Annotated in this window: 51 protein-coding genes, 1 other RNA gene, 1 pseudogene and 1 riboswitch (1 of these 54 running past the window's edge); of the genes and pseudogenes, 27 read left to right on the top strand and 26 right to left on the bottom strand. The window is 71.1% G+C overall.

What is annotated here, in order from left to right:
- Together CSC66_RS12185 and CSC66_RS12180 are read right to left on the bottom strand one after the other, a co-directional pair.
- On the bottom strand, positions 1-295 hold the 5' portion of the coding sequence (locus tag CSC66_RS12185; protein ID WP_162377663.1) for a DUF6165 family protein. The gene continues 89 nt to the left of window position 1, outside the view; only the first 295 of its 384 coding nucleotides appear in the window; it begins with the start codon at positions 293-295; its stop codon lies beyond the left edge, outside the window.
- Between the two features lie 116 nt (positions 296-411).
- Positions 412-1,395 carry a LysR family transcriptional regulator gene (locus tag CSC66_RS12180; protein WP_162377662.1) on the bottom strand — a complete coding sequence of 328 codons (984 nt, stop codon included), beginning with the start codon at positions 1,393-1,395 and terminating at the stop codon, positions 412-414.
- Positions 1,396-1,560: 165 nt separating this feature from the next.
- Here CSC66_RS12180 and cobA point away from each other — a divergent pair.
- Positions 1,561-2,403 (top strand): annotated as a pseudogene (cobA, locus tag CSC66_RS12175) (uroporphyrinogen-III C-methyltransferase); the annotation flags it as partial.
- A 54-nt stretch (positions 2,404-2,457) separates the two neighbouring features.
- A complete protein-coding gene (gene cysK, locus CSC66_RS12170) occupies positions 2,458-3,417 on the top strand; it encodes a cysteine synthase A (RefSeq protein WP_162377660.1) in 960 nt (319 codons plus the stop codon).
- Between the two features lie 148 nt (positions 3,418-3,565).
- Here cysK and scpC read toward each other — a convergent pair whose 3' ends face one another.
- The 7 genes from scpC to CSC66_RS12135 form a co-directional block, all read right to left on the bottom strand.
- Positions 3,566-5,077: a succinyl-CoA:acetate CoA-transferase ScpC gene (scpC, locus tag CSC66_RS12165; protein ID WP_162377659.1), complete on the bottom strand. Its 1,512-nt coding sequence runs from the start codon at positions 5,075-5,077 to the stop codon at positions 3,566-3,568.
- Between the two features lie 132 nt (positions 5,078-5,209).
- Complete coding sequence (gloA2, locus tag CSC66_RS12160) at positions 5,210-5,596, bottom strand: SMU1112c/YaeR family gloxylase I-like metalloprotein (protein WP_162377658.1); 387 nt, start codon at positions 5,594-5,596, stop codon at positions 5,210-5,212.
- Positions 5,597-5,631: 35 nt separating this feature from the next.
- On the bottom strand, positions 5,632-7,173 hold the full coding sequence (locus CSC66_RS12155; RefSeq protein ID WP_202935641.1) for an MDR family MFS transporter: 1,542 nt from the start codon (positions 7,171-7,173) through the stop codon (positions 5,632-5,634).
- 55 nt (positions 7,174-7,228) lie between these two features.
- Positions 7,229-8,329, bottom strand: a complete 1,101-nt coding sequence (locus CSC66_RS12150) for an HlyD family secretion protein (RefSeq protein ID WP_162377657.1) — start codon at positions 8,327-8,329, stop codon at positions 7,229-7,231.
- A gap of 5 nt (positions 8,330-8,334) precedes the next feature.
- Positions 8,335-8,805: a MarR family winged helix-turn-helix transcriptional regulator gene (locus CSC66_RS12145; RefSeq protein WP_162377656.1), complete on the bottom strand. Its 471-nt coding sequence runs from the start codon at positions 8,803-8,805 to the stop codon at positions 8,335-8,337.
- A 219-nt stretch (positions 8,806-9,024) separates the two neighbouring features.
- On the bottom strand, positions 9,025-10,350 hold the full coding sequence (locus CSC66_RS12140) for an aminopeptidase P N-terminal domain-containing protein (RefSeq protein WP_162377728.1): 1,326 nt from the start codon (positions 10,348-10,350) through the stop codon (positions 9,025-9,027).
- Positions 10,351-10,354: 4 nt separating this feature from the next.
- Positions 10,355-10,900 carry a UPF0149 family protein gene (locus tag CSC66_RS12135; RefSeq protein ID WP_162377655.1) on the bottom strand — a complete coding sequence of 182 codons (546 nt, stop codon included), beginning with the start codon at positions 10,898-10,900 and terminating at the stop codon, positions 10,355-10,357.
- Positions 10,901-11,084: 184 nt separating this feature from the next.
- Here CSC66_RS12135 and CSC66_RS12130 point away from each other — a divergent pair, with 184 nt between their 5' ends.
- From CSC66_RS12130 to CSC66_RS12090, 9 genes are all read left to right on the top strand, one after another.
- The gene (locus tag CSC66_RS12130; RefSeq protein ID WP_162377654.1) at positions 11,085-13,247 is read left to right on the top strand and encodes a putative bifunctional diguanylate cyclase/phosphodiesterase; all 2,163 of its coding nucleotides are present in this window, start codon (positions 11,085-11,087) and stop codon (positions 13,245-13,247) included.
- Between the two features lie 50 nt (positions 13,248-13,297).
- Positions 13,298-13,519 carry a TIGR02449 family protein gene (locus tag CSC66_RS12125; protein WP_162377653.1) on the top strand — a complete coding sequence of 74 codons (222 nt, stop codon included), beginning with the start codon at positions 13,298-13,300 and terminating at the stop codon, positions 13,517-13,519.
- On the top strand, positions 13,516-13,818 hold the full coding sequence (locus tag CSC66_RS12120; RefSeq protein ID WP_162377652.1) for a cell division protein ZapA: 303 nt from the start codon (positions 13,516-13,518) through the stop codon (positions 13,816-13,818). The genes CSC66_RS12125 and CSC66_RS12120 overlap by 4 nt, the downstream gene beginning before the upstream one ends.
- A 127-nt stretch (positions 13,819-13,945) precedes the next feature.
- Positions 13,946-14,128: non-coding RNA, 6S RNA (ssrS, locus tag CSC66_RS12115), on the top strand.
- A gap of 134 nt (positions 14,129-14,262) precedes the next feature.
- On the top strand, positions 14,263-14,865 hold the full coding sequence (locus CSC66_RS12110; protein ID WP_162377651.1) for a 5-formyltetrahydrofolate cyclo-ligase: 603 nt from the start codon (positions 14,263-14,265) through the stop codon (positions 14,863-14,865).
- On the top strand, positions 14,862-15,332 hold the full coding sequence (locus CSC66_RS12105; RefSeq protein ID WP_162377650.1) for an EVE domain-containing protein: 471 nt from the start codon (positions 14,862-14,864) through the stop codon (positions 15,330-15,332). The genes CSC66_RS12110 and CSC66_RS12105 overlap by 4 nt, the downstream gene beginning before the upstream one ends.
- A gap of 60 nt (positions 15,333-15,392) precedes the next feature.
- A complete protein-coding gene (gene rpiA, locus CSC66_RS12100; RefSeq protein WP_162377649.1) occupies positions 15,393-16,040 on the top strand; it encodes a ribose-5-phosphate isomerase RpiA in 648 nt (215 codons plus the stop codon).
- Between the two features lie 32 nt (positions 16,041-16,072).
- Entirely contained in the window at positions 16,073-16,534 is a 462-nt protein-coding gene (locus CSC66_RS12095; RefSeq protein ID WP_162377648.1) for a DUF192 domain-containing protein, read from the top strand.
- Between the two features lie 81 nt (positions 16,535-16,615).
- Positions 16,616-17,461 (top strand): SirB1 family protein, encoded by an 846-nt coding sequence (locus tag CSC66_RS12090; protein WP_238394385.1) that lies wholly within the window; start codon positions 16,616-16,618, stop codon positions 17,459-17,461.
- Positions 17,462-17,538: 77 nt separating this feature from the next.
- On the opposite strand, the gene CSC66_RS12085 is transcribed toward CSC66_RS12090, so the two are convergent.
- Positions 17,539-17,727 (bottom strand): rubredoxin, encoded by a 189-nt coding sequence (locus CSC66_RS12085; protein WP_162377647.1) that lies wholly within the window; start codon positions 17,725-17,727, stop codon positions 17,539-17,541.
- 71 nt (positions 17,728-17,798) lie between these two features.
- Between CSC66_RS12085 and thiE the strand changes: the two genes are divergently transcribed.
- From thiE to CSC66_RS12070, 3 genes are all read left to right on the top strand, one after another.
- A complete protein-coding gene (gene thiE / locus CSC66_RS12080) occupies positions 17,799-18,428 on the top strand; it encodes a thiamine phosphate synthase (RefSeq protein WP_162377646.1) in 630 nt (209 codons plus the stop codon).
- 120 nt (positions 18,429-18,548) lie between these two features.
- The gene (hemL, locus tag CSC66_RS12075) at positions 18,549-19,841 is read left to right on the top strand and encodes a glutamate-1-semialdehyde 2,1-aminomutase (RefSeq protein ID WP_162377645.1); all 1,293 of its coding nucleotides are present in this window, start codon (positions 18,549-18,551) and stop codon (positions 19,839-19,841) included.
- Positions 19,838-20,461: an HAD-IA family hydrolase gene (locus CSC66_RS12070; RefSeq protein WP_162377644.1), complete on the top strand. Its 624-nt coding sequence runs from the start codon at positions 19,838-19,840 to the stop codon at positions 20,459-20,461. The genes hemL and CSC66_RS12070 overlap by 4 nt, the downstream gene beginning before the upstream one ends.
- A gap of 112 nt (positions 20,462-20,573) precedes the next feature.
- On the opposite strand, the gene CSC66_RS12065 is transcribed toward CSC66_RS12070, so the two are convergent.
- Complete coding sequence (locus CSC66_RS12065) at positions 20,574-21,818, bottom strand: acetylornithine transaminase (protein WP_162377726.1); 1,245 nt, start codon at positions 21,816-21,818, stop codon at positions 20,574-20,576.
- Positions 21,819-21,950: 132 nt separating this feature from the next.
- Here CSC66_RS12065 and CSC66_RS12060 point away from each other — a divergent pair, with 132 nt between their 5' ends.
- Entirely contained in the window at positions 21,951-22,820 is an 870-nt protein-coding gene (locus CSC66_RS12060; protein WP_162377643.1) for an ion transporter, read from the top strand.
- Between the two features lie 112 nt (positions 22,821-22,932).
- Here CSC66_RS12060 and CSC66_RS12055 read toward each other — a convergent pair whose 3' ends face one another.
- The 3 genes from CSC66_RS12055 to CSC66_RS12045 form a co-directional block, all read right to left on the bottom strand.
- The gene (locus tag CSC66_RS12055) at positions 22,933-23,370 is read right to left on the bottom strand and encodes a VOC family protein (RefSeq protein WP_162377642.1); all 438 of its coding nucleotides are present in this window, start codon (positions 23,368-23,370) and stop codon (positions 22,933-22,935) included.
- The gene (locus tag CSC66_RS12050; RefSeq protein ID WP_162377641.1) at positions 23,367-23,777 is read right to left on the bottom strand and encodes a DoxX family protein; all 411 of its coding nucleotides are present in this window, start codon (positions 23,775-23,777) and stop codon (positions 23,367-23,369) included. Before CSC66_RS12050 ends, CSC66_RS12055 begins: the two co-directional genes overlap by 4 nt.
- Positions 23,778-23,853: 76 nt before the next feature.
- On the bottom strand, positions 23,854-24,675 hold the full coding sequence (locus CSC66_RS12045) for an SDR family oxidoreductase (RefSeq protein ID WP_162377640.1): 822 nt from the start codon (positions 24,673-24,675) through the stop codon (positions 23,854-23,856).
- 269 nt (positions 24,676-24,944) lie between these two features.
- On the opposite strand from CSC66_RS12045, the gene CSC66_RS12040 reads away from it, so the two are divergent.
- Positions 24,945-27,041: a bifunctional DedA family/phosphatase PAP2 family protein gene (locus CSC66_RS12040; protein WP_162377639.1), complete on the top strand. Its 2,097-nt coding sequence runs from the start codon at positions 24,945-24,947 to the stop codon at positions 27,039-27,041.
- Here CSC66_RS12040 and CSC66_RS12035 read toward each other — a convergent pair.
- The 3 genes from CSC66_RS12035 to CSC66_RS12025 form a co-directional block, all read right to left on the bottom strand.
- Positions 26,953-27,552: an LON peptidase substrate-binding domain-containing protein gene (locus CSC66_RS12035; protein ID WP_162377638.1), complete on the bottom strand. Its 600-nt coding sequence runs from the start codon at positions 27,550-27,552 to the stop codon at positions 26,953-26,955. The genes CSC66_RS12040 and CSC66_RS12035 overlap by 89 nt on opposite strands.
- Before the next feature lie 79 nt (positions 27,553-27,631).
- Complete coding sequence (gene mpl / locus CSC66_RS12030) at positions 27,632-29,035, bottom strand: UDP-N-acetylmuramate:L-alanyl-gamma-D-glutamyl-meso-diaminopimelate ligase (RefSeq protein WP_162377637.1); 1,404 nt, start codon at positions 29,033-29,035, stop codon at positions 27,632-27,634.
- A 794-nt stretch (positions 29,036-29,829) separates the two neighbouring features.
- On the bottom strand, positions 29,830-30,393 hold the full coding sequence (locus tag CSC66_RS12025; protein ID WP_162377636.1) for an adenylate kinase: 564 nt from the start codon (positions 30,391-30,393) through the stop codon (positions 29,830-29,832).
- A gap of 151 nt (positions 30,394-30,544) precedes the next feature.
- Here CSC66_RS12025 and CSC66_RS12020 point away from each other — a divergent pair, with 151 nt between their 5' ends.
- From CSC66_RS12020 to CSC66_RS12010, 3 genes are all read left to right on the top strand, one after another.
- Positions 30,545-31,813 (top strand): 6-phosphofructokinase, encoded by a 1,269-nt coding sequence (locus tag CSC66_RS12020; RefSeq protein WP_162377635.1) that lies wholly within the window; start codon positions 30,545-30,547, stop codon positions 31,811-31,813.
- A gap of 4 nt (positions 31,814-31,817) precedes the next feature.
- Positions 31,818-32,606: a helix-turn-helix domain-containing protein gene (locus CSC66_RS12015; protein WP_162377634.1), complete on the top strand. Its 789-nt coding sequence runs from the start codon at positions 31,818-31,820 to the stop codon at positions 32,604-32,606.
- Positions 32,607-32,684: 78 nt separating this feature from the next.
- A complete protein-coding gene (locus tag CSC66_RS12010) occupies positions 32,685-33,128 on the top strand; it encodes a VOC family protein (protein WP_162377633.1) in 444 nt (147 codons plus the stop codon).
- 6 nt (positions 33,129-33,134) lie between these two features.
- Here CSC66_RS12010 and CSC66_RS12005 read toward each other — a convergent pair whose 3' ends face one another.
- Positions 33,135-33,725 (bottom strand): hypothetical protein, encoded by a 591-nt coding sequence (locus tag CSC66_RS12005; protein ID WP_238394384.1) that lies wholly within the window; start codon positions 33,723-33,725, stop codon positions 33,135-33,137.
- Between the two features lie 223 nt (positions 33,726-33,948).
- Here CSC66_RS12005 and CSC66_RS12000 point away from each other — a divergent pair, with 223 nt between their 5' ends.
- The 3 genes from CSC66_RS12000 to CSC66_RS11990 all read left to right on the top strand — a co-directional run bounded on the left by CSC66_RS12000 (position 33,949) and on the right by CSC66_RS11990 (position 38,027).
- Positions 33,949-35,976, top strand: coding sequence for a sodium-translocating pyrophosphatase (locus CSC66_RS12000; protein WP_162377632.1), 2,028 nt, complete (start codon positions 33,949-33,951; stop codon positions 35,974-35,976).
- Positions 35,977-36,130: 154 nt separating this feature from the next.
- Positions 36,131-36,664, top strand: a complete 534-nt coding sequence (ppa, locus tag CSC66_RS11995) for an inorganic diphosphatase (RefSeq protein ID WP_162377631.1) — start codon at positions 36,131-36,133, stop codon at positions 36,662-36,664.
- 256 nt (positions 36,665-36,920) lie between these two features.
- On the top strand, positions 36,921-38,027 hold the full coding sequence (locus CSC66_RS11990; protein WP_162377630.1) for an HDOD domain-containing protein: 1,107 nt from the start codon (positions 36,921-36,923) through the stop codon (positions 38,025-38,027).
- An 83-nt stretch (positions 38,028-38,110) separates the two neighbouring features.
- Here CSC66_RS11990 and CSC66_RS11985 read toward each other — a convergent pair whose 3' ends face one another.
- The 3 genes from CSC66_RS11985 to thiC all read right to left on the bottom strand — a co-directional run bounded on the left by CSC66_RS11985 (position 38,111) and on the right by thiC (position 40,915).
- Positions 38,111-38,791 (bottom strand): ion channel, encoded by a 681-nt coding sequence (locus CSC66_RS11985; RefSeq protein ID WP_162377629.1) that lies wholly within the window; start codon positions 38,789-38,791, stop codon positions 38,111-38,113.
- Between the two features lie 3 nt (positions 38,792-38,794).
- Complete coding sequence (locus tag CSC66_RS11980) at positions 38,795-38,959, bottom strand: hypothetical protein (protein WP_162377618.1); 165 nt, start codon at positions 38,957-38,959, stop codon at positions 38,795-38,797.
- A gap of 63 nt (positions 38,960-39,022) precedes the next feature.
- Positions 39,023-40,915, bottom strand: a complete 1,893-nt coding sequence (gene thiC / locus CSC66_RS11975; RefSeq protein WP_162377628.1) for a phosphomethylpyrimidine synthase ThiC — start codon at positions 40,913-40,915, stop codon at positions 39,023-39,025.
- Positions 40,916-40,998: 83 nt separating this feature from the next.
- A riboswitch (TPP riboswitch) is annotated at positions 40,999-41,099 on the bottom strand.
- A 97-nt stretch (positions 41,100-41,196) separates the two neighbouring features.
- On the opposite strand from thiC, the gene CSC66_RS11970 reads away from it, so the two are divergent.
- Positions 41,197-42,783 carry a BCCT family transporter gene (locus CSC66_RS11970; RefSeq protein WP_162377627.1) on the top strand — a complete coding sequence of 529 codons (1,587 nt, stop codon included), beginning with the start codon at positions 41,197-41,199 and terminating at the stop codon, positions 42,781-42,783.
- Between the two features lie 25 nt (positions 42,784-42,808).
- Here CSC66_RS11970 and CSC66_RS11965 read toward each other — a convergent pair whose 3' ends face one another.
- The 5 genes from CSC66_RS11965 to ilvD all read right to left on the bottom strand — a co-directional run bounded on the left by CSC66_RS11965 (position 42,809) and on the right by ilvD (position 50,049).
- The gene (locus CSC66_RS11965) at positions 42,809-44,221 is read right to left on the bottom strand and encodes a glycoside hydrolase 5 family protein (RefSeq protein ID WP_238394383.1); all 1,413 of its coding nucleotides are present in this window, start codon (positions 44,219-44,221) and stop codon (positions 42,809-42,811) included.
- A gap of 192 nt (positions 44,222-44,413) precedes the next feature.
- Entirely contained in the window at positions 44,414-46,135 is a 1,722-nt protein-coding gene (gene ggt, locus CSC66_RS11960; RefSeq protein ID WP_162377626.1) for a gamma-glutamyltransferase, read from the bottom strand.
- Positions 46,136-46,213: 78 nt separating this feature from the next.
- Positions 46,214-47,245, bottom strand: coding sequence for a hypothetical protein (locus CSC66_RS11955; protein ID WP_162377625.1), 1,032 nt, complete (start codon positions 47,243-47,245; stop codon positions 46,214-46,216).
- Between the two features lie 120 nt (positions 47,246-47,365).
- Positions 47,366-48,211: a phosphate/phosphite/phosphonate ABC transporter substrate-binding protein gene (locus tag CSC66_RS11950; RefSeq protein WP_162377624.1), complete on the bottom strand. Its 846-nt coding sequence runs from the start codon at positions 48,209-48,211 to the stop codon at positions 47,366-47,368.
- Positions 48,208-50,049, bottom strand: a complete 1,842-nt coding sequence (ilvD, locus tag CSC66_RS11945) for a dihydroxy-acid dehydratase (protein WP_162377623.1) — start codon at positions 50,047-50,049, stop codon at positions 48,208-48,210. Before ilvD ends, CSC66_RS11950 begins: the two co-directional genes overlap by 4 nt.
- A 501-nt stretch (positions 50,050-50,550) precedes the next feature.
- Here ilvD and ilvC point away from each other — a divergent pair.
- The 4 genes from ilvC (at position 50,551) to CSC66_RS11925 (ending at position 54,918) form a co-directional block, all read left to right on the top strand.
- Positions 50,551-51,579 carry a ketol-acid reductoisomerase gene (gene ilvC / locus CSC66_RS11940; protein WP_162377622.1) on the top strand — a complete coding sequence of 343 codons (1,029 nt, stop codon included), beginning with the start codon at positions 50,551-50,553 and terminating at the stop codon, positions 51,577-51,579.
- A complete protein-coding gene (ilvG, locus tag CSC66_RS11935; protein ID WP_162377621.1) occupies positions 51,576-53,321 on the top strand; it encodes an acetolactate synthase 2 catalytic subunit in 1,746 nt (581 codons plus the stop codon). Before ilvC ends, ilvG begins: the two co-directional genes overlap by 4 nt.
- On the top strand, positions 53,305-53,595 hold the full coding sequence (locus CSC66_RS11930) for an ACT domain-containing protein (protein ID WP_162377620.1): 291 nt from the start codon (positions 53,305-53,307) through the stop codon (positions 53,593-53,595). The genes ilvG and CSC66_RS11930 overlap by 17 nt, the downstream gene beginning before the upstream one ends.
- Positions 53,596-53,694: 99 nt before the next feature.
- A complete protein-coding gene (locus CSC66_RS11925) occupies positions 53,695-54,918 on the top strand; it encodes a threonine dehydratase (protein ID WP_162377619.1) in 1,224 nt (407 codons plus the stop codon).
- Positions 54,919-54,932: the final 14 nt, after the last annotated feature.

Raw genomic sequence — 54,932 nt, 5'->3', positions numbered from 1 at the left:
CCACCGCGCGCGCCAGCTCGATGAACCCGCTGCCGAAGTCCTGCGCCGCTTCCTTGGCGCGCAGCGCGTCCTGCACGTCCCACATGCGCTCGTTCACCGCTCGCAGCTGCGCCTTCAGGCCAGCGAGCTCGGCCGAGCCCGCCGACAGCGACTCCCACAGCGGCAGCAGGCCTTCGAGTTCGACCCGCACGTTGTGGCGCTTGTCCGGCGCGGTGATCCGCTCGGCCTTGATCTCGAGGATGGTGATCTTGTCGATGAGCTCCCCGACCGAAACGGGAACCATGATCGTGTTCATGCGGGCGACCGGCTGCGTGGGAAGCAGTCATTCTAGCGACCGCGCGCGACACCGCCGCCGCGCAAGGTCCACGCCGCTGCGACGGGCCACCACGCACGGCCGGCAGCGAGGGGCGCTCAGCTGGTGATGGTCTGGGTCAGCGATTCCCAGGTGGGCGGCTCGGGCCAGTCCGGCGCCTGGTTGCCGTCGAGCACGCGGCGCAGGTCGCGCTTGTCGATCTGCGGCGCCAGCACGTTGACCATTTCCAGCGCGTAGTCGCGCAGTACCCGCTCGCGCGGCAGCACCGCCCAGGCGATGCATTCGCTCATCTCCCGCGGCGCCGGCCAGCCGCGCAGGTCGGTGTCGCCCACGCCCACCGCCATCTCGGCGAGCAGGCCCACGCCCAGGCCGGCGCGCACATAGGTCTTGATCAGGTCGGCGTCGAGCGCGGTCAGGGCCAGGTTCGGCTCCAGGCCGACGCTGGCGAAGGCGCGCTGCAGCGAGGATTCGGGGCGCACCGACGACTCGTAGCTGATCAGCGGGTGCCGCGACAGCTCGGCCATGTCCGGCGCCCGCCCGGCGCGGTCGAGCTCGTGGCCGCGCGGAACCAGCGCCAGCCGGCGCCAGCGGTACAGCGGCACCGCGATGCCGCCCTGCGGCTCGCCGCCGGCCGTGCTGACCACGGCCATGTCGGCGTCGCCCTGGCTGAGCAGGTCCAGCGCGGCGCCTTCGGCGGACTGCTGCAGGTGCACGCTCACCTGCGGGAACTCGCGTTTGATCCGCGCGATCGCCGGCGGCAGCACGAAGCGGGCCTGGGTATGGGTGGTGGTGATGGTCAGCTGGCCATGGCTCTCGCGTCGCTGGTTGGCGGCGTAGGCACGGATGTTGGTGGTCTCGGCCAGGATCACCCGGGCCCGCTCCAGCACCTCGGCGCCGGCCGGGGTGATCGCCTCGAGGCTGCGGCCCTTGCGCACGAACAGCAGGAAGCCCAACTCGTCTTCCAGCTGCTTGAGCTGCTTGGACAGGCCCGGCTGGGTGGCATGGACGCGCGCGGCGGCCAGGGTGATGTTCAGCCCGGCATCGGCAATGGCGACGAGGTAGCGCAGCTGGGTGAGCGTCATCGGAGGGGTGCCGGAGGCACTCGGGGAACGCGGAAGGGCAGGCCAAGGACTGTAGAGGCAATCGCCCGCCCAGCATATAACCGGAAGGCATGAGCACGGCGCGGCAAGTTATTTCCGGCGGTTATGAGCCGGCGCTACGGTCGGCATCCCGGCTCCCTCCGCCCCGCCCGTCCTGCCGTGACCCTATCCCCGCCCCCCGCCAGCGCGCCCTTCGACCTGCCGCCCGGCGGCGTGGCCCTGGTCGGCGCCGGCCCGGGCGACCCGGGCCTGCTCACCCTGCATGCGGTGCGGGCGCTGGAGGCGGCCGAGGTGGTGCTGTACGACCGCCTGGTGGGCCCGGGCGTGCTGGCCTTGGCCCATCCCGACGCCGTGCTGGTCGAGGTCGGCAAGTCCGCCGGCCGCCACAGCATGGCGCAGGAAGACATCCATGCGCTGATGCTGGAACACGCCGGCGCCGGCCGTCGCGTGGTCCGGCTCAAGGGTGGCGACCCGTTCGTGTTCGGCCGCGGCGGCGAGGAGCTGGAAGTCCTGCGCGCGCACGGCATTCCATACCGGGTGGTGCCGGGCATCACCGCCGCGGTCGCCTGCGCGGCCTACGCCGGCATCCCCCTGACCCATCGCGACCACGCCCAGTCGGTCCGCCTGCTCACCGCGCACTGCCGCGACGGCGTGGACACCCTGGACTGGGATGCGCTGGCCCAGGAGCGGCAGACGCTGGCCGTCTACATGGGCGTGGCCGGGCTGGAGCGGCTGCGCGAGCGCCTGCTGGCCGCCGGCCGCGACCCGGGCACGCCGTTCGCGCTGGTCGAAAACGGGTCGCGGCCCGAACAGCGGGTGGTCACCGGCACCCTGGGCGACCTGCCCGACACCGCGCGCGCGCACGACGTCGCCTCGCCGGCGCTGCTGATCCTCGGCGAGGTGGCCGCGCTGGCGACGCACCTGCACTGGTTCGGGGCCGCGCCCCTGGGCCCGCCGGTCGCTGAACCGGCCTTGGCCCGCGCCGCCTGATTAACGCGTATCCCCTCCCACTTCCCGCCTTCCCGCGACTTCCGGAACAACGCAATGGCCATCTACGACAGCATCCTCGACACCATCGGCCGCACCCCGGTCGTCAAGCTGCACCGCGTCGCGCCCGCGCACGTGGAGCTCTACGCCAAGGTCGAGGCGTTCAACCCGGCCGGCTCGGTCAAGGACCGCCTGGCGCTGGCGATCGTGCTCGACGCCGAGGCCAAGGGCCTGCTCAAGCCCGGCGACACCATCATCGAGGCGACCTCGGGCAACACCGGCGTGGCCCTGGCCGCGGTGGCCGCGGCGCGCGGCTACAAGTTCGTGGCGACGATGGTGGAGACCTTCTCGATCGAGCGGCGCAAGCTGATCCGTGCCTACGGCGGCAAGGTGATCCTGACCCCGGCGGCCGAGCGCGGCAGCGGCATGGTCCGCCGCGCCGAGGAGCTGGCGAAGAAGCACGGCTGGTTCCTGGCCCGCCAGTTCGAGAACCCGGCCAACCCGGCCTACCATCGCCAGACCACCGCGGCGGAGATCCTGCGCGACTTCGCCGGCCGCCGGCTCGACCATTTCATCACCGGCTGGGGCACCGGCGGCACGCTGACCGGCGTCGGCGAGGTGCTGCGCGTGGCCCGGCCCGAAGTGAAGATCACCGCCGCCGAACCGGTCAACGCCTCGCTGCTGGCAGGCAACGAGTGGAAGCCGCACAAGGTCCAGGGTTGGACCCCGGACTTCGTCCCGGCCGTGCTCAACCGCGAAGTCGCCGACCAGATCCTGGGCGTGGGCGACGACGAATCCATCGCGACGTCGCGGCGCCTGGCGGCCGAGGAAGGCATCTTCGTCGGCATCTCCGCCGGCGCCACCGTGGCCGCCGCGCTGAAGGTCGCCGCCGACGCGCCCAAGGGCTCGGTGCTCCTGGCGATGCTGCCCGACACCGGCGAGCGCTACTTCTCCACGCCGCTGTTCGAGGGCGTCAACGAGGGCTCGGACGACGAGTGGCTGGCCTCGCTGGGCTGACCGCGTCGCGTCGGACCGAACACGGCGGGCGGCGCACAGGTGCCGCCCGCTTTTTTCTGCATCGACCCGTGCGCCGCCCGGCGCGCGAACCCGGGCAGCCGAAGCGGGGACGCGCGTCTCGCCGGATCCGGAAGCGGAGGCCCCGGGGTCAGGCCCGCATCGTGCCCGTCTCGAGGAAACGCTGGTGCCAGGACAGCGCCTCGGGCAGCAGGTGCGGCGTGTGCCGGCCGCGGCTGTGCAGGCAGGCGCGTTCGAAGTAGTCCTGCAGCATCGGCCGGTAATCCGGGTGCGCGCAGTTCTCGATGATCTTGCGCGCGCGCTGCTTGGGCGACAGGCCGCGCAGGTCGGCCAGGCCCTGCTCGGTGACCACCACCGCCACGTCGTGCTCGGTGTGGTCGACATGGCTGACCATCGGCACGATCGCCGAGATCGCGCCGTTCTTGGCCGTGCTCGGGGTGAGGAAGCAGGACAGGAAGCCATTGCGGGCGAAGTCGCCCGAACCACCGATCCCGTTGATGATGCTGGTGCCGGCCACGTGGGTGGAATTGACGTTGCCGTAGAGGTCTGCCTCGACCATGCCGTTCATGCCGATCACGCCGAGGCGGCGGATCAGTTCGGCGTGGTTGGACATCTCCTGCGGGCGCAGCACGATCCGCTCGCGGTAGCGGTCGATGTTGGCGACGAAGTCGGCGACGCCCTGCGGGCTGAGCGCGAACGAGCTGGCCGAAGCGACCTCGATGGTGCCGTCGCCGATCAGCTCGAGCATGCCGTCCTGGATCACCTCGGTGAAGGCGGTCAGGCCGCGGAACCCGGCGTCGCGCAGGCCGGCGAGCACCGCGTTGGCGACGTTGCCCACGCCCGACTGCAACGGCAGCAGCTGCCCGTGCAGGCGCCCGGCGCGGATCTCCTGGCGGAAGAAATCGACCAGGTTCGCGGCGATGCGGCGCGAGGTGTCGTCCGGCGGCGCGAATGCGCCGAGCCGGTCCGGCGCGTCGGTCTCGACCACGGCGATCACCTTGTCGGGATCGCAACGCAGGTACGGCTCGCCGATGCGGTCGCCCGGGTGCACCAGCGGGATCGGCTTGCGCGCCGGCGGCAGCGCGGTGCCGTAGTAGATGTCGTGCATCCCGTCCAGTCCGCGCGGCTGGCGGTGGTTGACCTCCAGGATCACCTTGTCGGCAAGGTCCAGCCAGGTCTTGTTGTTGCCCACCGAGGTCGACGGCACCAGCCGCCCATCGGGCAGGATCGCGCTCACCTCGACCACCGCCACGTCCATGTGGCCGAGGAAGCCGAACCAGGTGTACTGCGCGACATGGCCCAGGTGGATGTCCATGTACTCGATCTCGCCGGCGTTGATGCGCGCGCGCAGCTCCGGGTCGGACTGGTACGGCAGGCGGAAGTCGATGCCGCCGGCACGGGCGAGCGCGCCGTCGAGTTCGGGCGCGGTCGAGGCGCCGGTGAGGATGCGCAACGCGAAGGGTTCGCCACGGTCGCGCGCCGCGGTGATCCGTGTCGCCAGCGCCAGCGGGATCGCCTTCGGATAGCCGGCGCCGGTGAAGCCGCTCATGCCGACCGACATGCCCGGGTCGATCAGCGCGGCGGCCTGCTCGGCGCTCATCCGCTTCGCGGCCAGTCCGGCGTGCGCGATCCTGTTGCTCATTGGTGGTGTTCCGGTGGGGATGCGGCAATTCTATCGACCCTGTCCCCTGCGGCCGTGATCCAGCACATTGCACGGACTTCGATCTTCGGCTAATTGCATCGGCTTGCGGCCCGCGTGCAAGACCGCGGCCACCTAGCCTTCGTAGAGCTCCAGCGGCAGCCCGTCCGGATCGGCGAAGAAGGAGAAGCGGCGTCCGGTGTACTCGTCCACCCGCACCGGCTCGCAGTCCACGCCATGCGCGCGCAGGTGCGCCCGGGCGGCGTCCAGGTCGGCGACCCGGAACGCCAGGTGGCGCAGGCCGCAGGCCTCCGGGCGCGACAGTCGTGGTGGCGGTGCCGGGAACGAGAACAGCTCCAGCTGGGTGCGGTCGGCCAGGCGCAGGTCGAGCTTCCACGAGTCGCGAGCCTCGCGGTACGCCTCGGCGACCACCTCCAGGCCCAGCACGTCGACGTAGAAGCGCTTGGAACGCCCGTAGTCGGAGGCGATGATCGCGACGTGGTGGATGCCTGCGAGTTTCATCCGCCGATCATGGCCCGGATCCGGCGGCGCCGCGCTCAATGCGCGGCCGCCGCCGCATCGGAGGCACTGCCCCCGGTGTCGTGGCGCCCGCTGTGCATCAGCAGCACCAGCGGCATCGCGCACAGGGTCAGCACCATCATCAGCCAGAAATCGTTGGCGTAGCCGATCGCGGCCGCCTGGCGCGTCACCTCGGCGTTGAGCATCGCCGCGCCGGAAGCGGTGGCTGGATTCCAGATCGCCGGCAGCAGGCCCTGCTCGGCGCCGTAGGCGGGAATCCGCGCGGCGATCTCGGCGTGGTTGACCTGGGTGGCGCGCGCCAGCAGCGCGACCACCATCGAGATGCCCACCGAGGAGCCGATGTTGCGGACCAGGCTGAACAGTCCGGCGGCCTCGGTGCGCTGCGCCGCCGGCAGGGTCGAATAGGCGATCGTGGAAATCGGCACGAACACCAGGCCCAGGCCCATGCCTTGCAGCACGCCCAGCCAGACCACCGCCTCGATCGAGGCCTCGGTACCGAACTGCGACATCCCGTGCAGGGACAGCACCATCATCGCCATGCCGACCAGGATCGGGATCCGCGCGTCGATGCGGCCGAGCATCCGCCCGACCAGCATCATCGTGAACATGGTGCCGATGCCACGCGGCGCCAGCACCAGGCCGATGGTCAGCACCGGATAGTGCATCAGCGTGTTGAGGTATGGCGGCATCAGCGCCAGCGTGGCGAACAGCACGATGCCCACGACGAAGATCAGCACGCAGCCGACGGCGAAGTTGCGGTTGCCGAGCATGCCCAGGTCCAGCAGCGCGCGATCGCGCCGGCTCCACCACCACAGCCCGTACAGGTACAGGGCCAGGAAGGCGAGCGCCGCCTCGACCTGGATCTCGAGGCTGCCGAACCAGTCCATGGTCTCGCCGCGGTCCAGGAACAGCTGCAGCGCGCCGATGCCCAGCGCCAGCAGGGCCAGGCCGATCGCGTCCAGCGGACGCGGGCGCGGCACTTCCGGCCTGACGCTGGCCATGATGCCGACCAGCGCAACCGCACCGACCGGCAGGTTGATCAGGAAGACCCAGTGCCAGCTGTAGTACTCGGTCAGCCAGCCGCCCAGGGGCGGGCCCAGGATCGGCCCGACCATGATTCCCATGCCCCACATCGCCATTGCCGCGCCGTGCTTTTCCCTGGGGAACGCATCGAGCAGCAGCGACTGCGAGATCGGCACCAGCGAGGCGCCGAACACGCCCTGCAGGATGCGGAACATGACCATCTGGCCGATGCCGGTGGCCATCGCGCACAGCACCGAGGCCACGGTGAAGCCGCTGACCGCGATGATCAGCAGGCGGCGCCGGCCCAGTCGCGCGGCGAGCCAGCCGGTGACCGGGGTCAGGATGGCGGCCGCCACGATATAGCTGGTCAGCACCCACGAGGCCTGGTCCTGGGTGGCCGACAGCGAACCCTGCATGTCCGGCAGGGCGACGTTGGCGATGGTGGTGTCCAGCGCCTGCATCAGCGTGGCCAGCATCACCGAGCCGACCAGCAATGCGCGGCTACCGCCTTCGGAACGATTCAGGCGCGGGATCATGTCGGGTACCGGTTCGATGGCGTCACGGCCAGGGGCACGGCCATGCGCGGGCGGGTCAGTGCTGGCCGGCGGCCACGGCCGTGGCCCCGTCGGCGGCAGGCGCGTCGCGCAGGTCGACCTTGACCTCGGCGCTCATGCCGGCGCGCAGCACCGGCGGATCGTCGCGGTCGGCGCCGTCCAGCTCCAGGCGGACCGGGATGCGCTGCACGATCTTGACCCAGTTGCCGGTGGCGTTCTGCGCCGGCAGCACGCTGAACTCGGCGCCCGAAGCCGGCGCGATGGAGGCCACGTGCGCCTTCCACTTCACGCCCGGATAGCTGTCGACCTCGATGGTGGCCGCCTGGCCGACCTGCATCTTCGCCAGCTCGGTCTCCTTGAAGTTGGCCTCGATCCACACCGGATCGGCGGCCACCAGCGGCATCGCGGTCTGGCCGACGTTGAGGAACTCGCCGACCTGCAGGTCATGGGTGCCGATCACGCCGTCCACCGGCGCGCGCACCTCGGCATGGGCCAGGTCGAGCCTGGCCTTGGCCAGCATCGCCAGCGCGGCGCGGTAGTCGGGCAGGTCTTCGGTCGGCGTGCTGGCCTTGCCGCTGAGCGAGGCGGCGGCCTCGCTCTGCGCGGCGATGGCGTCGGCCAGGTCGGTGCGCGCTTCGGCCACGGCGTGGCGGGCGTCGTCGACCATCTTGCGCGAGACCAGCTGCTGGTCGCCCAGCTGCTGCAGGCGCTGCAGGTCGCGCTGGGCCCAGGCCAGGGTTTCGCGCGCGGCCTGGATCGAGGTGCCGGTGCCGGTCACCTTGGCCCGGCTGGCATCGACTGCATTGGCCATGTGCGCCAGCAGCGCCTCGTTCTGCGCCACCGCGATCTCCAGCGGCTGGGTATCGATGCGGAACAGCAGGTCGCCCTTCTTCACCGGCTGGTTCTGGCCGACCGCCACTTCGACCACGCGGCCGCCGACCTGCGGCGCCACCAGGATGCGCTCGGCCTTGACGTAGGCGTTGTCGGTGTCGACCTCGCGGCCGGCGTACAGCCATTGCCAGCCGAAGAAGCCGGCCACCGCGAGCGGGCCGGCGACCCACAGCCACAGCGGCACGCGGCGCTTGCGGACGGGAACCTGGGCCGCCTGCGCGGCGGCGTTGTCGGACTTGCTGGTCATGGGGCTCAACTCTGGGAAGAAGGTTCGCCGCGGTCTTCGCGGTCGATCCGGGAAAGGTTGTCGCGGACGCGGTCCAGCACCGCCAGCGTGGTCGCCAGGTCGGCGGCGGAGATGCCGGCGGTGGCCTCCTTGCGCAGCGCCTGGGCGACCGCTTCGACCGGACCGGTCACCCGCGCGGACTGCGGCAGCAGGTACAGGCGCCAGACCCGGCGGTCGGCGGGATCGGCGCGGCGCTCGACGAAGCCGGCCTTCTGCAGCCGGTCGATGACCCGGCCCAGCGCGATGGGTTCCATGTCCAGGCGGTCGGCCAGCTCGACCTGGGTGACGCCTTCGGCGTGGCCCAGGTGCTTGAGCGCGCGCCACTGCACGCGGGTCAGCTCCAGGTGGGCGACGCGGCGGTCGAAGACGCGCCCGAACAGGCGGTGCAGGTCGGCGACCTGGTAGCCGAGGCTCTCGCGGGGATCGGTCTTGGTCATGGCTGCACAGGATATAGATGCCTAGGCAGGTATTTCAAGCGCGTTCGGCCGGGGGATGGCCGCCGTTCAGATGCGGGAGGGGCCGGCAGGAGGACGGCACCGCAACAGCACAGCCCCCAGGCTCGGGAAGAAGCCCGTGGTTGCGATGACGACGCTGCCCCGGGGCGAGATGCCCCGCAACGGCGTTGCGGGTGTTGCCGACGCCGGCGGTCGCCCGCCCTACGCGCCCGCCATGAACGCTTCGATCTCGTCGGCCGAGCGGGCCAGGCCGTCGGACAGCACCCGGTGTCCGTCGCCGGTGATCAGCACGTCGTCCTCGGTGCGGATGCCGATGCCGCGCCACTTAGCGTGCACGGCCTTGTCGTCGGCGGCCACGTACAGGCCCGGCTCGATGGTCAGGACCATGCCCGGCTCGAGCAGGCGCGACTCGCCGTCGATGCGGTAGTCGCCCACGTCGTGCACGTCCAGGCCCAGCCAGTGCCCGCTCTTGTGCCGGTAGAAGCGCTTGTAGTGGCCGTCGGCGATGTTCTTTTCCAGCGAGCCCTTGAGCAGGCCCAGCCGCAGCAGCCCTTCGGTGAGCGCTTCAACCGCCGCGTCGTGGATCGCCAGCCACGGCACGCCAGGGCGGGCGCATGCGCGCGCCGCCGCCTGCGCCGCGCCGACCAGGTCGTGCAGGGCCCGCTGTTCCTTCGAGAACCGGCCGTTCACCGGGAAGGTGCGGGTGATGTCGGCGGCGTAGTTGCGGTATTCGGCGCCGGCATCGACCAGCACCAGTTCGCCGTCGGCCGCGCGGGCCGAGTTGGCCACGTAGTGCAGCACGCACGCATTGGCGCCGGCGCCGACGATGCTGTTATAGGCCGGGCAGGCGTCGGCAGCGCGGAACACGCGCTCGAGCTCGGCCTGCAACTCGTATTCGTGGATCCCCGGGCGCGCGGCGCGCATCGCCGCCTGGTGGGCGCGTACGCTGATCTGCGCGGCCTTCTCCATCAGCCGGATCTCGTCGCGCGACTTGAACAGCCGCTGCTCGTGCAGCAGGTGGCCCAGCTCGAGGAACTCGTGCGGCGGCTGCGCGCCGTGCCGGACCTGCGCGCGCACCCGGTTGACCCAGCCGATCAGCTTGAGGTCGAACTCGGCGTCGCGGCCGAAGTGGTAGTAGACCCGCGAGCGCCCTTCCAGCAACCCGGGCAGGATCTCGTCCAGGTCGTCGATCGGGTAGGCGTCGTCCATGCCGAAGTCGGCGACCGCGCCTTCCTGGCCGGCGCGCGGCCCGTCCCAGCCCTCGCGCTCGGGATCGCGTTCGCGGCAGAACAGCAGGGTTTCGCCGTGCTTGCGCCCCGGCACCAGGACCAGCACCGCCTCCGGCTCCGGGAAGCCGCACAGGTACCAGAAGTCGGAATCCTGCCGGTACGGGTAGTGGGTGTCGTGGCTGCGGACCCGCGCCGGCGCGGCGGGCAGGACCAGGATCGCGTCCTCGCCGGCCATGCGCATCAGCTGGCGGCGGCGACGCGCGTACTCGGCCGCGGTGATGCCGGTGAGCTGGCGCAGCATGTCAGTTCAGGCTGCGGCGGTGGCGCGGGCCCAGCACGCAGTCGCCGTGCAGCAGCAGGACGGCGACGCGGACGAACTCCTCCAGTTCCGACAGGGCCGACTCGTCTTCGTCGTCCTCGTCGATCTCCTGCACGCTGGCGCCGGCGAGGCGGGCCAGGTCCTGCAGCGCTTCGGCGCCCTCCTCCGACAGCGGCGGCTGCGCGCCGGCGGCCAGGCCGAAGCCGCCCAGGAAGCTGCGGCACCAGTCGAACAGCGCCTGCGCGCGCTGGCGCAACGGCAGGTCGTCGTCGCCGAGCAGCAGCTCGAAGGAGAACTCGCCGTCGCCCAGCTGCGCGACCGTGGCCCGGCGCAGGCCATCCAGCGCGCTGCCCGGCGCCGGCGCCGGTAGCCCCGGGTCGGCCAGCACGCGCGCCGGCCAGGCCGCGGTGTCCTCGCCGCCGCCGGCCAGCCAGCCGCACAGGCCGCCGTGCAGTTCGGCCACGCTGGCGCCCAGCTGCAGCGCGCGGCTGGCTTCGTCGATGTCTTCGGGGGTCGGCAGGTCGGGCATTCGGTTCGAGCGGTTGGCGAGGCGGAACTCCAGCGGCAGTGTATCAATCGCCCCGGTGGCGCCGCTTGTGGCCGTTCCCCAGGCATGCCTACACTCGGGGGGATCGCCCATTCAGCCCGCCTCCCATGCCGTCCGACGTCGTTGCGCGATACCGCAAGGCAGGACCCCGCCGGACTGGCCCCCGATGACCGCCGCGCTCATGGCGGTCGCAGCGGGACTGACGATCGCGGTCCTGCTCCTGCTCTGGCGCTGGCGCAACAGCCACCTGCGCCAGCACGAAGCGCTCAAGACCCGTGAGGAACACCTGACGGTCGCCCTGTGGGGTTCGGGCGAGCAGTTCTGGGACTTCGACCTCGACCGGCGCGAGTTGCACCTGCTCCATGCCGACGAATCCGGCGCCGAACCCGGCATCGGCCTGTCGGTGAGCAGCCGCCGGGTGTCGCTGCCCGTGGTGCATCCGCACGACCGCGCCAGCCTGCGGCGGCGGTTGCGCGCGCACCTGCGCGGCCGCGACCCGGTGTTCTCCTCCGAGCACCGGGTCGATGCCGACGGCGACGGCAACTGGGTGTGGATGCGGGTCCACGGGCGCACGGTGGAACGCGACGCGCACGGGCGGCCACGGCGCCTGGCCGGCACCGCGCGCGACACCACCTCCAACCGCCACGCCGAAGCCGAGCGGCGCATCGCCAGCGAAGTCCTGCGCAGCATGAGCGAGGCGGTAGCGGTACTGGACCGCGAGCTGAACTTCGTCGCGGTCAACCCGGCGTTCTCCCAGATCACCGGCTACGACGACGTGGAAGCCCTCGGCCGCCCGTTCACCATGCTCGACAGCGACCACAGCGAGGGCCGCGGCAGCGCGCTGCGCCAGGACCTGGGGCGCCAGCACTGGCAGGGCAACGTGTGGATGACCCGCCGCGACGGCGAGGAGATCCTGTGCCACGTCAAGCACAACGGGATCCTCGACGCCGGTGGCGAGGTCAACTTCCACGTGGTCGTGCTCAGCGACATCACCGAGCAGAAGCGCGCCGAGCAGGAGCTGCGCTACCTGGCCAACTACGACGCCCTGACCAGCCTGCCCAACCGCTCGCTGCTGTCGGAACGGCTGGCGCGGGCGATCGTGCGGGCGCGCCGCGAGGGCGGGCACGTGGCGGTGCTGTTCCTCGACCTGGACCGGTTCAAGGACGTCAACGATTCGCTCGGCCACGCCACCGGCGACCGCGTGCTGCGCGCGGCCGCCGAGCGGGTGCAGCATGCGGTCGGCCCGCAGCACACCGTGGCGCGGCTGGGCGGCGACGAGTTCACCGTGGTCCTGGAGGGCCTGGCGGCGCCGGAGGAGGCCGAGGAGGTCGCCCGCCGGGTGATCGAATCGTTCGCGCTGCCGCTGGCGCTGGACGAGCACCACGAGATCACCGTGTCGCCGTCGATCGGCATCAGCCTGTTCCCGGACCACGCCCAGGTCCCGACCGAACTGCTCAAGCATGCCGACACCGCGATGTACCAGGCCAAGGCCGCCGGTCGCCGCACCTGGCAGGTGTACTCGGCGCGGATGGACGAGGCCACCCGCCGGCGCGCGACCCTGGCCGGGCTGCTGCGCCGGGTGGTCCAACGCGACGAGCTGACCCTGGTCTACCAGCCGCGCTACTCGCTGCACGAGCAGCGCGTGGTCGGCACCGAGGCCCTGGTGCGCTGGCACCACCCGGAATTCGGCCTGGTCCCGCCGGACCAGTTCATCCCGCTGGCGGAGGACACCGGGCTGATCCTGGAGATCGGCGAATGGGTCCTGCGCGAGGCCTGCACCACCCTGCGCCAGTGGCACGAGGCGGGCCTGGACGGGATGCGCATGTCGGTCAATGTATCGGCGATCCAGCTGCTGCGCGGCGACCTCGCCGCGACCCTGGCGCGGATCCTGGCCGAGACCGGCGTCGCCTCCGGCCAGCTGGAACTGGAGCTGACCGAAAGCGCGATCATGGCCAACGTCGGTCGCAGCGCCAGCGTCCTGCACGCCTGCCGGATCCTGGGCGTGGGCGTGGCGGTGGACGACTTCGGCACCGGCTACTCCTCGCTGGCCTATCTCAAGCGCCTGCCCCTGACCACGCTGAAGATCGACCAGGAGTTCGTCGGCGACCTCACCCGCGACCCGGACGACGAGGCCATCACCAGCACCGTGATCGCGATGGGCCATTCGCTGGCCCTGACCGTGGTCGCCGAGGGCGTGGAGACCGCGGGCCAGCTCAAATTCCTGCGCGACCACGGCTGCGACGAGGTCCAGGGCCACTACGTCGCCGCGGCGATGGACCGGGACGAATGCCTGGCCTTCCTGTCGCGGCCGGTACCGGTCCCGGCCTGAGCCGCCTCGCCGCTTGACCGGCCGCACGGGCGCTGCCTATCGTGACCGCCATGGATCCTTCCGACGCCATCGCCCAGCTCCGCGCCCTGGCCGCGCGCGTGGAAGCGCTGGTCGAGCGCAGCCAGCGCCTGGCCGACGAGAACCGCAGCCTGCGCCAGCAGCAGGAGCAGCTGTTCGCCGAGCGCGCGCAACTGCTGAACAAGAACGAACAGGCGCGCTCGCGGGTGGAAGCGATGATCGCCCGCCTCAAGTCGCTGGAGCAGCACACGTGAGCAACAGCGAACCGGTAGGCGTGCGCGTGCTCGACCGCGAGTACACCGTCGGCGTCAGTGCCGAGGAACGCGACGGGCTGCTCGCCGCCGCCCGCCTGCTCGACGCGCGCATGCGCGAACTGCGCGGCAACAACCGGATGGTCGCGCTGGACCGGATCGCGGTGCTGGCCGCGCTCAACCTGGCGCACGAGGTGCAGCAGTTGCGCCAGGAGCGGGAGTCGCAGCAGCGCGAACTGGCCGGCACGCTGGAAGCGCTGAACAGGCGCCTGGACGGCCTGCTCGGTACCAGCGCTGGCTGAATGCGCCGTCGCGTCGTGGTGCGTCGATAGGCGCGATCTTGCATCGCTGAACCCTGCATTGCCGATTTCTTCCCGCATACCGACGGACGGGCTAGGCAGGGAGGGGCGGAGCGCTATAATTCCCCCGCGTTCTCTGCCGTGTTCGACAGCTGGCAAAACATTCGCCTTGTCCCTTAAAAACGACACCGGGGATGCGACGACGCCGGGTGTGCATGTCCGCCACGTAGCGGAAAGCCCGATGGTTTCCTAGCGTTCCCACTTGGACCTCGGGTTCAAGGTCGTTTCGCCGCATCGGCATGGTGGAGAATGCCTTCTTCTGGCCAACGCCTCCTTCGGGAGGCGTTGCCGTTTCCGCGCAGGCATCATTGCCGTGGGCGCCTTGGCGCCGGTGCCGAAGTCCGCGATCATGCGCGCCACCGCTCCCGCTTCCGATGGCCATCGCCAATGACCCAGGACCGCGCCTCGCTGCGCCGCGAACTGCGCCAACGCCGCCGCGGGCTTCCCGCCGCCACGCGGATCGCCGGCGCCGAGGCACTGGCCGCGCGGATCCTGGCCCTGCCGTTCCTGCCTCGCGAAGGCTATGTCGCCGGCTACTGGGCGCTGGACGGCGAAATCGGACTGCATGTGCTGCAGCTGCGCCTGCCGCCGGGGCTGGTCTACTGCCTGCCCCTGCTGCACGGCGACGATCAGTTGCGCTTCGCGCCGTGGCGCCCGGGCGACCCGCTGGTCACCAACCGCTTCGGCATCCCCGAACCCGACGTGGAGCCTGCCTCCGGCCTGACCGCCGAGGCCCTGGCGATGGCGGTGATGCCGCTGGTGGGCTTCGACGACGCCGGCCGCCGGCTGGGCATGGGAGGCGGTTGGTATGATCGCGCCTTCGCCTTCCGCCACCGGCGCCCAGCCCCTCCCTGGCTGGTCGGCGCCGCGTTTGCCGCGCAGCAGGTGCCGGCGCTGGACGCGGCCGGCTGGGACGTCCTGCCCGACGCGATCTGCACCGAAAACGCCACGTTCCTTCCCCGCCGCGAACACCGAAGCGAGCCTGCATGACCGCCCGCAAGCGCTACTGGCTGATGAAGTCCGAACCGGACGCCTTCTCCATCGACGACCTGCAGCGGGTCGGCACCGAGCCCTGGAACGGGGTGCGCAACTACCAGGCGCGCAATTTCATGCGCGACGGCATGAAGGTCGGCGACGGCGTGCTGTTCTACCACTCCAACGCCAAGGTCCCCGGCATCGTCGGCATCGCCCGCGTCGCCAGCACCGCCTATCCCGACGAGACCCAGTTCGACCCCCGGTCGGACTACTACGACCCCAAGGCCACCCGCGAGCAGCCGCGCTGGTTCCTGGTCGACGTGGCGTTCGAGCGCAAGCTCGCGCGCACCATCCCCCTGGACGAGATCAAGCAGCACGCCGAGGCGCTGGGCGAAGCCTTCCCGCTGGTGGCGCGCGGCAGCCGGTTGTCGGTCTTCCCGGTCACCGCCGCGCAGTGGAAGCTGCTGCTGTCGCTGGAATGAGCCTGCCGCCGCGCCGCGGCGGCACCTAAACTAACCGCATTCCCGAGCGAGCCCTCCCCCATGTCCGAAGCGAAACGCCTGGCCGGCGAAAAGGCCATCGATTATGTCGAGGACGGCATGGTCGTCGGCGTCGGCACCGGCTCGACCGTGGCCTACTTCATCGATGCGCTCGGCCGCATCCGCGACCGCATCGCCGGCGCGGTGTCCAGTTCGGAGCAGAGCACGGCGCGCCTGCGCGCGCTCGGGATCGAGGTCCTGGACGCCAATGCCGCCGGCCCGCTGAAGCTCTACGTCGATGGCGCGGACGAGTGCGACCCGCACAAGCGCCTGATCAAGGGCGGCGGTGCCGCGCTGACCCGCGAGAAGATCATCGCCGAAGCCAGCGAAACCTTCGTCTGCATCGTCGACCCGGCCAAGCAGGTGCCGGTGCTCGGCCGGTTCCCGCTGCCGGTGGAAGTGATCCCGATGGCGCGCAGCCTGGTCGCGCGCCGCATCCTGGCCCTGACCGGCGGCCAGCCGGTGTGGCGCGACGGCGTGGTCACCGACAACGGCAACTGGATCCTGGACGTGCACAACCTGGCGATCACCGATCCGGTGGGCATGGAAACCGAGCTCAACCAGATCCCGGGCGTGGTCAGCGTCGGCCTGTTCGCGCGACGGCCGGCCGACGTGGTGATCGTCGGCGGCGAGCCGCCGCTGGTGCTCTGAACCGTCCCTGCCCCCGCTCCGGAGCCTCGCCAATGATCCGACCCCTCGCCCGCCTGTCCCTGCTGCCGCTGCTGCTGGCCCTGAGCGCCTGCGCCTCGGCGCGCACGCCGTGGGTCGAGGTCGGCGGCGAGCGCTTCCAGGTCGAGGTCGCCGACGACGACGCCGAGCGCGCACGCGGGCTGATGTTCCGCGACGCCATGGCCGACGACCACGGCATGCTCTTCATCCACGACCGCCAGGAACCGCAGGCGTACTGGATGAAGAACACCCGGATTCCGCTCGACATCCTCTACTTCGACCGCGACCGGCGGCTGGTTTCGCAGCAGCGCGACGTGCCGCCCTGCTCGGCCGGCGACCGTTGCCCGCCCTATCCCAGCCGCGCTCCCGCGCAGTACGTGCTGGAGCTCAACGCCGGCCAGGCCGCGCGCCTGGGGCTGCAGGACGGCGCGCTGCTGACCTTCGGACCGGGCATCGCCCCCGCGACCGGCAACTGAGTTCCCGGCCTGGCGCCGGGCCGCGCCGTTGCGACGCCCGCGGGGCTTGATTGTCGCCATCGCTGGCCCCAGTCTTGCGCCATGGGGATCGATCGCATGCCAATGCCTGACTGGACCGCACTGGCCGCGCTGGATGACGAATCGCTGCCGCTGCTGCCGGCTGCGCTGCTGATCGCCCGCGACGAATATCCCGACCTGGACCCGGCCCCGTACGAGGCGCTGGTGCAGGCCCATGCCGACCACCTGCGCGAGGAGGTCGCCGCCATCGGCCAGCCGCCGCTGAAGATGGCGGCGATCAACCGCCACCTGTTCGAGGAAGTGGGCTACAGCGGCAACCACGACGAGTACTACGACCCGCGCAACAGCTACCTCAACCAGGTGCTGGACCGGCGCCTGGGCAATCCGATCTCGCTGGCGATGGTGCAGATGGAGGTCGCGCGGAGGCTCGACATCCCGCTGGACGGCGTGTCCTTCCCCGGCCACTTCCTGGTCCGCCTGCCGGTGGATGGCGGCCTGCTGGTGATGGATCCGTTCAATGGTGGCCGGCCGCTGGCGGTGGAGGAACTGCGCGAGCGGGCCAAGCCGCACCTGGGCCAGGCACCGGACGACAGCGTCCTGCTGCAGATCCTAAGCCCCGCCCCCGCGCGCGCGATCCTGGTCCGCGTGCTGCGCAACCTGCACGGCGTGTACGCCGAGAAGAACGAGTGGGACCGCGCGGCGCGCAGCGCCGACCGCGTGCTCCGGCTGATGCCCGGCCAGTCCGAGGCCCTGCGCGACCGCGGCCTGGCCTACCTGGAACTGGACCACCTGCGCGGCGCCCGCCAGGACCTGGCGCGCTACCTGGAGCTGGTGCCCGACGCGGCCGACGCCGAGGCCATCCGCGACCGCCTGGTCGATGCGGGCGGCATGCGCGCCTCGCTGCACTGAGCCGATGCCGGCGGCCGGGCGCCGTGGTGGCGGATGCCATCGATGGCGACGGCGCGGGTTCGCGGCTGGACCGGCGCCTACAGCTCGACCATCTCGAAGTCGTCCTTGGTCACGCCGCAGTCCGGGCAGGTCCAGGTGTCGGGAATGTCTTCCCAGCGCGTACCCGGCGCGATGCCCTCTTCCGGCAAGCCGTCGGCCTCGTGGTAGATGAAGCCGCAGACCACGCACATCCAGCTGCGGTAGGTGGTGGCATCGGGTTCGCTCATCGGATAATGCAGGCTTCGGCACGGGCGCGGGACGGCATTGTCCCACCGCCGCCGCCGCAGCGGAAACCCCGATGGATCCCCGGCAAGGCCGGCCGCCCCGCGGCCTCTACCTGATCACTCCCGACGAGGCCGATACCGCCCGCCTGCTGGCGCGGGTGGCGCCGCTGCTGGCGCAGGACGTGGCCTGGCTGCAGTACCGGAACAAGGCCGCCGATGCGGCGCTGCGGCGCGAGCAGGCGGCCGCGCTGCAGGCGCTGTGCGCGCCCGCCGGCGTGCCGCTGCTGGTCAACGACGATGCCGCACTGGCGCTGGCGATCGGCGCCGCCGGCGCGCACCTGGGCGAGGACGACGGCGACGTCGCCGCTGCCCGCGCCCTGCTTGGACCCGACGCGATCGTCGGCGCCTCCTGCTACGACCGCCTGGACCTGGCCGGGCGCGCCGTCGCGGCCGGCGCCAGCTACGTGGCCTTCGGCGCGTTCTTCCCCACCAGCAGCAAGGCCACCACCCGCCGCGCCACGGTCGACCTGCTGCGCGATGCGGCCCCGCTGGGCGTGCCGCGGGTGGCCATCGGCGGGATCACCCCGGCCAACGCCGGTCCGCTGGTGGACGCCGGCGCCGACCTGGTCGCGGTGATCGGCGGGGTGTTCGAAGCGCCCGACCCGGTCGCCGCGGTCCGCGCCTACGCGCGCTGCTTCCTGTAGGAGCCGATTCATCGGCGACCCGGGGGCGTCGGCACCAGCGACGCCCGCGCCACCCCGATGCTCGTGTCGCCGATGAATCGGCTCCTACAATGTCCCTTTTCGCCGTACAGGATTCCGCCGATGAACCACGACCGCTCCCACGCCCTCTTCTCGCGCGCCCAGCAGCTGCTGCCGGGCGGGGTCAACTCGCCGGTGCGCGCGTTCAAGTCGGTCGGCGGCGAGCCGTTCTTCGTGCAGCGCGCCGACGGGCCGTACCTGTACGACGTCGACGGCCACCGCTACATCGACTACGTCGGCTCCTGGGGCCCGATGATCGTCGGCCACAACCACCCGGCGGTGCGCGCGGCGGTGGAGAAGGCGATCGGCGACGGACTCTCGTTCGGCGCGCCGTGCGCGGCCGAGGTGACCATGGCCGAAACGATCACCCGGCTGGTGCCGTCGTGCGAGATGGTGCGCATGGTCAATTCGGGCACCGAGGCGACGCTGTCGGCGATCCGCCTGGCGCGCGGCGCCACCGGCCGCCAGCGCATCGTCAAGTTCGAGGGCTGCTACCACGGCCACGGCGACTCGTTCCTGGTCAAGGCCGGTAGCGGCATGCTGACCCTCGGCGTGCCGACCTCGCCGGGCGTGCCGGCCGGGCTGAGCGAGCTGACCGCCACGCTGAGCTACAACGACTTCGAAGGGGCGACGAAACTATTCGACGAGATCGGCGGCGAGATCGCCGCGCTGATCATCGAGCCGGTCGTCGGCAACGCCAACTGCATCCCGCCGCGCGAAGGCTACCTGCAGCACCTGCGCGAGCTGTGCACGAAGCACGGCGCGCTGCTGATCTTCGACGAGGTGATGACCGGCTTCCGCGTCGCCCTCGGCGGCGCGCAGGCGCACTACGGCATCACCCCGGACCTGACCACCTTCGGCAAGATCATCGGCGGCGGCATGCCGGTCGGCGCCTACGGCGGCCGCCGCGAGCTCATGCAGCAGATCGCCCCGGCCGGCCCGATCTACCAGGCCGGCACGCTGAGCGGCAACCCGGTGGCGATGGCCGCCGGCCTGGCGATGCTGGAGCTTGTCCAGGCGCCGGGCTTCCACGACCGCCTGGCCGCGGCCACCGCCGCGCTGTGCGAAGGCCTCGAAGCGGCCGCGCGCGACGCCGGCGTGGCGGTGACCACCACCCGCGTCGGGGCGATGTTCGGCCTGTTCTTCACCGACCAGAAAGTGGAAACCTACGCCCAGGCCACCGCCTGCGACATCGCCGCGTTCAACCGCTTCTTCCACGCGATGCTCGAGCGCGGGGTGTTCCTGGCGCCGTCGGCGTACGAGGCCGGCTTCATGTCCAGCGCGCACGACGCGGCCGTGGTCGCGACCACGATCGAGGCCGCGCGCGGCGCATTCGGGGACGTCGCCCGCGCATGACCCTGGTAGTGCGTCCGCGCCTGCTGCTGCTCGACTTCGATGGCGTACTGGCGCACTACTCGCACGAGCGGCGCATCGCCCACCTGGCCCGCACCGCCGGCTGCGAGCCGGCGCGGGTGGCGGACGTGCTGTTCGCCTCGGGGCTGGAGACCGAATACGACAGCGGCCGGATCGACACATCCACCTACCTGCGCCGGCTGGGCGACGGACTGGGCTGCGCCATCGACGAAGCCGCCTGGATCGCCTCGCGCCTGGCCGGCAGCCGTGCCGCCCCCGGCGTCATCGAGCAGGTCCTCGCAGCGGCCGCCGGCACGCCCGTCGGCGTGCTGACCAACAACGGCGCGCTGATGGCGCACGCGATGCGCGGCATCGTCGCCCCGCTGTTCCCAATGCTCGAGGGCCGGGTGCTGTGCAGCGGCGCGCTGGGCGTGCGCAAGCCGGACGCGGCGGCCTTCGCCCGCGCGCTGGACCACTTCGGCGTCGCCGCCGCCCAGGTGCTGTTCGTCGACGACGTATTCGCCAACGTACAGGGTGCCCGGGCGGCGGGACTGCAGGCCGATACCGTGACCGACGCGCACACGCTGCGGCGGGTCCTGAGGCGTTACGGCCTCGCGTCGTAGGAACCGGGCTTTCCCGCCATCCGCCGGCACCGGCACTGGCCGTTCTTCGTTGCTTCCTGCCCGGCGTCCAGCAAGCCGGGCGCCTGCGGCAGACAGGGCGGCCAGCGCCGGATCAGCGGCCGGTGAACGCGGCCGCGGCCATGCGCAGGCGTTTCAGGCCTTCGGCCACGTCGGCGTCGGTGAGGTTCAACGCCGGCACCAGGCGCAGTACGTCCGGGCCGGCCTGCAGCAGCAGCAGGCCATGCGCGGCGGCGTGGTCGAGGATCTCGCCGGCGCGGCCGGCATGGGCCGGCTTCAGTACCGCACCGAGCATCAGGCCGCGGCCACGCACCTCCGCGAAGAGGTCGAACTCCGCGCCGATCGCCAGCAAGCCCTCGCGCAGCGCGTGCGACTGCCGCGACACGTTCGCCGAGACCTGCGGCGAGGCGATCTTGCGCAACGCCACCCGCGCCACCGCCGCGGCGAGCGGATTGCCGCCGAAGGTGGTGCCGTGCGCGCCGAACTGCATGGCCTGGGCGACCCTGGGACCGGCCAGCATCGCGCCGATCGGGAAGCCGCCGCCCAGCGCCTTGGCCAGGGTGACGATGTCCGGCACCACGCCATCCTGCCAGTGCGCGAACAGGGTGCCGGTGCGGCCCATGCCAGCCTGGATCTCGTCCAGCACCAGCAGCGCGCCATGGTGGTCGCACAGCTCGCGCACCTGGCGCAGGAAACCCGATGCGGCCGGCATCACCCCGCCCTCGCCCTGCACCGGCTCGAGCATCACCGCGGCGACGTCGCCGGCGGCCATCGCCGTCTCCAGCTGGGTGATGTCGTTGAAGTCGACGTAGCGGAAGCCGCCGGGCAGCGGTTCGTAGCCTTCCTGGTACTTGGGCTGGGCGGTGGCGGTGACCGCGGCCAGGGTGCGGCCGTGGAAGCTGCCGCGGAAGGTGACGATCACCCGCTGCTGCGGTGGCCGGCCCTGCGAGGCGGCCCATTTGCGCACCAGCTTGATCGCCGCCTCGTTGGCCTCGGCACCGGAGTTGCACAGGAACACGCGCTCGGCAAAACGGCTGGCCTGCACCAGTTCCTCGGCCAGGCGCAGCGGCGGCTCGCTGAAGAACACGTTGCTCGTATGCCAGAGCTTGCCGGCCTGCTCGACCAGTGCGGCGTGCAGGTCCGGATCGTTGTGGCCCAGGCCGCAGACGGCGATGCCGGCGGCCAGGTCGACGTACTCGCGGCCCTCGCTGTCCCACAGGCGCGCGCCCTGGCCGCGCACCAGCACCAGCTCGCGCGGGCGGTAGACGGGCAGGTAGTAGCGGTGGCCCAGATCGAGCAGGGCGGCGGTGCCGTCGGCGGGAAGCGTGGTGTCGTTCATGGCGTGGCGATCGCGTCCGGTGTCGCCGGCGGCGGCCGGCGGGCGCATTATCGGCCGGCTCCGCGGCCGTCCGCCATCGCCGGCGGCCGCCGCAGGTTGACCGGACGCCTTCCGGCGACGATCCTCCGGCGCATGCGCCTGTTCATGGCTCCCCAGCTCAATCCCGCGCGCGATACCGGCTGGCGTCGGACCTGGTTCGACATCATCCACCGGCACGACACCCCGCCGTCGCGCAATTTCGACCTGCTGCTGGTGGCCGCGATCGTGGCCAGCATCGGGGTGGTGATGCTCGACAGCGTCGAGCGGCTCCACCAGCGCTATGCCGGCCTGTTCTACATGGTCGAGTGGGCCTTCACCCTGCTGTTCACCGCCGAATACCTGCTGCGCATCGCGGTGGTCAAGCGCCCGCTGCGCTACATGCTCAGCGTGTGGGGCGTGATCGACCTGCTGGCGATCCTGCCGACCTACCTGTCGCTGGTGGTGCCCGGCGCGCAGAGCCTGCTGGCGGTGCGGGTGATGCGCATCCTGCGGCTGTTCCGGATCCTCAAGCTCACCCGGTACGTCGAGGAGAGCGGCATCCTGCTGCAGGCGCTGTGGCGCAGCCGGCGCAAGATCCTGGTGTTCCTGTTCTCGGTGCTGACCATCGTCACCGTCGCCGGCGCGCTCATGTACGTGATCGAGGGGCCGCGCAACGGCTTCACCAGCATTCCCACCAGCATGTACTGGGCGATCGTGACCATGGCCACGGTGGGCTTCGGCGACATCGTCCCACAGACGGTGCTCGGCCGTTTCGTCACCTCGCTGCTGATCCTGACCGGCTACAGCATCATCGCCGTGCCCACCGGCATCTACACCGCCGAGCTGGCGAGCAGCCTGCGCCAGAGCGAGGACGAGGCACGCCGCTTCGACCAGCGCGGCTGCCCGGAGTGCGGGCTGGAAGGCCACAGCCGCGATTCGCGCCACTGCCGCAGCTGCGGGCACCGGTTGCCCGATCCGGCCTAGGGCGTCGCGGGCGGCGCGGTCGCGGCCAGTGCGGCGGGTGGAGGCAGCGGGGCAAGCCCCGCTCTACGCCTCGCCTACCGGCGAAGCGGGGGGCTTTCCGGCGGCGCGCGGCTCACCAGCTGCCGGTATTGGGCATCGACAGCCAGGGCTCGGCCGGCGGCAGCGCGCCGCCCTTCTGCAGCAGCTCGATCGAGATCAGGTCCGGCGTGCGCACGAACGCCATGCGGCCGTCCCGCGGCGGGCGGTTGATGGTCACGCCCAGCGACTGCAGGTGGGCGCACAGCGCATAGATGTCATCGACCTGGAAGGCCAGGTGGCCGAAGTTGCGCGCGCTGCCGTAGTCCTCCGCCGGCGAGCCATCGGCCGACGGCCAGTTGTACGTCAGCTCGATCTCTGCCTCCGGGTTCTCCGGTGCGCCGAAGTACACCAGGGTGAAGCGCCCGGCTTCGTGGTCCATGCGCCGGGTCTGGCGCAGGCCCAGACCCTCGGTGAGGAAGCGGCTGGTCGCGTCCAGGTCGTGGACGCGGATCATCGCGTGCAGGTATTTCATGGTTCGGCTCCCTTGGAAAGACGTGGGTGGCGGCGGTACGCCCAGGCGTTGGCCAGCAGGCAGGCGATGATCAGCACGCTGTACTCGGCTCCGTTGCGGCCGAGTCCGACCACGAACCAGCCGGCCGGCGCGTGCACCAGCCAGATCCCGCAGGCGTAGATCGCGGCGAACACCAGTGCGACCGGCGTCACCCACCGGCCCCAGGCCATCACCGGCGCGGCCACCAGCTCGAACACGGTCACCGCCCACGCCAGCACCAGCCCGGCCGGGAAGCCCTGCGCATCGAGAAACGCGCCGAACGGTGCCACGCCGCCTGCCAGCACGCGGGCCAGGCCATGGATGAACAGCAACGTCGCCAGCACCCAACGGACCAGGTCCAGGCCCTGCCTTGCCGCAAGGGTCGTCATCGCCGTGCCTCGCATCGGGGCGGGCCAGCATACGCCGGCGGCCTGTGGTGCCCGGCACGGAACCGGCGCATCCGGCTCACGGGTCGAGGAACAGGTCGGGCAGCAGCGGCTGCGAAGGGTCCACCGCGTAGCCGGAGAGGTCGGCGACACCGGCTTCGGCCAGCACCTCGTCGTCGACCAGGAAGCGCCCGCTGAACCCGGCCGCCGGCCGCACCAGCACCGCATGCGCCGCATCGGCCACGATCTCCGGGCGCCGGCCGTTGCCGGCGCTCACCCCGGGGATCATGTTCAGCGCATCGGTGCCGATCAGCGTGCGTGGCCACAGCGCGTTGACGGCCACGCCACGTGGCCCGAATTCGGCGGCCAGGCCGAGGGTGACGAAACTCATGCCCATCTTGGCGAGGGTATAGCCGGTGTGCGCTCCCCACCACTTCGGATCCAGCGACGGCGGCGGCGCCAGGGTCAGGATATGCGGATTGGGCGCCTCCAACAGGTGCGGCAGGCAGGCCTGCGAGCAGAGGAAGGTGCCGCGGGCGTTGACCTGCTGCATCAGGTCGAAGCGCTTCATCGGCGTGTCCAGGGTGCCGCGCAGCCAGATCGCGCTGGCGTTGTTGACGAGGATGTCGATGCCGCCGAAGGCGTCGACCGTCGCCGCCACCGCCGCGCGCACCTGGTCCTCCTCGCGGATGTCGCATCTCAGCGCCAGGCCCTGGCCGCCGGCGGCGGTCACCGCATCGGCGGCGCTGTGGATGGTGCCGGGCAGCTTCGGGTTGGGCACCGAGGACTTGGCCGCGATCGCCACGTTGGCGCCATCGCGCGCCGCGCGCAGGGCGATGGCCAGGCCGATGCCGCGCGAGGCACCGGTGATGAAGAGGGTCTTGCCAGCCAGCGTGGCCATCGTGTCGCCTCGGGATCGCGGATCGCGTAGTTGGCGCATTGTCGCGCGATGGCCGCTGTTGTAGGAGCCCGGGAGACCGGACATGCGTCCGGGGAGAGGTGCCCGCGACGCGATGACGCCGGCACGGGCGGCGTCATCAAGGCTCCGGCGCCCATGTCGCCGGCAAGCCGTGCTTCTTGCCCCGCACGACGGGAACTCCGGGCGGCCAAGGCCCGCCATCCATCCGCGCTTAAGCCTGGCGCCGGGAGGCGCCACCTATAATCCGCGCCATGGATTCCTCCTGGATGGACGCCGTACTGGCCTGGATCGGGAACCACCCCATCCTCGCCGGTGCGGTGGTTTTCGCCGTCGCCTTCCTCGACGCGCTGATCGTGGTCGGCGCGGTGGTGCCCGCGTTGCCGCTGCTGTTCGCGGTCGGGGTGCTGATCGGCATGGGCGAGATCTCCGGCCCGTATGCGGTGGCCAGCGCCACCTTGGGCGCGTTCCTGGGCGACGGCCTGAGCTACTGGATCGGGCGGCGCTGGGGCGACCGGCTGCACGGCGTGTGGCCGTTCCGCCGCTATCCGCAGTTGCTGGGACGCGGCGAGGTCCTGTTCCGGCGCAATGCCTTCACCAGCATCCTGGTCGCCCGCTACGTCGGCGCGGTGCGGCCGTTCGTGCCGGCCATCGCCGGCATGGCACGGATGCCGGTCCGCCGCTACCTGTTCGCCAGCGGCCTGGCCAGCCTGTCGTGGGCGCTGCTGTTCCTGGCGCCGGGCTGGGTGCTGGGCCGCGCCTACGATGCGGTCGCCGCCGTGGCCGGCCACCTGTTCATCGTGCTGGGCCTGCTCGCCCTGGTGCTGGCGCTGGCCTGGGCCTGGGTGCTCTATACCTACCGCTGGTTCGCCGACCACGCCGACTCGCTGCTGGCACGCGCGCTGGACTGGTCGCACCGGCATCCGGTGATGGGCCGGCATTCGGCGGCGGTGTTCGATCCTTCGCACCGCGAATCGACCTCGCTGGCGCTGCTGGCGGTGCTGCTGCTGGCGATCGGCTGGGCCTGGTTCGCGCAGCTGGTGGTGGTGATCGGGCACGGCGAGCCGCTGGCCATGGACCTGGCGGTGCACCAGATGATGCTGGCGCTGCGCAACCCGCTGGCCGACTATCCGATGGCGGCACTGGCCTCGCTCGGCGACTGGCCGGTGCTGGCGCCGGCCTGCGCGATGGTGCTGGGCTACTTCGTCTGGCGCCGGCGCTGGATGGCCGCGGCGCACTGGCTGGCCGCGCTGGCCTTCGGCCTGGCCCTGACCTGGTTGCTCGGCAATACCGTCGACGTGGTCCGCCCGCCGGGCGCGAGCAGCGGCTTCGGCTTTCCGTCGATCGCGGTCACCATGACCACGATCGCCTTCGGCTTCTTCGCAGTGCTGATCGCGCGCGAACTGCCCGGGCGCGACCGGGTCTGGCCGTACCTGGTCTCCGGCGCGGTGGTGGCGGTGATCGGTTTCGCCCGGCTGTACCTGGGCGCGCACTGGCTCAGCGACGTGATCGGCGGGATGCTGCTGGGCATCGTCTGGCTGCTGGTGCTGGGCATCGCGTACCGGCGCCGCTTCAACCGTTCGTTCTGGATCAAGCCGATCGGCTGGCTGTTCTACGGCACCTTCGCCGCGGCGGCGCTGTGGTACGCGCCGCGCAACGTCGAGGCCAAGCTGGCCAAGTTCGAGCCGCCGCCGGCGCTGCCGGTGGTGCAGGACCTGGAGGACTGGTGGAGCCACGAGTGGATGCTGCAGCCGGCACGGCGCAACGAGTTCGACGACCAGCTGCGCTGGCCGCTGGACGTACAGGTCGCCGGGCCGCTGGCGCCGCTGCAGCAGCGGCTGGTGGCCGCCGGCTGGCGGGTGCAGCCACAGGCGAAGTGGATGCAGGCGATCAGCCTGCTCGACACCGACACCGGGCCGGACCAGGTGCCGGTGCTGCCGGCGACGCTGGACGCGCGCACCGAAGCCCTGCTGATGATCCACGATACCGCCGACGGCAAGCTGCGCCACGTGCTGCGGCTGTGGCCGACGCCCGTGCACCTGCAGCCGGGCGACGTACCGCTGTGGGTGGGCACGGCGCAGACCCTGCACTTCAAGCACGACCTCGGGCTGCTGGTCACGTGGCGGCCGCTGCCCGGCGCCGATCCGGCGCTGGAGCAGGCGCTGGGTCCGCTGCGCGACCTGCCCCACGTGGTCGCGCCGCATCCGGAATCGCACCTGCCGGTGCTGCGCCTGCGCACCGACGGCCTCGCCGTGCCGCCGCCTATTCCTCGTCCATCCACTCCAGCAGCCGGTCCAGGCGCCGGTGCGGATCGTCCTGCTGCAACAGCGCCAGGCGCTGTTCGTCGCTGAGCGGCAGCAGCTCGGCCAGGCGCCAGCCGACCCAGGCGGCATCCTCCAGCTGGCGGAGGTTGGCGCCGGCATGCCCCAGGCCGGGATATTCGCCGCCGACCTTGTCCAGCAGTTCGCCCAACAACGTGGCCAGCGCGGCATGCTGCGGCAGCAGCGACGGCGTGCCGGCGTCCTCGCACCACAGCACGTCGCCGACCAGCAGGCCGCTGTCGCGGGCCCGGCTGCGGGCCACGCGGAAGCGACGCTGGCCGCGCACCTGCAGGGTCAGCAGGCCGTTGCGGTCGCTGCCGAAATCCTCGATCCGCGCTTCCACGCCGAACGCCGCCGGCGTGGCCGGCGCGCCGACCTCTTCGCCTTCCAGGATCATGCAGATGCCGAAACCGCGACCGTTGCGGCCGCATTCGGCGACCAGGTCCAGGTAGCGCCGCTCGAACACGCGCAGGCCCAGCGGCGCGCCGGGCAACAGCACGGTGTGCAGCGGGAACAGCGGCAACGGTTCGGTGGCGGTCACGGCGTGGCGGTGGCGTGCATCCGGCTCAGGTTAGCGCGAACCCGGCGCGGCGTGCGTCCATGTCCCGTCAAGGACGTGGTCAGGGAACCCCGCCGAGCATCGCCACGAAACGACGCGGCGCGCCGTCGAAGCCGCCGTTGGACATGAACACGACGTGGTCGCCGGGCGCGGCCATGTCGCGCAGCGTCTCCAGCAGGGCATCGGCGTCGGCCACGGCGCGCGCGTCGCCACGCACCGCCGCGACCACCTTGCCGGCATCCCAGGCCAGCCCGGGCCGGTGCAGGAACACCACCGCATCGGCCAGTTCCAGCGAGGGCGCCAGTGCGTCGGCATGCGCGCCCAGCCGCATCGAGTTGCTGCGTGGCTCCATCGCCACCACGATCCGCGCGGCACCGACCTTCGCGCGCAGGCCCTCGAGGGTGGTGCGTATCGCGGTGGGATGGTGGGCGAAATCGTCGTAGACGGTGATGCCACCCTGCGTGCCGAGCACCTCCAGGCGGCGCTTGACGCTGCTGAAGGCGGCCAGTGCGCCGGTCACCTGCGCCGGCGCGACTCCGACCGCATGCGCGGCGGCCAGCGCGGCCAGCGCGTTCATGACGTTGTGCCGCCCGACCAGCGGCCAGCGCACGGTCCCGGCTTCCTGTCCGCGATGCAGCACGGCGAAGGCGCTGCCATCGGCATCGAGCAGGCGCGCGCTCCAGTCGAAGCCGGCGCCGCCGTCGGCGCGCGCGATGGCCACGGCCGCCTGCTCGATGCCGAAGGTCTCCACCGGCGTCCAGCAGCCCATCGCCAGCACCTGCGCCAGGTGCGCGTCCTCGCCGTTGACGACCAGGCGGCCGGCGCGCGGCACCGTGCGCACGAGGTGGTGGAACTGGCGCTGGATCGCGGCCAGGTCGGGGAAGATGTCGGCGTGGTCGTACTCGAGGTTGTTGAGGATCGCGACCCGCGGCCGGTAGTGGACGAACTTGCTGCGCTTGTCGAAGAACGCGGTGTCGTACTCGTCGGCCTCGACCACGAACTCGCGACCGCCGCCCAGGCGCGCGGACGTGCCGAAATCCTCGGCGACGCCACCGATCAGGAAGCCCGGGTCGCGCCCGGCCGCCTGCAGCAGGAAGGCCAGGATCGAGGTGGTCGTGGTCTTGCCATGGGTGCCGGCCACCGCCAGGGTGGTGCGCCCGGGCAGCACGCGCTCGGCCAGCCACTGGGCGCCGGAGATGTAGCGGCGGCCATCGTCGAGCACCTGCTCCACCGCCGGGTTGCCGCGCGACAGCGCGTTGCCGACGACGATCTCCCCGGCATCGGCGGAGATGTTCTCCGGCAGGTAGCCCTGTTTCAGCTCGATGCCCAGTCGTTCGAGCTGGGTCGACATCGGCGGGTACACCGCCTGGTCGCTGCCCTCGACGGTGTGGCCCAGCTCGCGCGCCAGGGCGGCGACGCCGCCCATGAAGGTCCCGGCGATGCCGAGGATGTGGATCTTGCTCATGCCGGCGATTGTCGCCGAAGCGTCGCGGTTTTTGGGCTGTTCGGCTGGGTGGCCTGGCTGCGGGCTTGCTTCCATTCCCAATGCACCGGTTTTCTTCGGAGCCGCGCTAAAGGCGTGGAATCCTGGAACCACCGTGAACCTGGGTATTTGAGCCGGGTCGCGGGGCGTCGGCTTCGGAAGGGGCCGCCGTGCCCTGGGGGCGGGGCGCATCCCTCGGGCGGACGTCCTGTCCGTACTCGGGTCGTGGCACATCCCTGTGCCACTTGCGCCCCACCCCCAGGACACGACGTCCTCGGGCAGCTGGCAGTTCGTCGCTTCGATCAGAAGCAGAACGCGGTTTTCTGGAGAACGTGATGCTGCTTCCTGGCCGCCGTCGCCGCAGGTGGGCGCGGCGGAGCCCGGCTGTCGGCCTGGACGCTGGATCCGTGGCAACGCCGCCGATCCCGACGACACCGGGCACCGGGGCAAGGCCGGCGCTTGCCGGGATCAACGCCACGATCTGGAAGCCCCAGAAGACGTGGCAGGCCGGGGGGGTCGCAGCAGCGGCCATGGATGGCCGCGGTAGCGAGTGCGTACATGGATGTACGCCCGAGCGGCTGCGACACCCCCGGCCTGCCGCGGCTCCCGCCGAAGCCAGCCGCGCTGCCGTTACAGCGGTTGCCGTTGCGGTTCCAGTGGCCGTTGCGTCGCGCGGCCGCAAGCACACGCCGCCGCCCCACCCGGAATATCGCCCAAAAGAAAACGCGCGCCGCCCCGGGGGCGACGCGCGTTGATCCAGCACGACTGCGGCGGGCTCAGCCCTTCAGCGCCGCCAGCACCCGCGCGGTGATCTCGTCCATGCTGCCGACGCCGTCGATCCGGGTCAGCGTGCCGCGGTTCTCGTAGAAGCCGATCACCGGGGCGGTGGAGTGGTTGTAGACCTGCAGGCGCTTGCGCACCGATTCGGGATTGTCGTCAGCGCGGCCTTCGGCCTGGGCGCGGCCGGCGATGCGCTCGACCAGCAGGTCCGTGCCCACGTCCAGCTGCACCACCGCGTCCAGCGGCTGGCCGATCTTGGCCAGCAGGCCGTCCAGCGCCGCCGCCTGGGCCAGGTTGCGCGGATAGCCGTCGAGGATGAAGCCGTTGGCGACGTCGTCGCGCCCCAGGCGCGATTCGAGCATGCCCAGCAGGATCTCGTCGGAGACCAGGTCGCCCCGGGCCATCACTTCCTTGGCCTGCAGGCCCAGCGGCGTCCCGGCGGCCACCTCGGCACGCAGCAGGTCGCCGGTGGAGATGTGGGGGACGCCGAGGGTTTCCTTCAGGCGCGCGGCCTGCGTTCCCTTGCCCGAGCCGGGCGGGCCCAGAAGTACCAGTCGCATCGATCGCTCCGATGAAGAAATGTCCCGTGGCGGCCGGGGGCGCTAGACTTTCGTCGCTGCGCACCACTGCATTGCACCGCACCATTCCGGTGCAGCTTACCGCATCCGGTGGCGCTGTCCCAGAATTGTCCCCTCCGGAGGAACCGCGTCCATGGCCCGAGCCACCCCGCAAGGCACCCTGCTCTACGCCCAGTCCGGCGGCGTCACCGCCGTCATCAACGCCACCGCCAGCGGCGTCATCAGCGAGGCGCGGGCCCGGGGCATCAAGGTGCTGGCCGCCCGCAACGGCATCCTCGGCGCGCTGCGCGAGGAACTGGTGGACACCTCGAAGGAGTCGGCCGCGGCCATCGCCGCACTGGCCCACACCCCCGGCGGCGCCTTCGGCTCCTGCCGCTACAAGCTCAAGTCGGTGGACGCGGACCGGGCGAAGTACGAACGGCTGCTCGAGGTGCTCAAGGCCCACGACGTGCGCTGGTTCCTCTACAACGGCGGCAACGACTCGGCCGACACCGCCTGGAAGGTCTCCCAGCTGGCGGCCGAGTTCGGCTACCCGCTGACCTGTATTGGTGTTCCCAAGACCATCGACAACGACCTGGCGGTGACCGACACCTGCCCGGGCTTCGGCTCGGCCGCCAAGTACACCGCCGTGTCGGTGCGCGAGGCGGCGCTGGACGTGGCCGCCATGGCCGAGACCTCGACCAAGGTGTTCGTCTACGAGGCCATGGGCCGCCACGCCGGCTGGCTCGCCGCCGCGGCCGGCCTGGCCGGGCAATCGCCCGACGACGCCCCGCAGATCATCCTGTTCCCCGAGCGCGCCTACGACGAGGCCGCGTTCCTGGCCCAGGTCGACAAGGTGGTGAAGAAGGTCGGCTGGTGCGTGGTGGTGGCCAGCGAGGGCATCCGCGACAAGGACGGGAAGTTCGTCGCCGACGCCGGCGGCGGCAAGGACGCGTTCGGCCACACCCAGCTCGGCGGCGTGGCCTCGTACCTGGCCGGAAAGGTCAAGGATTCGCTGGGCTACAAGGTCCACTGGACCCTGCCCGACTACCTGCAGCGCTCGGCCCGCCATGTCGCCTCCAAGACCGACTGGGAGCAGGCGCAGGCGGTGGGCAAGGCCGCGGTGCAGTACGCGCTCAAGGGCATGAACGCGGTGATGCCGGTGATCGTGCGCACCTCCAGCACGCCGTACCGCTGGAAGATCGAGCCGGCGCCGCTGCACAAGGTCGCCAACCACGAGAAGACCATGCCGGCCGGCTTCCTGCGCAAGGACGGCTACGGCATCACGGCGAAGGCGCGCGAGTACCTGCAGCCGCTGATCCAGGGCGAGGCGCCGCTGCCCTGGGGGCGCGACGGCCTGCCGAAATACGTGGCACTGAAGAACACGCCGGTGAAGAAGAAGCTTCCGGCCTGGGAAGGCTGATGCCATGACTGCGCGCGCGCCGCTGGCGGCCGCGCTGCGGCCTTACGTCGGCAGCCTGTGGGTCGGGCAGGCCGTGCGCGCGCGACGCGAGCACGTCATTCCCTCCGGCGAGATGCACCTGGCGGTCCGCATCGACGGGCCGCCGCTGCAGCTGTATGCCGGTCGCGGCGACCGCGCCGGCCAGGCGATCGACACCGCGGTGGTCTGCGGCGCGCGCAGCCGCTATTACGCCAAGCGCACCGAGCCGGGCTGCACGGTCGGCGCGCAGCTGCTGCCCGGCGCATCCTGGGCGCTGCTGGGCGTCTCGGCCGCCACCCTGGCCGAACGGCACGCACCCCTGCGCGACTTCTGGGGCGGGGCGGTCGACGAACTGCACGCCAGGCTGGCGCGCGCCGACACGCCCGATGCACGCCTGGCGGTGCTCGAGCGCTCCCTGCTGGCGCAGCTGCGACCGGTCGCGCCGCTGGCCGCGGAAGTGGACCATGCCATCGCCGCGCTCGATCGTAGCGCCGACCTGCGCGAGGTGCTGGCGCAGGCAGGCTGCAGCCATCGCCATTTCATCGCCCGGTTCCGCGACGCGACCGGGCTGGCGCCCAAGCGCTACGCGCGCCTGCGCCGGTTCCAGCGCGTGCTGGCGCAGGTGGACGGGTGCCCGGACTGGAGCGGTCTGGCCGCCGAGCACGGATACTTCGACCAGGCGCACCTGGCGCGCGACTTCCGCCAGTTCGCCGGCCTGCCGGCCCGTTGCTACCGGGATGGCCACCTGCATCCACGCCACGTCCGGGTGGATTGAGCCGTCAGTTTTTTCCAATATCCGGTGGCCGGCGACGGGCCATCCTGCCGGCCGGTCCCTTCCGCCAGCGAGGCAGCCATGGCTACCCACGAACTGTTCGCCTACCTCTGCGTCGCCGACGCCGCGCGCGCGATCGACTTCTACCGGCACGCCTTCGGCGCCACGGAGAAGTTCCGCCTGGTCGAACCGGGCGGACGCATCGGCCACGCCGAGGTGGACTTCGACGGCACCATCCTGATGCTGTGCGAGGAATTCCCGGAGCTGGGCATCCGCAAGCCCGACCCGGCGCACGGCCACGGCACCACCCTGCACCTGCACGTGGACGATGCCGACGCCACGATCCAGCGCGCCGTCGCCGCCGGCGCCACGCTCGAGCGCGCCGCCAGCGATGCCTTCTACGGCGAGCGCTCCGGGGTGGTCATCGATCCGTTCGGCCACCGCTGGAACATCGGCCACAGCATCGAGGAGGTGACGCCGGAGGAGATGCAGCGGCGGTATGTGGCGCTGTTCCCGGAAGGCTGACGCGGCTCAGCCGCAGCGGCCCGCGAGTTCCAGCTGCGCCGAATATTCCGGAAGCTCGCGCATCTGCCCGGCGGCTGCCTGCTTCTGCGCATCCTGCAGGTAGATCCGCACCCGGCCCTGTCCGTCCAGCTGAAGGGTCTGGTCGACGGGCTTGCGCCACACCCGCACCAGCGCCTGCCGCTGCGGGCAGGCGGCATCCGGAACGCGGACCAGGTCATCGAGCACCCAGCCGGCACCGGCGTCCGGCCGGGCCTGGGCCGGGTCCACGTAGCGCGCCCGCTGCCGGCATCCGGGCGCGGTCTCCACCGGCTGCAGCCGGTACGGCTGCGCCGGATCGCCCGTGTACATGCCTTCCAGGCGGGTGCACGCCTCGGGGATGGTGCGGACCGTGTGCAGCGCCCCCGTAGCCTGCGGCGTCCCGGTGCGCTCGCGCTGCGGCGCCTGGGCCTGCAGCGGCGCGGCGACGGCCGCGACCGCCACGAGCACGGCGAGCAGGAAGGCCTGGCGGAAGATCTCGGCCTGGCCCGGACGCGGGTCCGTCGACGCCGGGTGCGGCCGGGACTGCTCGGGTGGCGAGTGGGGCGCGTGGACGGGCATCGGCGCTCGATCGGCGGGGAGAGGCGTCGATCCTGTCACCGTCCGCATGAACGCCATGTGGCCTTACGGCCGGCCATGCGGTCATACTCGGGCTGCTCCAGGGATGTTGAACACGGTGTGACGCGCCTCGGCTCGGGTCCGCTCCAGTGCTTCACGACTTGCCCGGCGTGCCCTCCTGTTCACCCGTCCACTGGGTGGCATCCATCAACCTTGGGAGGGGTTCATGCTGGAACAATACGGTTTGGCGTTGGCACTGCTCTGCGCCGTCCTCGCAATCCTCTACGGCATCGTGTCCGCGCGCTGGATCCTGGCGCAACCGGCGGGCAACGAACGCATGCAGCAGATCGCCGCTGCCATCCAGGAAGGCGCCCGCGCCTACCTCAACCGTCAATACCTGACCATCGCCATCGCCGGCGCGGCCCTGTTCGTGCTGGTCGGCTTCTTCCTCAGCTGGTACACCGCCATCGGCTTCGCCATCGGCGCGGTGCTGTCCGGCGCGGCCGGCTACATCGGCATGAACGTTTCGGTCCGCGCCAACGTGCGCACCGCCGAGGCGGCCCGTCGCGGCCTGGGCCCGGCGATGGACGTGGCCTTCCGCGGCGGCGCGATCACCGGGATGCTGGTGGTCGGCCTGGGCCTGCTCGGCGTGGCCGGCTACTACTGGCTGCTGCAGCGGCTGGGCCTGAGCCAGGCCGACAACCTGCACGCGCTGGTCGGCCTGGCCTTCGGCTCTTCGCTGATCTCGATCTTCGCCCGCCTCGGCGGCGGCATCTTCACCAAGGGCGCCGACGTGGGCGCCGACCTGGTCGGCAAGGTCGAAGCCGGCATCCCGGAAGACGATCCGCGCAACCCGGCGGTGATCGCCGACAACGTCGGCGACAACGTCGGCGACTGCGCCGGCATGGCCGCCGACCTGTTCGAGACCTACGCGGTCACGGTGATCGCGACCATGCTGCTGGGCGGGTTGATGATCGACGAGGTCGGCCGCAACGCGGTGCTGTATCCGCTGGTGCTGGGCGGCGTGTCGATCGTGGCCTCGATCATCGGCGCGTTTTTCGTCAAGGTGAAGCCGGGCGGCTCGATCATGGGCGCGCTGTACAAGGGCGTGATCGTGTCCGGCGTGCTGGCGGCGATCGCGTTCTGGCCGATCACCACCTCGCTGATGGCCGACAATTCGCACGGGGCGATCAACCTCTACATCTGCGCGCTGATCGGCCTGGTCCTGACCGGCCTGATCGTCTGGATCACCGAGTACTACACCGGCACCCAGTACGGCCCGGTCAAGCACGTCGCGCAGGCCTCGACCACCGGCCATGGCACCAACATCATCGCCGGCCTGGGCGTGTCGATGAAGTCGACCGCGCTGCCGGTGGTGGCGGTGTGCCTGGCGATCTGGTTCGCGCACCTGCACGGCGGCCTGTACGGCATCGCCATCGCCGCGACCGCGATGCTGTCGATGGCCGGCATGATCGTGGCGCTGGACGCCTACGGCCCGATCACCGACAACGCCGGCGGCATCGCCGAGATGTCCGAACTTCCGCCGGAGGTGCGCAACGTCACCGACCCGCTCGACGCGGTCGGCAACACCACCAAGGCGGTGACCAAGGGCTATGCGATCGGCTCGGCCGCTTTGGCCGCGCTGGTCCTGTTCGCCGACTACACCCACAACCTGCAGGCCAACAACCCGGGCCAGGTGTTCGCGTTCGACCTGTCCGACCACACCGTGATCATCGGCCTGCTGATCGGTGGCCTGATCCCGTACCTGTTCGGCGCGATGGCGATGGAGGCGGTCGGCCGCGCGGCCGGCGCGGTGGTGGAGGAAGTGCGCCGCCAGTTCCGCGAGATCCCGGGAATCATGCAGGGCACGGCCAAGCCGCAGTACGACCGCGCGGTGGACATGCTCACCCGCTCGGCGATCAAGGAGATGATCGTGCCGTCGCTGTTGCCGGTGGCCGTGCCGATCGTCGTCGGCCTGTTGCTGGGACCGAAGGCGCTCGGCGGCCTGCTGATCGGCACCATCGTGACTGGCCTGTTCGTGGCGATCTCGATGACCACCGGCGGCGGTGCCTGGGACAACGCCAAGAAGTACATCGAGGATGGCCACTTCGGCGGCAAGGGCAGCGAGGCGCACAAGGCCGCGGTCACCGGCGACACCGTCGGCGACCCCTACAAGGACACCGCCGGACCGGCCATCAACCCGCTGATCAAGATCATCAACATCGTGGCGCTGCTGCTGGTGCCTTTGCTGTAAGTGATTGTTCCTGCTGGGTCCGAAGCCCCGGCCATGCCGGGGCTTCGCGTTTGTGGCGCCCCGGATCGGGGGCCTGCGTGCTTTGTGCGCCGCAGCAGCCGAAGGCGTAAAATGGCCGCCTTTTCCCCCATCCAGCATCGCAACGGAGCAGCACATGGGCCTCGACCAGGTCAGCGCCGGGCGCAATCCGCCCGAGGAAATCAACGTCATCATCGAGATCCCCAAGGACTCCGAGCCGGTGAAGTACGAAGTGGACAAGGAAAGCGGCGCGATCTTCGTCGACCGCATCCTCTCCACCCCGATGCGCTATCCGTGCAACTACGGCTACGTGCCCGACACCCTGTGCGGCGACGGCGACCCGGCCGACGTGCTGGTGGTGCTGCCGCTGCCGCTGATTCCCGGCTCGGTGGTGCGCTGCCGCCCGGTCGGCGTGCTGAAGATGACCGACGAGGCCGGCAGCGACGAGAAGATCCTGGCCGTGCCGGTGTCCAAGGTGTTCTCCGGTTACGCGCACGTGGAAGACATCGGCCAGGTCTCGCCGCACTGGCTGGAGCGCATCGGCCACTTCTTCGAGCACTACAAGGACCTGGAAAAGGGCAAGTGGGTCAAGCTCGACGGCTGGGGGGACGCCGCCGAAGCCAAGCAGATCCTGGTCGACGCGATGAAGCGCGCGGCCGACAAGGCCTGACCGCCGCGCCCCGGCGCCGGCTGCGGTCGGCGCCGGGGCCTTGCCGGTCCACCGGACCCCGGCAAGGCCGGCACCGGCCGCCGGCGATCGGCCTGCCGCGGCAGCAAACGGGAACTGACGCACAGTTCCGCATCTTCGCGGCGCCACCCGGCGCCACCAGCTCAACTTTCCCTCCCCTCCGACCGATACCGGCTACGGACATCCGGCCCAGGCCGGCCCTCCGCCTGTTCCCGCGTCGCCCCATGGGAGGTTTTTCGTGCGCATTCTGTTTGTCGGCGATGAAGCCGTGTTTCCGGCCACCCTGGTCGAGCTGGTGGCCGAGCTGGGCCAGGACTGGGAAGTGGAGCGTTGCGAAGACGCCGGCGGTGCGATGGCGCGCGTCGCCGCCCAGCCACTGGACGTGATCCTGGTCGCACCCACCCTTCCCGACATGCCGCCGGCCACCCTGCTGGGCCAGGTGCGCACCCTGCGCGCGGAAGCCTCGCGCGTGGCGGTGATCGACGGCGACCAGAACCCGCCGGCGCGGATCATCGGCCTGGCCCACCGCTTCCTGCCTGCGCCGCTGGCGCCGGAAGTGCTGCTGGAGGCGATCGGCAGCCTCGAGGAACTGCGCGAACTGCTCGACAACCCGGTCCTGCGCGAACGGATCGGCCGGGTCGAGCAGCTGCCCTCGCCGCCGCAGCTCTACCTGCGCCTGATGAACGCGCTGGAGACCGACGAGGACACCAGTGCCTCGGACATCGCCCGCCTGGTGGCCGGCGACCCGGCGATCGCGGCGAAGGTGCTGCAGCTGTGCAATTCGGCCTATTTCTCCAACGGCCGCACCATCGCCGACCTGCGCGCGGCGGTGACCCGCCTGGGCATCTCCACGCTGCGCGACCTGGTCCTGGCCAGCGAGGTGTTCTCGCTGCCCGGGGCATCCGGCGTGGACCGCGCGGCGCTGCAGCAGCGCGCCCTGCTGGCCTCGCGCCTGGCCAAGCGCATGCTCCCCGAATCCAGCGCCGAACTCGGCGCCACCGCCGCGCTGCTGGCCGACATCGGCCTGCTGCTTCCGGGTGTTCGCGACGAGCGCGAGGCGGCGGTCGAGGGCGATGCGCGCCCGGGCCATGCCGAGGCCGGCGCCTACCTGCTGGGCCTGTGGGGCCTGCCGATGCCGATCATCGAAGCGGTCGCGTTCCATCGCTCGCCGTCGCGCTCGAGCACGCGCAGCTTCTGGGTCACCGGTGCGGTCCACACCGCCATGGCCCTGGCCGCCCGCGAAGAGCCCGACGAGGCCTACCTGACCCGCACCGGCGTCGTGTCGCGCCTGGGCGACTGGCGCGGCTACGCCGAAGCGCTCAACGCCACCCCGCTGGCGGCGTGAATGAACCGGCGCCGCCGCGTCAGCGGCGGAGCAACGTCTCCGCGCGCGCCGCGAACGCCGGGTCACTCGTCCCCGCAATCAGCTCACGCGCCGCGGCCGCGCCTGACCACGCTCAAGCCGATCAGGCGCGACACCACCAGCGCGATGTACATCACGCCGGCGAACTGGGCCAGCATCGCCAGCGCGCGCGCCTGCGGCAGCACCGGCACGACGTCGCTCAGGCCCACGCCGGAGAGCAGGCTGAAGCTCAGGTAGAGCAGCTCCATCCAGGTGCGCTGGGGCAATTCGGAGGTCGCAGCGAAGCTGCCCGGATTGACGATCTGGCAGACCGAGAAAGCGAACGCGAACGCCCAGGCCAGCAGCGTGAAGGTGGCACCGCACGCATACAGTTCGTCGCGCGTGACCTCGTGGTCCTCGAGCATGTACGCGGTCAGGCTGCCGGCCGCGTAGAAGTACAGCAGGCTTTCCAGCGCCTGCGACATCGCGGTCAGGACCGGCTTGCCGAGCAGCGCCGCGGCGATAGACAGCAGCACCGCCGGCAGCGCCAGGCACCAGGCGACCCAGCCCAGGGCCGGGCTGCGCTTGACCACCCAGACCGCCAGCAGCAGCACGACGATGCCGAACGCGCCGAACAGCGCGCGCCCGGCGGCGGCCTGTTCCATCACCGGGTACAGCATCACCCCCAGCAGCTGCACGGCCAGCAGCAATGCCGACGGATGGCGGCGGATCCGGACCACCCAGCGCAGCGGCGCGAACGCGGCCATCGTTCAGCCGAAATGCTTGAACAGCGCGTAGTAGACGACGTAGATCCAGCCCAGGATGCCGTGGATGATCACCCACAGCAGCGACTTGTTGGCCGTCCACGAAAGGGTGATCGCCAGGGCGGTGCCGAAGCCGATCCCCGCCCTGACCACGCTGGTGCCTGCGCTCATTGCCATTCCTTGCCGGTTCCGGGACAGCGGCGACGATAGCGCATCGCCGCCGCGGCCGGCAGGTCAACCCGGGCGGTAGACCTGCGCCCCCTGCTCCAGGAACTGCGCCGACTTCTCGGCCATCCCGGCCTCCAACGCCGCCTGCTCGTCGACCCCGTGCTCGGCGGCGTAGTCGCGCACGTCCTGGGTGATCTTCATCGAGCAGAAATGCGGGCCGCACATCGAGCAGAAATGCGCGAGCTTGTGCGCATCCTTGGGCAGGGTCTCGTCGTGGAATTCCCTGGCCTTCTCCGGATCCAGGCCGAGGTGGAACTGGTCCTCCCAGCGGAACTCGAAGCGCGCCTTGCTCAGCGCGTTGTCGCGCACCTGCGCGCCCGGATGGCCCTTGGCCAGGTCGGCCGCATGCGCGGCGATCCTGTAGGCCATGATCCCGTCGCGAACGTCCTGGCGGTTGGGCAGGCCCAGGTGCTCCTTCGGGGTGACGTAGCAGAGCATCGCCGTGCCGAACCAGCCGATCATCGCCGCGCCGATCGCCGAGGTGATGTGGTCGTAGCCCGGTGCGATGTCGGTGGTCAGCGGGCCGAGCGTGTAGAACGGCGCCTCGCCGCACTCGCGCAGCTGCTTGTCCATGTTTTCCTTGATCAGCTGCATCGGCACGTGGCCGGGGCCTTCGATCATGGTCTGGACGTCGTGCTTCCAGGCGATCTTCGTGAGTTCACCCAGCGTCTCCAGCTCGCCGAACTGGGCCGCGTCGTTGGCATCGGCGATGCAACCCGGGCGCAGGCCGTCGCCCAGCGAGAAGGCCACGTCGTAGGCCTTCATGATCTCGCAGATGTCCTCGAAGTGGGTGTAGAGGAAATTCTCCTTGTGGTGCGCCAGGCACCACTTGGCCAGGATCGAACCGCCGCGGGAGACGATGCCGGTGACGCGCCTTGCCGTCAGCGGCACGTAGCGCAGCAGCACGCCGGCGTGGATGGTGAAGTAGTCCACGCCCTGCTCGGCCTGCTCGATGAGCGTGTCGCGGAAGATCTCCCAGGTCAGCTCCTCGGCGCGGCCGTCGACCTTCTCCAGCGCCTGGTAGATCGGCACGGTCCCGATCGGCACCGGCGAGTTGCGGATGATCCACTCGCGGGTCTCGTGGATGTGCTTGCCGGTGGACAGGTCCATCACCGTGTCGCCGCCCCAGCGGATCGACCAGACCAGCTTCTCGACCTCCTCGGCGATGCCCGAGGACACCGCGGAATTGCCGATGTTGGCGTTGATCTTGGTGAGGAAGTTGCGGCCGATGATCATCGGCTCGCTTTCCGGGTGGTTGATGTTGTTGGGCAGGATCGCGCGGCCGCGTGCGATCTCGTCGCGCACGAATTCCGGGGTGATGATCTTCTGGATGTTCGCGCCGAAGCTCTCGCCCGGATGCTGGGCCAGCAGGCCGCCGTCGCGCACCGCCTCCAGGCGCTGGTTCTCGCGGATCGCCACGTATTCCATCTCGGGGGTGACGATTCCGCGCCGAGCGTAGTGCATCTGGGTGACGTTGGCGCCAGCGGCGGCCTTGCGCGGCAGCGGGCGGCCCGGGAAGCGCACCGCGGCCAGCTTCGGATCGTGCTCGCGGGCACGGCCGAACTCGGAGCTCAGCGCCGGCAACAGCTCGGTGTCCCCGCGCTCGGCAATCCACTGCGCGCGCAGGGCGGGCAGGCCGGCGGCCAGGTCGATCCGCGCCTCCGGGTCGGTGTACGGGCCGGACGTGTCGTAGACGGTGACCGGCGCGTTCTCCTCGCCGCCGAACACGGTCGGCGTGCGGGTCAGCGCGATCTCGCGCATCGGCACGCGCAGGTCGGGGCGCGAACCTCCGACGTGGATCTTGCGCGAGCCCGGGATCGGCCGGGTCACGGATTCGGAAAGCTGCTCGGTCTGTTGCAGCAGCGTGGCGGTCGCTTCCGGTTTGAAGCTGGCATTCATCGTGGACTCCGGCGCATGGGTAAACCGGCCCGGGGGACGGGCGGTGGGACACCGAAGCGGAGCGCAGCACGCCCGGCGGCCGCCGGGCGTGGCACGAAGCTCCCTACGCCGGTCTCAACCGGATCAGGTTCGAAGGGTCTGTCTCAACCGCGCCGCATCGGCCGCGGTACCCCCGCTTCGGCGACGATTAGACCACACGCCGGAGCGCGGGGCACGGCCGCCACGGACGGTGCGCAGGCGGGCTTTGCTAGACTCGCCACCCCACCGGACCCGGGGGCGGCATGGTTTTCCGCATCTCCTTCCTGCTGGTCGCCCTGCTGGTCGCCGCTGCCGGGCTGGCGCCGGACCGTTTCGAGGCGGTCGTGCGCGGCCTGCTCGCCGCGACCCTGCAATACACCGGCTGGATGTACCTGGTCGTCGTGTTCTTCACCCTGGTGTTCATGCTCTACCTGGCCTTCGGCCGGCTGGGGGACCTGCGCATCGGCGGCGATGACGCCGAACCGGCCTTCTCCGGCGCCAGCTGGCTGGCGATGCTGTTCGCCGCGGGCATGGGCATCGGCCTGGTGTTCTGGGGCGCGGCCGAGCCGGTGTCCCATTTCTTCAAGCCGCCCGAGGGACTGGAACCGGGCAGCGTGCCGGCGGCGCGGGCGGCGATGCGCTACGCGTTCTTCCATTGGGGCCTGCATCCCTGGGCCGTGTACGGCCTGGTGGGGCTGGCGATGGCCTGGTTCCAGTACAACCGGCGCGGCCGCGGCCAGGTCAGCGACTTGCTGCAACCGCTGCTGGGGCGCCACCATCGCGGGTTCGCCGGCAGGCTGGTCGACACGGCCGCGGTCGTGGCCACCGCGATAGGCGTGGCCACCACGCTGGGATTCGGGACCCTGCAGATCGTCGCCGGCCTGGGCCGGCTGTTCGGCACGCCCGACAGCCTCCCGGTGCAGCTGACGGTGATCGCCGTCGCCTTCGTGCTGTACATGGCCTCGAGCCTGAGCGGCGTGGATCGCGGCATCAAGTGGCTGTCCAGCGCCAACCTGGTGCTGGCCGCCCTGCTGATGGCGATGGTGCTGGTGCTGGGACCGACCGCGTTCCTGTTCGACGTGTTCACCACCAGCCTGGGCAGCTACCTGGACGACCTGGTGCGCATGAGCCTGCGCCTGTCGCCCTTCTCCGGCGGCCACTGGGTGATGGACTGGACGATCTTCTACTGGGCCTGGTGGATCTCCTGGGCGCCATTCGTTGGCGCGTTCATCGCGCGCGTGTCCTACGGCCGCACGATCCGGGAGTTCGTCGTGGGCACGGTGCTCGCGCCCAGCCTGCTCGGCTTCGCCTGGTTCTCGATCTTCGGTGGCACCGCGCTCTGGCTGCAGCTGTTCTCGGGCGCCGACCTGGGGCCGGTGCTGGAGTCGGGCTACGAGAACGTCCTGTTCGCGGTCTTCTCGTACCTGCCGCTGGGGGCGACGATGTCGGCGATCGCCTTGGCGCTGGTGGCGATCTTCTTCGTCACCTCGGCCGATTCGGCCGTGCTGGTCTTGGCCAGCATGTCCAGCGAGCAGCCCGGAGACCCGCCCATGCGGCGCCGCCTGGCCTGGGGCATGGCGATCGCCCTGGTGGCCGGAACCCTGCTGCTGGCGGGTGGATTGGGGGCACTGCAGGGCCTGGTCACGGTCTCCGCGCTGCCGTTCGCGCTGCTGCTGGTGCTGGTCGCCCTTGCCTTGCGGCGCGTGCTGGTCCACACGATGCAGGTGCGGCAACGGCGCGCCCAGCGCATGCGCCATGCGCTGGAGGACTGGCTGCTCGGTCGCCCACGTCGGGGCGAGGCGGCAGTCGGCACGGGCGACACCGGCGGCCCGCCGGCCGGCACGCCCTGACATCACCGGCGCAGCGAGCTGCGCCTCAGGGCAGCGCGTGCACCGCGCGCGCGTGGTCGGACACGATCCCCAGGGTCGAGGCGTCGCTGTCGAACAGCGAGAACAGGCCCTGCGCCTCCTGCGGCGGATCGCCGGTGAACGGGTCGCCCGGCGCCCACATCCAGTCGGCGTTGGTGGTGCGGCCACGGCCGCCCCAGGCCCAGAAGTTGGAGCCGGCGATGGCGTCGCCGGCCTGCATCCGCTCGAGCAGGCGCGCGTAGATCGCCTGGTAGAAGCGGTCGCGCGCCTGCGTGCCCGAGGCCGGGTCGTAGGCGCCCTGGTCGCGGTTGAGGCCGAATTCGGACAGGACGATGGGCTTGCCCAGTTTCCCCGCCACTTCGATGTGCCGGTCGATGTAGTCGAGCGAGGTCGCCAGCCCGGAATCCAGCCTGGCCGCCGGGTCCTTGTGGTCGATCCAGCTCCAGTTGGACGGCCACAGGTGGAAGGTCAGGTAATCGACGTTCGGCGTGTCGTGGGCGCGGACGAACAGCGCCATGTCGCCCGCCGAGCCCTTCTCGCCCTCGCTGCCGGTGCTGACCAGTTGTTTCGGCGCCAGCCCACGGATGTACCCGGCGGTCTCGTCGATCCAGCGCACGTAGCCGTCGGCATTCGCCTTGCCGCCGGCATCGCTGCCCGGACGCGGCTCGTTGGCCAGCTGCCAGGACATCACCGTGGGATCGTCCACGTAGGCCACGCCGGTGATGCTGTTGGTGCGGCCGACCACGGTGGCGATCGCGTCTCGATACCAGGCCTGCGCCTCGGGGATCGCGTAGAAGCGCGCCGAGTTCTGCATGAACCCGTTCCAGTCGCCGGTCAGGTCCGGGTCGTGCTCGGACACCGAGCCGCCGGTGGCCCAGGCCACGTACTGCGACATGCCGCCGGACCACTGCCAGAAGTTGTTGAGGTAGAGCACGGCTTTCATGTCGCGGCGGGCCATCTCCGCCAGCAGGTAGTCCAGTCCCTGCAGCATCGCCTCGTCGTACTGGCCGGGCGCGGACATGATCGCCGGCCGCACGCCGCGCTTGAAGCCGCTGGCCTCCGACATGGCCAGCACGCGCAGGTTGTCGATGCCTGCGGCCTTGAGCTGGTCGAGTTCGGCGCGCAGGCGCTCGCGGTCGCCGACGCCGTCGGGCGCGCCCAGGTAGGCGCCGTACCAGAAGTTCGCGCCGGCGAAGCGGTAGGGCTTGCCGTCGAGCACGAAGCGCGTGCCCTCGACCTTGACGAACCCGGACTGCCGCGACGTCACGGCCGGGGTGGCGGCTGCGGAGCCGGCAGCGGCATTGGCGCCGCCATCGGCCTCGTTCGCGGGCCTTCGCGAACACGCCGCCAGCACAACCGACAGCGAGAGGACACCCCACATCGCGATGCGGCCGAAGCCGCCCGCCCATCCGGCAGGCACGTGCATAAGAACTCCCCGTCCAGTCAGCCCGCGATCGCACGCGGATGCGCCGCACCTTACACGCTGGCGGCGCCCCCGCGACACGCATGCGAACGGCGCATATCACCTATTCCGCGCACGCGGCGCCCATGGACGGGAAGGGAATCGTGTCGACGGCGCGTGGCCCGGCGATGCGTGGTCCGGAGGACAGGCTCAGTAGCCGGCGGCATGGCCGTCCTTGCGGCTCTCCGAAGCGCCGAAGTAGACGCCGTTGTCCGCCCGCAGGATCGCCTGGTAACCGCCGTAGGGACCGTCGGCGAAGATGATGCGATGACCCTTGCGCATCAGCTCGCGCACGGTCTCGTAGGGGAATCCGGTTTCGAGGTTGACCTCGCCGCCGTCGCTCATCGCCGTGCCCTGCCCGGTCGGTTCGGTCGAGCCCTCGTGCTGGATCCGCGGCGCGTCTCCGGCTTCCTGCAGGTTCATGCCGAAGTCGACCAGGTTCATCACGATCTGCACGTGGCCCTGCGGCTGCATCGCGCCGCCCATCACGCCGAAGCTCACCCACGGCTTGCCGCCCTTGGTGATAAAGGCCGGGATGATGGTCTGGAACGGGCGCTTGCCCGGGGCATAGCAGTTCGGATGGACCGGCTCGCGGTCGCAGCCGGCCAGCACGAACATCTCGCCGCGGTCCTGCAGGATGAAGCCCAGTCCCGGCGGCGCCATGCCGCTGCCCATGCCGCGGTAGTTGGACTGGATCAGCGAGACCATCATGCCGTCCGCGTCGGCGGTGGTCAGGTAGATCGTGTCGCCTTCCTCCAGCTGCTTCGGGGTGCCCGGCTGGGCCTCGCGCAGGGCCTTGTCCATCGAGACGAGCTGGCGGCGCTGGGCGGCGTACTCCTTCGACACCAGCTTCGCCACCGGCGCCGGCTGGAATGCCGGGTCCGCGTAGAACCGCGCGCGGTCGGCGAAGGCCAGCTTCTTCGCCTCCACGAACAGGTGCACGTGCTCGGGCGAGCCGAAGCCGATCTTCGAGAAGTCGTAGCCTTCGAGCACGTTGAGCATCTGCAGCGCGGCGATGCCCTGGCTGTTGGGCGGCAGCTCCCACACGTCGTAACCGCGGTAGTTGGTCGACACCGGCTCGACCCACTCGCCCTGGTGCGCGGCCAGGTCCTCGTAGCCGAGGAAACCGCCGTTGGCGCGGAAGTAGGCGTCGATGGTGCGGGCGATGTCGCCCTTGTAGAACGCGTCGCGCCCGCCGTCGGCGATCTTCTGCAGGGTGTCGGCCAGGTTGGGGTTCTTCCACAGTTCGCCCTTGCGCGGGGCGCGGCCATCGATGGTGAACTGCTCCTTGAAGCCGGGATGCTGCGAAAGGCGCGGCACCGAACGATCCCAGTAGTAGGCGATCACTTCGTGCACCGGATGGCCTTCGCGCGCGTAGCGGATCGCCGGCGCCAGGTTGTCGGCCATGGCGCGGCGGCCGAACCGGCCGTGCAGCGCGAACCAGCCGTCCACCGTGCCGGGCACCGATACCGGCAGCGGGCCGGTCGGCGGGATATCCCTGAGCCCGCGGCGCTTGAACTCGGCCAGGGTCAGCGACTTCGGCGAGCGACCGGAGCCGTTGTAGCCGTAGAGCTTCTCCGTCTTCGGATCCCACACGATCGCGAACAGGTCGCCGCCGATGCCATTGCCGGTCGGCTCCATCAGCCCCAGCGCGGCGTTGGCGGCGATCGCCGCGTCCACCGCAGAACCGCCCTGCTTCATCACGTCCAGCGCCACCTGGGTGGCCAGCGGATGCGAGGTGGCGGCCATCGCGTGCGGTGCGATCACCTCCGAGCGGGTGGCGAACAGCTCGCCGGTGATGCGGTCGGCGGCGGAGGCGCCGGCCGGCAGCAGCAGGGCGGCGCACAGCAGGGAACGACGGAGCAGGGACATGGGATCGGACCGTGGACGATTTCCCGGAAAGATAGCCGATCGCGCCGCACGGCCGCCGGGACCGGGTTCGCGTCCGGGTCAACCTGCCGGGATCGTCACCAGCGGCGAACCGGAGCCACCGCCGGTGTCGGCGATCGACATCATCACCTGGGTTAGCAGGAACATACGCTTCGAGGACTCGTCATGTCCGTCGATCCAGAACCAGGAATCGCCGGAGCGCACCGCCACGTGCGCACCGGCCGGCGCCTGCGCGCCGCTGCGGATCCGCACCAGCGCCGAAGCCGGCGGTGGCGAGCCGGGCATCTCCACGCCCTGTGCCAGCTCCATCAGGATCTCGAACATCGAGCGGGTGGCGATCGCCAGCTCGCCGCGGTCGTGCGGGTAGGTCGAGAACACGACCCGCAGCTCGCCGGCGCCGCGTTCGATGCCCAGCCGTTCGGAGAGGAAGGTGATGTCCGCCAGTTCCTGCGGATCCAGCGCCGGACGCACCCGCGCCAGTGCCTGGAAGGTCTCCTCCTTCTGGCGCACGCGGATCGCGAGCGCCTGGGTGCGCTGCAGCCGGCGCAGCGCGGCGACCACCGCGGCGAAGTCCGGGTCCGCCCGCTGCTCGAACAGCGGCGCGCTGCTGCCGTTGCCGACGCCGTTGATGGAGCGCACCGCCAACGGGAACAGCAGGTCCGAGGCCCAGCCTGCCTCCATCGTGGCCAGCACCACTGCCGGCGTCAGCGGCGCCAGCATGCTGCGCGAGAAGCGCTCGCCGGTCAGCGGGGTATAGGTCACCGTGGGCGATTCGCGCAGGACCACCGATCCGCCGATGGCGCCGGCGTCGTTGTCGACCGCCGGAGCAATCGCGGCCTGCAGCTCGCCGGTGCTCTCGCGGCTGTACTGGCTGATGACCGAACTGACCTCCAGGAACATCGGCGCGTCGCCGTGGCGCAAGGCCACGATGTTGGCCAGCAGCTGCTCCTTGTCGCTCTGCCGCAACTGCCGCGTGTAGTCGGTGCGGTCGATCCCGACCCGCTGCACGCCGATGCTGGTGCAGCCGGCCAGGGTGGCGGCCAGCATGACGGCCGGCAGCAGGGCCAGCCACTTTCCCGCAGCGCGTCCCATCGCCCTCTCCCTCCCCGAGCCGTCGCCAGATTACGCCAACTGGCGCCGTCCGCGGCCTGGCCGTACGCCCTTCCGTCCCGCGCAGCGCGGCAGCGGTATCCGGGCGGCAAGGCCCTCCGCTCAATCGGCCTGCGGCAGGTCCAGCGGCATCGGCGGTGCCGTCACGAAGACACGGGCATCGCCGAACTCCGGCCACCCGGCGCGCAGTGCCGCCATCACCGACGGGTCGCGCGCATGCGCCTCCAGCAGCCACGCGGCGATGTCGTCGCAGGGCACGGTGGCGGCCATCCGGCACAGCAGCGGGCCGGGCGGAATCGGCGCGGAACGCCACAGCTCGTGCAGGCCCGCCGGCGAGGCAGCGTCGTAGACGTCGGCGGCCAGCGCGGCGACATCGGCGTGCCCGTCGACCAGGGCCTGCAGCGCCGCCGCATGCGAGCCGGCATGGGCCACCGAGTCGAAGTCCGCCTGCGGACGCAGTCCCATCGCTCGCAGACCGGCGAGCGGAACGAATCCGCCGGACGCCGAGTCCGCCCCGACCAGGACCAGCCGCAGGTCCGCGGCCTGCGCCTGCAGCACCTGGATCGAATCGATCCCAGCGCGGGCTACGATCACCGCGCGATAGCGGTCGGCCTGCACGACCGGCACGTCGGGCACCGGCAATGCACGGATGTCGCCGGAACCCGGCCGCGCCTGCAGGTAACCGTGCAGGTTCGGTACCGCCACGTCGACCTGGCCCCGGCGCAGCGCATCGACCAGCGCGGTCGGCGACGGCAGCACGGCCACCCGCACCGGATGGTCGCCACGGCGGCCGAGATAGTCGGCCAGCGGCCGGATCGCGGCGGCACGGTCGCGCTGCGGGTAGGCGTAGGTGGCCACCACCCACGGTGCGGCCTCGCCGGCCGGCGCCGGCGACGGCGCCAGCAACACGAGCGCGGCGGCGGCGAAAAGCGACCTGGCGAGCCTCACACGCCGTCGAGCAGCGCCTTGTCGCGCACCGCTCCCTTGTCGGCGCTGGTGGCCAGCAGGGCGTAGGCCTTCAGTGCGGTGCTGACCTTGCGCGGACGCGGCTCGGCCGGCTTCCAGCCCTTCGCGTCCTGCGCGGCGCGGCGCGCCGCCAGTTCCGCCTCGGACACCAGCAGGTCGATCGTGCGCGCCGGGATGTCGATCCGGATCCGGTCGCCGTTGCGGACCAGGCCGATCGCCCCGCCGGCCGCCGCCTCGGGCGAGGCGTGGCCGATCGACAGCCCCGAGGTGCCGCCGGAGAAACGGCCGTCGGTCAGCAGCGCGCATTGCTTGCCCAGGCCCTTGGACTTGAGGTAGCTGGTCGGATACAGCATTTCCTGCATGCCCGGCCCGCCCTTGGGACCTTCGTAGCGGATCACCACCACGTCGCCGGCCTGCACCTCGTCGCCGAGGATGCCCTTCACGGCCGCGTCCTGGCTTTCGTACACGCGCGCGTTGCCCTCGAACACGTGGATCGATTCGTCCACGCCGGCGGTCTTCACCACGCAGCCGTCGACGGCGATGTTGCCGTGGAGCACGGCCAGGCCGCCCTCCTTCGAGAACGCATGGGCCATGTCGCGGATGCAGCCTTCGGCGCGATCCGTATCCAGCGACGGCCAGCGCGTGGCCTGGCTGAAGGCGACCTGGGTCGGGATCCCGGCCGGACCGGCCTTGTAGAACGTGTGCACGGCCTCGTCGGCGGTGGCGGTGACGTCCCAGGCGGCGATCGCCTCGCCCAGGGTCTTCGCGTGCACGGTCGGCACCGAGGTGTCGAGCAGTCCGCCGCGCGCCAGCTCGGCCAGGATCGCCATGATCCCGCCGGCGCGGTGCACGTCTTCGATGTGGTACTTCTGCGTGTTCGGCGCCACCTTGCACAGTTGCGGCACGCGCTTCGACAGCCGGTCGATGTCGCGCATGCCGAACGGGACCTCGCCCTCCTGCGCGGCGGCCAGCAGGTGCAGGATGGTGTTGGTCGAGCCGCCCATCGCGATGTCCAGCGTCATCGCGTTCTCGAACGCGGCGAACGTGGCGATGCCGCGCGGCAGCGCGCTGGCGTCCTCCGCGCCGTACCAGCGATGGCACAGTTCCACCGCGGTCACGCCGGCGCGCTTGAACAGCGCCTCGCGGTCGGCATGGGTGGCCAGCACGGTGCCGTTGCCCGGCAGCGACAGGCCCAGCGCCTCGGTCAGGCAGTTCATCGAATTGGCGGTGAACATGCCCGAGCACGAACCGCAGGTCGGGCACGCGCTGCGCTCGACCGCGGCGACCTGCTCGTCGCTGGCGTTCGGGTCGGCGGCCATCACCATTGCGTCGATCAGGTCGAGCTTGTGGTCGGCCAGGCGTGTCTTGCCCGCCTCCATCGGCCCGCCGGAGACGAACACCGTGGGGATGTTCAGCCGCAGCGCGGCCATCAGCATGCCGGGGGTGATCTTGTCGCAGTTTGAAATGCACACCAGCGCGTCGGCGCAGTGCGCGTTGACCATGTACTCGACCGAGTCGGCGATCAGCTCGCGGCTGGGCAGCGAATACAGCATGCCGTCATGGCCCATGGCGATGCCGTCGTCCACCGCGATTGTGTCGAATTCCTTGGCCACGCCGCCGACCCGCTCGATCTCGCGCGCGACCAGCTGGCCGAGGTCCTTGAGGTGGACGTGGCCGGGCACGAACTGGGTGAACGAGTTGGCGATGGCGACGATCGGCTTGTGGAAATCGTCGTCCTTCATGCCGGTGGCGCGCCACAACGCGCGCGCGCCGGCCATGTTGCGGCCGTGGGTGGAAGTCCTGGAACGGTAGTCGGGCATGGTCGGAAGAACGCTGGCGGACGCTGGCGCGTGGGTGGAGGGAAAGCCACGCACCTGCGGGCGCGCGGTCGGGACGGCGTGGAATCCGGTGCAGGAAGCGGCACGAATCGTGTTCGATTGTGCGGCGTGCGCGGGCCATGTCCACGGTTGCAACTGCAACAGTAGCGCGTCCCTACGATCGCTTGACAAGCCGCGAACGGGCGTGCTTTCCTCCGTTCCATGCTGCATCGCCACACGCCCTCGACCCACGACCGCAACGCGCCCCGCGGCGCGGCGTCGCTCGTCGTCCTCGTCCTTATTACCTCGCCAACAGGTGCGGGACGAACCGGCGCGTAAGCAGAAACACCACGCCAGATTCGCAAAACCCCGCACCGAAAGGCGCGGGGTTTTTTGTTGGCCGTCACGGCGGCCGGAAATTATCAGCAGAAACAAATCGTTTACGGCACATTCCACCCCCTTCGCTTCCACCATCACCTCCACGCAACCGCACAGGACCACGCCATGACCAGCAGCACCTCCTCCCACGCTCCCATCAAGAGCGTCGCGATCGTCGGCTACGGCAGCCAGGGACGCGCGCATGCGCTGAACCTGCGCGACTCCGGGTTCGACGTGGTCGTCGGCCTGCGTCCGGGCGGCCCGACCGAAGCCAAGGCCCAGGCCGACGGCTTCGTGGTCAAGTCGCCGGCCGACGCGGTCAAGGACGCCGACCTGGTCGCGGTGCTGACCCCGGACATGGTCCAGAAGAAGCTCTACGAGGACGTGCTGGCGCCGAACATGAAGCCCGGCGCCTGCCTGCTGTTCGCGCACGGCCTCAACGTGCACTTCGGCATGATCAGCCCGCGCGATGACCTGGACGTGGTCCTGGTCGCGCCGAAGGGCCCGGGTGCGCTGGTCCGCCGCGAGTACGAGATCGGCCGCGGCGTGCCGTGCATCTACGCCGTCTACCAGGACAAGTCCAGCAAGGCCGAGCAGCTGGCCCTGGCCTATGCCGGCGGCCTGGGCGGCGCGCGCGCCAACATCATCAGGACCACCTTCAAGGAAGAGACCGAGACCGACCTGTTCGGCGAGCAGGCCGTGCTGTGCGGCGGCGCGTCCTCGCTGGTCCAGGCCGGCTTCGAGACGCTGGTCGAGGCGGGCTACCAGCCGGAGATCGCCTACTACGAGGTCCTGCACGAGCTGAAGCTGATCGTCGACCTGTTCTACGAAGGCGGCATCACCCGCATGCTGGAGTTCGTCTCCGAGACCGCGCAGTACGGCGACTTCGTCAGCGGCCCGCGGGTGATCGACGCCTCGGTCAAGGCGCGGATGAAGGACGTGCTGACCGACATCCAGAACGGCACCTTCACCCGCAACTGGCAGGCCGAGTACGACGCCGGCCTGCCGAACTACCGCAAGTTCCAGCAGGCCGACAAGGACCATCCGATCGAGAAGGTCGGCCGCGAGCTGCGCGCGAAGATGGTCTGGCTGCAGGCCAACGCCGGCCAGCCCGATACCGATGACGCCAACGCGAAGAGGACCGCCGCCGCATGAACGCGACCTCCCCCACTGCGGCGGCCGGGCTGCGCAATGGCGCGGCCTGGGTCGCGCATGCGCTGGAAGCCGAGGGGGTGGACACGATCTTCGGCTATCCGGGCGGCGCGATCATGCCGTTCTACGATGCGCTCGTGGACTCGGGACTGAAGCACGTCCTGGTCCGCCACGAACAGGGCGCGGCGCTGGCCGCCAATGGCTATGCGCGCGCCAGCGGCAAGGTCGGCGTGTGCGTGGCCACCTCCGGCCCCGGCGCGTCGAACCTGGTGACGGGCATCGCCGACGGGCTGCTGGACTCGGTGCCGATGGTCTGCATCACCGGCCAGGTCGCCACGCCGCTGCTGGGCACCGATGCGTTCCAGGAGCTGGACGTGTTCGGCATGACCCTGCCCATCGTCAAGCACAGCTTCCTGGTGCGGAAGGTCGACGACCTGCCGCACGTGCTGGCCGAAGCCTTCCGCCTGGCCCGCGAGGGCCGGCCCGGGCCGGTGCTGATCGACCTGCCCAAGGACGTGCAGGTGGGAAGCGCCGCACACCTGCCGGCGCACGTGCCGGCCGAGGTGGCGCGCGAGCCGGCGCCGGCCGACGCGGCGCTGGCCGAGGCCATCGCCGCGATCGCCTGCGCCGAGAAGCCCGTGGTTTACGGCGGCGGCGGCATCGCCCTGGGCGAAGCGGTGGAAGAGTTCCGCCAGTTCGTCGAGGCCACCCGCATCCCGACCGTGCTGACCCTGCGCGGCCTGGGTGCGCTGCCCGGCAACCACCCGCATTTCCTGGGCATGCTGGGCATGCACGGCACGCGCGCGGCGAACATCGCCGTGCAGGAGTCGGACCTGCTGGTGGTGGTCGGCGCCCGCTTCGACGACCGCGCCACCGGCAAGCTGGCCGAGTTCGCGCCATTCGCCCGCGTCATCCACCTGGACGCGGACGCCTACGAGATCTCCAAGCTGCGCACCGCCGACATCGCCCTGCCCGGGGACGTCGCCGCCGGCCTGCGGACGCTCGCCTCCGGTGCGCGCAAGGCCACCGCCAACCGAGCCCAGGACGAATGGCGCCTGCGTTGCGCCAAGAACCGCGAACGCCATTCCGCCCGCTACGACGCGCCGGGCCAGGACATCTATGCCCCGGCCCTGCTCAAGCGCGTCAGCGAACTGGTGCCCGATGCGGTGATCGCCTGCGACGTCGGCCAGCACCAGATGTGGGTCGCCCAGCATTGCCGCTTCAGCCATCCGCGCAACCACCTCACCTCCGGTGCGCTGGGCACGATGGGCTTCGGCCTGCCGGCGGCGATGGGCGCCCAGTTCGCCTGCCCGGAGCGCCCGGTGGTGCTGGTCTCCGGCGACGGCAGCTTCATGATGAACGTGCAGGAGCTGGTCACCGTGGCCCGCTGCAAGCTGCCGGTGAAGATGATCCTGCTGGACAACAGCTCGCTGGGGATGGTCCGGCAGTGGCAGGAGCTGTTCTTCGACAAGCGTTACAGCGAGATCGACCTGTCCGACAACCCGGACTTCGCCGCGCTGGCGCGGGTGTGCGGGATCCCCGCCACCCGCATCGAGAAGCGCGCCGAGGTCGACGATGCGCTGGCCGCGCTGCTGGCGTCGCCCGGCCCGGGGCTGCTGCACGTGGCGATCGACGCACGCGCCAACGTCTGGCCGCTGGTGCCGCCGAACACCGCCAACAGCACCATGCTGGAGTCCAACCCCAACGAACAGAAGGCGGAGTCCGCGCATGCGTTACCGGCTTGACCTGGTGCTGAAGCCCGTGGAGGGCGCGCTGGTCCGGGTGATCGGGATGACCGAGCGCCGCGGCTTCGCGCCGCATGCCATCGCCGGCGGCTCCGACGGCGAAGGCGGGCGCTGGCGCCTGCAGCTGGTGGTCGACGGCGGCCGCCCGGCCGAGACGCTCAAGCGCCAGCTGCAGAAGGTCTACGACTGCGAGTCGGTCGAGATAAGCCCGATGGAAACCGCTCCGGTGGCGGCGAGTCCGGCCGAAGCCCAGCCGCTGGAGGCCGCGTCGTGAGCATGCGCGAGGCTCCTCCCCGTTCCGCCACGGCCGCCCGCGCGGAGGCGGTGGTGCGGAGGTGCCTTCTTCGACATCGCCCGGCGACGGTCGCGCGGCATGCCTGACACCGGCCGCGCCAGCGCCAGCAGCGGAGAGCCCGACGTCGGCGACGTCGGTCGCTCCGGCGTGGCGGCTGCCGGGAACGCGGCTGCCCAGGCCATCCGGCCCGGGGCGGACCCCGCGGAAGTCGGCGTCGCCGACGTCCTGGCCGCGCAGTCGCGGTTGCGCCGCTACCTGCCGGTGACGCCGATGCACCACGCCGAACGCTTCGGCGTGATGCTGAAGCTGGAGAACCTGCAGCGCACCGGCTCGTACAAGGTGCGCGGCGCCCTCAATGCGATGCTGGCGGCGCGCGAACGCGGCGACCACCGCCCGGTGATCTGCGCCTCGGCCGGCAACCACGCCCAGGGCGTGGCCTGGGCCGCGTACCGGCTGGGCGTGCAGGCGATCACGGTGATGCCGCACGGCGCGCCGCAGACGAAGATCGCCGGCGTGGCCCACTGGGGCGCCACCGTGCGCCAGCACGGCGACAGCTACGACGAGGCCTATGCCTTCGCCCGGCAGCTGGCCGAGCAGAACGACTACCGCTTCCTGTCCGCGTTCGACGATCCGGACGTGATCGCCGGCCAGGGCACCATCGGCATCGAGATCGCCCCGCACACGCCGGACGTGGTCATCGTCCCGATCGGCGGCGGCGGTCTGGCCTCGGGCGTGGCCCTGGCGCTGAAGTCGCAGGGCGTGCGCGTGGTCGGCGCCCAGGTCGAAGGGGTGGATTCGATGGCCCGCGCGATCAAGGGCGACACCGCCGCGATCGATCCGGCGCGCACCCTGGCCGACGGCGTGCGGGTCAAGGTGCCCGGCCTGCTCACCCGCCGGCTCTGCGCGCGCCTGCTGGACGACGTGGTGATCGTCCGCGAGGCCGAGCTGCGCGAGACCCTGGTCCGGCTGGCGCTGGAGGAGAACCTGATCGCCGAGGGCGCCGGCGCCCTGGCCCTGGCCGCCGGCCGCCGCGTCGCCGGCAAGCGCAAGTGCGCGGTGGTGTCGGGCGGGAACATCGATGCGGCCATGCTGGCCACCCTGCTGTCCGAGGTCCGGCCGCGGGCGCCGCGCAAACCGCGCCGGCGCACCGCTGAACTGGTGCCCCCCGACCCGCCCAAACCGCGACCGCGGCCGCTGGAAAAGCGCCGCGCAACCGCTACCCTGTCCGCCCCGCCCGTCATCCCCGTCCCAATGGCGCCCAGCGCGCCGCAGCCCGTCAGTGAAGAGGAGTTCACCTGGTGAACGCGCCCCAGTCC

Source organism: Pseudoxanthomonas kaohsiungensis, from assembly GCF_010211765.1.
In the GTDB taxonomy this organism is placed as follows: Bacteria; Pseudomonadota; Gammaproteobacteria; order Xanthomonadales; family Xanthomonadaceae; genus Pseudoxanthomonas; species Pseudoxanthomonas kaohsiungensis.
Note: the sequence above shows the minus strand (reverse complement) of the source record. Positions and strands in the feature narration are given on the sequence as shown.

Excerpts from the sequence above, each read along its gene's own strand:
- CSC66_RS12180 (WP_162377662.1), bottom strand. The coding sequence starts at position 1,395 with ATGACGCTCACCCAGCTGCGCTACCTCGTCGCCATTGCCGATGCCGGG.
- cysK (WP_162377660.1), top strand. The coding sequence starts at position 2,458 with ATGGCCATCTACGACAGCATCCTCGACACCATCGGCCGCACCCCGGTC.
- scpC (WP_162377659.1), bottom strand. The coding sequence starts at position 5,077 with ATGAGCAACAGGATCGCGCACGCCGGACTGGCCGCGAAGCGGATGAGC.
- gloA2 (WP_162377658.1), bottom strand. The coding sequence starts at position 5,596 with ATGAAACTCGCAGGCATCCACCACGTCGCGATCATCGCCTCCGACTAC.
- CSC66_RS12155 (WP_202935641.1), bottom strand. The coding sequence starts at position 7,173 with ATGATCCCGCGCCTGAATCGTTCCGAAGGCGGTAGCCGCGCATTGCTG.
- CSC66_RS12150 (WP_162377657.1), bottom strand. The coding sequence starts at position 8,329 with ATGACCAGCAAGTCCGACAACGCCGCCGCGCAGGCGGCCCAGGTTCCC.
- CSC66_RS12145 (WP_162377656.1), bottom strand. The coding sequence starts at position 8,805 with ATGACCAAGACCGATCCCCGCGAGAGCCTCGGCTACCAGGTCGCCGAC.
- CSC66_RS12135 (WP_162377655.1), bottom strand. The coding sequence starts at position 10,900 with ATGCCCGACCTGCCGACCCCCGAAGACATCGACGAAGCCAGCCGCGCG.
- CSC66_RS12130 (WP_162377654.1), top strand. The coding sequence starts at position 11,085 with ATGACCGCCGCGCTCATGGCGGTCGCAGCGGGACTGACGATCGCGGTC.
- CSC66_RS12125 (WP_162377653.1), top strand. The coding sequence starts at position 13,298 with ATGGATCCTTCCGACGCCATCGCCCAGCTCCGCGCCCTGGCCGCGCGC.
- CSC66_RS12110 (WP_162377651.1), top strand. The coding sequence starts at position 14,263 with ATGACCCAGGACCGCGCCTCGCTGCGCCGCGAACTGCGCCAACGCCGC.
- CSC66_RS12105 (WP_162377650.1), top strand. The coding sequence starts at position 14,862 with ATGACCGCCCGCAAGCGCTACTGGCTGATGAAGTCCGAACCGGACGCC.
- rpiA (WP_162377649.1), top strand. The coding sequence starts at position 15,393 with ATGTCCGAAGCGAAACGCCTGGCCGGCGAAAAGGCCATCGATTATGTC.
- CSC66_RS12095 (WP_162377648.1), top strand. The coding sequence starts at position 16,073 with ATGATCCGACCCCTCGCCCGCCTGTCCCTGCTGCCGCTGCTGCTGGCC.
- CSC66_RS12090 (WP_238394385.1), top strand. The coding sequence starts at position 16,616 with ATGGGGATCGATCGCATGCCAATGCCTGACTGGACCGCACTGGCCGCG.
- CSC66_RS12085 (WP_162377647.1), bottom strand. The coding sequence starts at position 17,727 with ATGAGCGAACCCGATGCCACCACCTACCGCAGCTGGATGTGCGTGGTC.
- thiE (WP_162377646.1), top strand. The coding sequence starts at position 17,799 with ATGGATCCCCGGCAAGGCCGGCCGCCCCGCGGCCTCTACCTGATCACT.
- hemL (WP_162377645.1), top strand. The coding sequence starts at position 18,549 with ATGAACCACGACCGCTCCCACGCCCTCTTCTCGCGCGCCCAGCAGCTG.
- CSC66_RS12070 (WP_162377644.1), top strand. The coding sequence starts at position 19,838 with ATGACCCTGGTAGTGCGTCCGCGCCTGCTGCTGCTCGACTTCGATGGC.
- CSC66_RS12065 (WP_162377726.1), bottom strand. The coding sequence starts at position 21,818 with ATGAACGACACCACGCTTCCCGCCGACGGCACCGCCGCCCTGCTCGAT.
- CSC66_RS12060 (WP_162377643.1), top strand. The coding sequence starts at position 21,951 with ATGCGCCTGTTCATGGCTCCCCAGCTCAATCCCGCGCGCGATACCGGC.
- CSC66_RS12055 (WP_162377642.1), bottom strand. The coding sequence starts at position 23,370 with ATGAAATACCTGCACGCGATGATCCGCGTCCACGACCTGGACGCGACC.
- CSC66_RS12050 (WP_162377641.1), bottom strand. The coding sequence starts at position 23,777 with ATGACGACCCTTGCGGCAAGGCAGGGCCTGGACCTGGTCCGTTGGGTG.
- CSC66_RS12045 (WP_162377640.1), bottom strand. The coding sequence starts at position 24,675 with ATGGCCACGCTGGCTGGCAAGACCCTCTTCATCACCGGTGCCTCGCGC.
- CSC66_RS12040 (WP_162377639.1), top strand. The coding sequence starts at position 24,945 with ATGGATTCCTCCTGGATGGACGCCGTACTGGCCTGGATCGGGAACCAC.
- mpl (WP_162377637.1), bottom strand. The coding sequence starts at position 29,035 with ATGAGCAAGATCCACATCCTCGGCATCGCCGGGACCTTCATGGGCGGC.
- CSC66_RS12025 (WP_162377636.1), bottom strand. The coding sequence starts at position 30,393 with ATGCGACTGGTACTTCTGGGCCCGCCCGGCTCGGGCAAGGGAACGCAG.
- CSC66_RS12020 (WP_162377635.1), top strand. The coding sequence starts at position 30,545 with ATGGCCCGAGCCACCCCGCAAGGCACCCTGCTCTACGCCCAGTCCGGC.
- CSC66_RS12015 (WP_162377634.1), top strand. The coding sequence starts at position 31,818 with ATGACTGCGCGCGCGCCGCTGGCGGCCGCGCTGCGGCCTTACGTCGGC.
- CSC66_RS12010 (WP_162377633.1), top strand. The coding sequence starts at position 32,685 with ATGGCTACCCACGAACTGTTCGCCTACCTCTGCGTCGCCGACGCCGCG.
- CSC66_RS12005 (WP_238394384.1), bottom strand. The coding sequence starts at position 33,725 with ATGCCCGTCCACGCGCCCCACTCGCCACCCGAGCAGTCCCGGCCGCAC.
- CSC66_RS12000 (WP_162377632.1), top strand. The coding sequence starts at position 33,949 with ATGCTGGAACAATACGGTTTGGCGTTGGCACTGCTCTGCGCCGTCCTC.
- ppa (WP_162377631.1), top strand. The coding sequence starts at position 36,131 with ATGGGCCTCGACCAGGTCAGCGCCGGGCGCAATCCGCCCGAGGAAATC.
- CSC66_RS11985 (WP_162377629.1), bottom strand. The coding sequence starts at position 38,791 with ATGGCCGCGTTCGCGCCGCTGCGCTGGGTGGTCCGGATCCGCCGCCAT.
- CSC66_RS11980 (WP_162377618.1), bottom strand. The coding sequence starts at position 38,959 with ATGAGCGCAGGCACCAGCGTGGTCAGGGCGGGGATCGGCTTCGGCACC.
- thiC (WP_162377628.1), bottom strand. The coding sequence starts at position 40,915 with ATGAATGCCAGCTTCAAACCGGAAGCGACCGCCACGCTGCTGCAACAG.
- CSC66_RS11970 (WP_162377627.1), top strand. The coding sequence starts at position 41,197 with ATGGTTTTCCGCATCTCCTTCCTGCTGGTCGCCCTGCTGGTCGCCGCT.
- ggt (WP_162377626.1), bottom strand. The coding sequence starts at position 46,135 with ATGTCCCTGCTCCGTCGTTCCCTGCTGTGCGCCGCCCTGCTGCTGCCG.
- CSC66_RS11955 (WP_162377625.1), bottom strand. The coding sequence starts at position 47,245 with ATGGGACGCGCTGCGGGAAAGTGGCTGGCCCTGCTGCCGGCCGTCATG.
- ilvD (WP_162377623.1), bottom strand. The coding sequence starts at position 50,049 with ATGCCCGACTACCGTTCCAGGACTTCCACCCACGGCCGCAACATGGCC.
- ilvC (WP_162377622.1), top strand. The coding sequence starts at position 50,551 with ATGACCAGCAGCACCTCCTCCCACGCTCCCATCAAGAGCGTCGCGATC.
- ilvG (WP_162377621.1), top strand. The coding sequence starts at position 51,576 with ATGAACGCGACCTCCCCCACTGCGGCGGCCGGGCTGCGCAATGGCGCG.
- CSC66_RS11930 (WP_162377620.1), top strand. The coding sequence starts at position 53,305 with ATGCGTTACCGGCTTGACCTGGTGCTGAAGCCCGTGGAGGGCGCGCTG.
- CSC66_RS11925 (WP_162377619.1), top strand. The coding sequence starts at position 53,695 with ATGCCTGACACCGGCCGCGCCAGCGCCAGCAGCGGAGAGCCCGACGTC.